The sequence below is a fragment of the Devosia sp. Root685 genome (assembly GCF_001427875.1).
Lineage (GTDB): Bacteria > Pseudomonadota > Alphaproteobacteria > Rhizobiales > Devosiaceae > Devosia.
The window spans coordinates 168,542-225,324 of record NZ_LMHK01000002.1; the positions used below are offsets into that span (position 1 = coordinate 168,542).

At 61.7% G+C, this 56,783-nt stretch carries 51 protein-coding genes and 5 pseudogenes (2 of these 56 running past the window's edge); 19 read left to right on the plus strand and 37 right to left on the minus strand.

The window, feature by feature from the left end; translation table 11 throughout:
- The 3 genes from ASD83_RS20630 to ASD83_RS09560 all read left to right on the plus strand — a co-directional run.
- Window positions 1-3, plus strand: partial view of a DUF3309 family protein gene (locus ASD83_RS20630; protein WP_082561091.1) — the final stretch only. 156 nt of this gene lie to the left of the window's left edge; only the last 3 of its 159 coding nucleotides appear in the window; its start codon lies off the left edge, out of view; the stop codon is at window positions 1-3.
- 185 nt (window positions 4-188) lie between these two features.
- Window positions 189-554 (plus strand): DUF883 family protein, encoded by a 366-nt coding sequence (locus ASD83_RS09555; RefSeq protein WP_056310307.1) that lies wholly within the window; start codon window positions 189-191, stop codon window positions 552-554.
- Window positions 554-991: a hypothetical protein gene (locus ASD83_RS09560; protein WP_056310309.1), complete on the plus strand. Its 438-nt coding sequence runs from the start codon at window positions 554-556 to the stop codon at window positions 989-991. The genes ASD83_RS09555 and ASD83_RS09560 overlap by 1 nt, the downstream gene beginning before the upstream one ends.
- A gap of 18 nt (window positions 992-1,009) precedes the next feature.
- Here ASD83_RS09560 and ASD83_RS09565 read toward each other — a convergent pair whose 3' ends face one another.
- The 3 genes from ASD83_RS09565 to ASD83_RS09575 all read right to left on the minus strand — a co-directional run bounded on the left by ASD83_RS09565 (window position 1,010) and on the right by ASD83_RS09575 (window position 4,195).
- A complete protein-coding gene (locus ASD83_RS09565; protein WP_056310311.1) occupies window positions 1,010-1,915 on the minus strand; it encodes a diacylglycerol/lipid kinase family protein in 906 nt (301 codons plus the stop codon).
- A 5-nt stretch (window positions 1,916-1,920) separates the two neighbouring features.
- Window positions 1,921-3,342, minus strand: a complete 1,422-nt coding sequence (locus tag ASD83_RS09570) for a sensor histidine kinase (protein WP_162249145.1) — start codon at window positions 3,340-3,342, stop codon at window positions 1,921-1,923.
- A 97-nt stretch (window positions 3,343-3,439) separates the two neighbouring features.
- Complete coding sequence (locus ASD83_RS09575; RefSeq protein ID WP_056310315.1) at window positions 3,440-4,195, minus strand: Crp/Fnr family transcriptional regulator; 756 nt, start codon at window positions 4,193-4,195, stop codon at window positions 3,440-3,442.
- Between the two features lie 138 nt (window positions 4,196-4,333).
- On the opposite strand from ASD83_RS09575, the gene ASD83_RS09580 reads away from it, so the two are divergent.
- Window positions 4,334-4,705 (plus strand): response regulator, encoded by a 372-nt coding sequence (locus ASD83_RS09580; RefSeq protein WP_056310316.1) that lies wholly within the window; start codon window positions 4,334-4,336, stop codon window positions 4,703-4,705.
- On the opposite strand, the gene ASD83_RS09585 is transcribed toward ASD83_RS09580, so the two are convergent.
- Together ASD83_RS09585 and ASD83_RS09590 are read right to left on the minus strand one after the other, a co-directional pair.
- Window positions 4,693-5,247 (minus strand): RNA polymerase sigma factor, encoded by a 555-nt coding sequence (locus tag ASD83_RS09585; protein ID WP_056310318.1) that lies wholly within the window; start codon window positions 5,245-5,247, stop codon window positions 4,693-4,695. The two genes, ASD83_RS09580 and ASD83_RS09585, sit on opposite strands and share 13 nt — an antisense overlap.
- A gap of 4 nt (window positions 5,248-5,251) precedes the next feature.
- Window positions 5,252-5,461 (minus strand): NepR family anti-sigma factor, encoded by a 210-nt coding sequence (locus ASD83_RS09590; protein ID WP_056310320.1) that lies wholly within the window; start codon window positions 5,459-5,461, stop codon window positions 5,252-5,254.
- A 148-nt stretch (window positions 5,462-5,609) separates the two neighbouring features.
- Between ASD83_RS09590 and ASD83_RS09595 the strand changes: the two genes are divergently transcribed.
- Both ASD83_RS09595 and ASD83_RS20635 read left to right on the plus strand, forming a co-directional pair.
- Window positions 5,610-6,404 carry a response regulator gene (locus tag ASD83_RS09595; RefSeq protein ID WP_056310322.1) on the plus strand — a complete coding sequence of 265 codons (795 nt, stop codon included), beginning with the start codon at window positions 5,610-5,612 and terminating at the stop codon, window positions 6,402-6,404.
- A gap of 114 nt (window positions 6,405-6,518) precedes the next feature.
- A complete protein-coding gene (locus ASD83_RS20635; protein ID WP_035084044.1) occupies window positions 6,519-6,683 on the plus strand; it encodes a DUF1328 domain-containing protein in 165 nt (54 codons plus the stop codon).
- A gap of 48 nt (window positions 6,684-6,731) precedes the next feature.
- On the opposite strand, the gene ASD83_RS09600 is transcribed toward ASD83_RS20635, so the two are convergent.
- The gene (locus tag ASD83_RS09600) at window positions 6,732-7,526 is read right to left on the minus strand and encodes a YdcF family protein (protein WP_056310324.1); all 795 of its coding nucleotides are present in this window, start codon (window positions 7,524-7,526) and stop codon (window positions 6,732-6,734) included.
- 193 nt (window positions 7,527-7,719) lie between these two features.
- Here ASD83_RS09600 and ASD83_RS09605 point away from each other — a divergent pair.
- The 5 genes and pseudogenes from ASD83_RS09605 to ASD83_RS09625 form a co-directional block, all read left to right on the plus strand.
- Window positions 7,720-8,499, plus strand: a pseudogene (locus tag ASD83_RS09605) (ABC transporter ATP-binding protein); the annotation flags it as partial.
- A 159-nt stretch (window positions 8,500-8,658) separates the two neighbouring features.
- Window positions 8,659-9,330 (plus strand): annotated as a pseudogene (locus ASD83_RS09610) (transporter substrate-binding domain-containing protein); the annotation flags it as partial.
- Window positions 9,331-9,389: 59 nt separating this feature from the next.
- Window positions 9,390-10,202: an ABC transporter permease subunit gene (locus ASD83_RS09615; protein WP_056310326.1), complete on the plus strand. Its 813-nt coding sequence runs from the start codon at window positions 9,390-9,392 to the stop codon at window positions 10,200-10,202.
- Window positions 10,202-10,936 carry an ABC transporter permease gene (locus ASD83_RS09620; RefSeq protein ID WP_056310328.1) on the plus strand — a complete coding sequence of 245 codons (735 nt, stop codon included), beginning with the start codon at window positions 10,202-10,204 and terminating at the stop codon, window positions 10,934-10,936. The genes ASD83_RS09615 and ASD83_RS09620 overlap by 1 nt, the downstream gene beginning before the upstream one ends.
- 10 nt (window positions 10,937-10,946) lie before the next feature.
- Entirely contained in the window at window positions 10,947-11,234 is a 288-nt protein-coding gene (locus tag ASD83_RS09625) for an MTH1187 family thiamine-binding protein (RefSeq protein ID WP_056310330.1), read from the plus strand.
- 4 nt (window positions 11,235-11,238) lie between these two features.
- Here ASD83_RS09625 and ASD83_RS09630 read toward each other — a convergent pair whose 3' ends face one another.
- The 4 genes from ASD83_RS09630 to ASD83_RS09645 form a co-directional block, all read right to left on the minus strand.
- Entirely contained in the window at window positions 11,239-11,607 is a 369-nt protein-coding gene (locus ASD83_RS09630; RefSeq protein WP_056310332.1) for a response regulator, read from the minus strand.
- 160 nt (window positions 11,608-11,767) lie between these two features.
- A complete protein-coding gene (gene uxuA / locus ASD83_RS09635; RefSeq protein WP_056310334.1) occupies window positions 11,768-12,979 on the minus strand; it encodes a mannonate dehydratase in 1,212 nt (403 codons plus the stop codon).
- A gap of 58 nt (window positions 12,980-13,037) precedes the next feature.
- Complete coding sequence (locus ASD83_RS09640; protein ID WP_056310337.1) at window positions 13,038-13,385, minus strand: DUF4326 domain-containing protein; 348 nt, start codon at window positions 13,383-13,385, stop codon at window positions 13,038-13,040.
- On the minus strand, window positions 13,382-13,999 hold the full coding sequence (locus tag ASD83_RS09645; protein ID WP_056310339.1) for a trimeric intracellular cation channel family protein: 618 nt from the start codon (window positions 13,997-13,999) through the stop codon (window positions 13,382-13,384). Before ASD83_RS09645 ends, ASD83_RS09640 begins: the two co-directional genes overlap by 4 nt.
- 91 nt (window positions 14,000-14,090) lie before the next feature.
- On the opposite strand from ASD83_RS09645, the gene ASD83_RS09650 reads away from it, so the two are divergent.
- The gene (locus ASD83_RS09650; RefSeq protein WP_244489134.1) at window positions 14,091-14,783 is read left to right on the plus strand and encodes a hypothetical protein; all 693 of its coding nucleotides are present in this window, start codon (window positions 14,091-14,093) and stop codon (window positions 14,781-14,783) included.
- Between the two features lie 83 nt (window positions 14,784-14,866).
- On the opposite strand, the gene ASD83_RS09655 is transcribed toward ASD83_RS09650, so the two are convergent.
- From ASD83_RS09655 to ASD83_RS09740, 18 genes are all read right to left on the minus strand, one after another.
- Window positions 14,867-15,202 (minus strand): cupin domain-containing protein, encoded by a 336-nt coding sequence (locus ASD83_RS09655; protein WP_056312267.1) that lies wholly within the window; start codon window positions 15,200-15,202, stop codon window positions 14,867-14,869.
- A gap of 4 nt (window positions 15,203-15,206) precedes the next feature.
- Complete coding sequence (gene kduD, locus ASD83_RS09660) at window positions 15,207-15,971, minus strand: 2-dehydro-3-deoxy-D-gluconate 5-dehydrogenase KduD (RefSeq protein WP_244489192.1); 765 nt, start codon at window positions 15,969-15,971, stop codon at window positions 15,207-15,209.
- Window positions 15,968-16,792, minus strand: a complete 825-nt coding sequence (gene kduI / locus ASD83_RS09665) for a 5-dehydro-4-deoxy-D-glucuronate isomerase (RefSeq protein WP_056310345.1) — start codon at window positions 16,790-16,792, stop codon at window positions 15,968-15,970. Before kduI ends, kduD begins: the two co-directional genes overlap by 4 nt.
- Window positions 16,793-16,817: 25 nt before the next feature.
- Window positions 16,818-17,558, minus strand: coding sequence for a FadR/GntR family transcriptional regulator (locus ASD83_RS09670; protein WP_056310347.1), 741 nt, complete (start codon window positions 17,556-17,558; stop codon window positions 16,818-16,820).
- Between the two features lie 6 nt (window positions 17,559-17,564).
- Complete coding sequence (locus ASD83_RS09675) at window positions 17,565-18,845, minus strand: TRAP transporter large permease (RefSeq protein ID WP_056310349.1); 1,281 nt, start codon at window positions 18,843-18,845, stop codon at window positions 17,565-17,567.
- A gap of 7 nt (window positions 18,846-18,852) precedes the next feature.
- Window positions 18,853-19,380, minus strand: coding sequence for a TRAP transporter small permease (locus ASD83_RS09680; RefSeq protein ID WP_056310351.1), 528 nt, complete (start codon window positions 19,378-19,380; stop codon window positions 18,853-18,855).
- A gap of 55 nt (window positions 19,381-19,435) precedes the next feature.
- A complete protein-coding gene (locus ASD83_RS09685; protein WP_056310354.1) occupies window positions 19,436-20,416 on the minus strand; it encodes a TRAP transporter substrate-binding protein in 981 nt (326 codons plus the stop codon).
- 352 nt (window positions 20,417-20,768) lie between these two features.
- Window positions 20,769-22,178 (minus strand): dihydrolipoyl dehydrogenase, encoded by a 1,410-nt coding sequence (gene lpdA, locus ASD83_RS09690; protein WP_056310356.1) that lies wholly within the window; start codon window positions 22,176-22,178, stop codon window positions 20,769-20,771.
- 23 nt (window positions 22,179-22,201) lie between these two features.
- Window positions 22,202-22,834 (minus strand): LysE family translocator, encoded by a 633-nt coding sequence (locus tag ASD83_RS09695; protein WP_056310358.1) that lies wholly within the window; start codon window positions 22,832-22,834, stop codon window positions 22,202-22,204.
- 100 nt (window positions 22,835-22,934) lie between these two features.
- Window positions 22,935-23,387 carry a hypothetical protein gene (locus ASD83_RS09700; protein ID WP_156385907.1) on the minus strand — a complete coding sequence of 151 codons (453 nt, stop codon included), beginning with the start codon at window positions 23,385-23,387 and terminating at the stop codon, window positions 22,935-22,937.
- 168 nt (window positions 23,388-23,555) lie between these two features.
- Window positions 23,556-24,815, minus strand: a complete 1,260-nt coding sequence (gene odhB / locus ASD83_RS09705; protein WP_056310361.1) for a 2-oxoglutarate dehydrogenase complex dihydrolipoyllysine-residue succinyltransferase — start codon at window positions 24,813-24,815, stop codon at window positions 23,556-23,558.
- A 23-nt stretch (window positions 24,816-24,838) separates the two neighbouring features.
- Window positions 24,839-27,844: a 2-oxoglutarate dehydrogenase E1 component gene (locus ASD83_RS09710; RefSeq protein WP_056312268.1), complete on the minus strand. Its 3,006-nt coding sequence runs from the start codon at window positions 27,842-27,844 to the stop codon at window positions 24,839-24,841.
- 478 nt (window positions 27,845-28,322) lie between these two features.
- Window positions 28,323-29,231 carry a succinate--CoA ligase subunit alpha gene (gene sucD / locus ASD83_RS09715; RefSeq protein ID WP_056310363.1) on the minus strand — a complete coding sequence of 303 codons (909 nt, stop codon included), beginning with the start codon at window positions 29,229-29,231 and terminating at the stop codon, window positions 28,323-28,325.
- 25 nt (window positions 29,232-29,256) lie between these two features.
- Entirely contained in the window at window positions 29,257-30,456 is a 1,200-nt protein-coding gene (gene sucC / locus ASD83_RS09720; RefSeq protein ID WP_056310365.1) for an ADP-forming succinate--CoA ligase subunit beta, read from the minus strand.
- A 90-nt stretch (window positions 30,457-30,546) separates the two neighbouring features.
- Window positions 30,547-31,509: a malate dehydrogenase gene (gene mdh / locus ASD83_RS09725; protein ID WP_056310367.1), complete on the minus strand. Its 963-nt coding sequence runs from the start codon at window positions 31,507-31,509 to the stop codon at window positions 30,547-30,549.
- Window positions 31,510-31,780: 271 nt separating this feature from the next.
- Window positions 31,781-32,917 carry a cell division protein ZapE gene (zapE, locus tag ASD83_RS09730; RefSeq protein WP_056310369.1) on the minus strand — a complete coding sequence of 379 codons (1,137 nt, stop codon included), beginning with the start codon at window positions 32,915-32,917 and terminating at the stop codon, window positions 31,781-31,783.
- Window positions 32,918-33,085: 168 nt separating this feature from the next.
- Window positions 33,086-33,682: an AprI/Inh family metalloprotease inhibitor gene (locus tag ASD83_RS09735; protein WP_056310371.1), complete on the minus strand. Its 597-nt coding sequence runs from the start codon at window positions 33,680-33,682 to the stop codon at window positions 33,086-33,088.
- Window positions 33,683-33,802: 120 nt separating this feature from the next.
- A complete protein-coding gene (locus tag ASD83_RS09740) occupies window positions 33,803-34,036 on the minus strand; it encodes a hypothetical protein (protein ID WP_056310373.1) in 234 nt (77 codons plus the stop codon).
- Window positions 34,037-34,222: 186 nt separating this feature from the next.
- Between ASD83_RS09740 and ASD83_RS09745 the strand changes: the two genes are divergently transcribed.
- From ASD83_RS09745 to ASD83_RS09760, 4 genes are read left to right on the plus strand one after another with little or no spacing between them, the layout of a single operon-like run.
- Window positions 34,223-35,320: a microcin C ABC transporter permease YejB gene (locus ASD83_RS09745; RefSeq protein WP_056310375.1), complete on the plus strand. Its 1,098-nt coding sequence runs from the start codon at window positions 34,223-34,225 to the stop codon at window positions 35,318-35,320.
- Window positions 35,321-35,322: 2 nt separating this feature from the next.
- On the plus strand, window positions 35,323-36,411 hold the full coding sequence (locus ASD83_RS09750) for an ABC transporter permease (protein WP_413813493.1): 1,089 nt from the start codon (window positions 35,323-35,325) through the stop codon (window positions 36,409-36,411).
- Complete coding sequence (locus ASD83_RS09755; protein WP_056310379.1) at window positions 36,408-38,030, plus strand: ABC transporter ATP-binding protein; 1,623 nt, start codon at window positions 36,408-36,410, stop codon at window positions 38,028-38,030. Before ASD83_RS09750 ends, ASD83_RS09755 begins: the two co-directional genes overlap by 4 nt.
- Before the next feature lie 30 nt (window positions 38,031-38,060).
- Entirely contained in the window at window positions 38,061-39,914 is a 1,854-nt protein-coding gene (locus ASD83_RS09760; RefSeq protein ID WP_056310381.1) for an extracellular solute-binding protein, read from the plus strand.
- Between the two features lie 190 nt (window positions 39,915-40,104).
- Here the strand turns inward: ASD83_RS09760 and ASD83_RS09765 are convergent, their stop codons facing one another.
- From ASD83_RS09765 to ASD83_RS09785, 5 genes are all read right to left on the minus strand, one after another.
- Window positions 40,105-40,707 carry an SAM-dependent methyltransferase gene (locus ASD83_RS09765; protein ID WP_056310384.1) on the minus strand — a complete coding sequence of 201 codons (603 nt, stop codon included), beginning with the start codon at window positions 40,705-40,707 and terminating at the stop codon, window positions 40,105-40,107.
- Window positions 40,707-45,023, minus strand: coding sequence for a translocation/assembly module TamB domain-containing protein (locus ASD83_RS09770; RefSeq protein ID WP_162249146.1), 4,317 nt, complete (start codon window positions 45,021-45,023; stop codon window positions 40,707-40,709). Before ASD83_RS09770 ends, ASD83_RS09765 begins: the two co-directional genes overlap by 1 nt.
- An 11-nt stretch (window positions 45,024-45,034) precedes the next feature.
- Window positions 45,035-46,912, minus strand: coding sequence for an autotransporter assembly complex protein TamA (locus ASD83_RS09775; protein WP_056310387.1), 1,878 nt, complete (start codon window positions 46,910-46,912; stop codon window positions 45,035-45,037).
- 369 nt (window positions 46,913-47,281) lie between these two features.
- A complete protein-coding gene (locus tag ASD83_RS09780; RefSeq protein WP_056310389.1) occupies window positions 47,282-49,240 on the minus strand; it encodes a MacB family efflux pump subunit in 1,959 nt (652 codons plus the stop codon).
- Window positions 49,241-49,395: 155 nt separating this feature from the next.
- On the minus strand, window positions 49,396-50,589 hold the full coding sequence (locus tag ASD83_RS09785; RefSeq protein WP_200946490.1) for an efflux RND transporter periplasmic adaptor subunit: 1,194 nt from the start codon (window positions 50,587-50,589) through the stop codon (window positions 49,396-49,398).
- Window positions 50,590-50,764: 175 nt separating this feature from the next.
- On the opposite strand from ASD83_RS09785, the gene ASD83_RS09790 reads away from it, so the two are divergent.
- On the plus strand, window positions 50,765-51,541 hold the full coding sequence (locus tag ASD83_RS09790; RefSeq protein WP_056310393.1) for an SDR family NAD(P)-dependent oxidoreductase: 777 nt from the start codon (window positions 50,765-50,767) through the stop codon (window positions 51,539-51,541).
- 200 nt (window positions 51,542-51,741) lie between these two features.
- Here ASD83_RS09790 and ASD83_RS09795 read toward each other — a convergent pair whose 3' ends face one another.
- The 4 genes and pseudogenes from ASD83_RS09795 to ASD83_RS21535 all read right to left on the minus strand — a co-directional run.
- Window positions 51,742-52,776, minus strand: a complete 1,035-nt coding sequence (locus tag ASD83_RS09795; RefSeq protein ID WP_056310395.1) for an Ldh family oxidoreductase — start codon at window positions 52,774-52,776, stop codon at window positions 51,742-51,744.
- Between the two features lie 33 nt (window positions 52,777-52,809).
- Window positions 52,810-53,007, minus strand: a pseudogene (locus ASD83_RS21240) (hypothetical protein); the annotation flags it as partial.
- A 1-nt stretch (window position 53,008) separates the two neighbouring features.
- Window positions 53,009-53,494 (minus strand): annotated as a pseudogene (locus tag ASD83_RS21530) (IS30 family transposase); the annotation flags it as partial.
- Between the two features lie 13 nt (window positions 53,495-53,507).
- A pseudogene (locus ASD83_RS21535) lies at window positions 53,508-54,238 on the minus strand (transposase); the annotation flags it as partial.
- Between ASD83_RS21535 and ASD83_RS09805 the strand changes: the two are divergent.
- Complete coding sequence (locus tag ASD83_RS09805; protein WP_056310399.1) at window positions 54,237-55,133, plus strand: aromatic ring-hydroxylating oxygenase subunit alpha; 897 nt, start codon at window positions 54,237-54,239, stop codon at window positions 55,131-55,133. The pseudogene ASD83_RS21535 and the gene ASD83_RS09805 sit on opposite strands and share 2 nt — an antisense overlap.
- Window positions 55,134-55,332: 199 nt before the next feature.
- Window positions 55,333-56,783 carry the 5' portion of a Rieske 2Fe-2S domain-containing protein gene (locus tag ASD83_RS09810; RefSeq protein ID WP_056312270.1) on the plus strand. The gene runs 256 nt beyond the window's last position, so 1,451 of the gene's 1,707 nt are visible here — the first part of the coding sequence; it begins with the start codon at window positions 55,333-55,335; its stop codon lies off the right edge, out of view.

The following is a 56,783-nucleotide window of genomic DNA, read 5'->3' on the forward strand; positions in this document are numbered from 1 at the left end:
TAGCATCGCCTCAAAAAGGCACGCGCTCCCAAGCGTTTCGTGCCCTCGCGAACCGACAGACGCCCCCCTTTCGGTTCGCCTCCTCGCCCCGATGCACCCTGTGCGTCGGGGCCTTCTCTTTCGTTCAGGCTCGGGCGGAACCGCTCGCGAGCTGACGCGTTTTGCGCTTACCAAACAGGAGTGTACCCATGGCTTCGACGACTGATATGGCCCCCACCACGCCCCGCAAAAGCAGCAGTGCCGGCACGCGCAGGCCGGCGGCCCGCTCGCGTGAGCAGGAACTTGAGGCGCAGGTCTCCCAGCTGCAGTCCGATCTGAAATCCATCACCGAGACCCTTCGCAAGCTGACAGGCGAAAAAGCCAACGAAGTGCGCGATATCGCTGGGGCTGAGCTGCGCCACCTCAAGCGCCGCGGCCAGCACATGGTGGAAGAAGCGCAGGATCAGGCCGGCGAATACGAACAGCAGCTCAAGGATACGATCCGGGAAAAACCTCTGACGGCGGTCGCCACCGCTCTTGGCGTTGGTTTCGTACTGGCCCTGCTGACGCGCTGATGCTTGGCCTCTTGATGCCACTCGCGGGACTCCTCGGCCTTGAGGTCGAGGGGCTCAGCCACCGCATAAAAGGCCTTGCCGTCGTCTATGCGCTAATCCTCACCAGCGCGGTGCTTGGTGTCGGCTTCCTCATCGCTGCGGGCTTTATAGCGCTAAGCGCAATCGCAGGACCTTTGAATGCCACGCTGATCTTTGCGGCCGGCTTTCTCGCCATTGCGCTGGCCGTTTACATCGGCCTCGCGATCAGCGAAAGCAATCGCCGCAAGCGGCTGGCGGCACGCCGACGCTCCAGCGATACCGGAGCTTTCCTCACGACGGCAGCGCTAACCGCTCTACCGCTGCTCACACGCTCGCCCATGCTGTTGAAGCTTGGCATTCCCGCCGCGGCTTTGGCAGCTCTGGCTTTGCTGCGGGACAAGGACAACGATGACTCGTGACGGCCTCCGCCACGAGTTCTAAACGTCTTTCGCCGGAAAAATGACCGACAGCGCCTGCGGCAGGATGGTGAGCTCGACATCGCGTTCCAACTCGATCAGCTCTCCGTCGATCACCGCATGAACTTCCCGCTTCCGCTTGGGAAAATGCAGGACGAGGTTCTCGCTTTCCAGTTCGGTGACCAGCGGATTGGCGCGCCAGCGTCCCACGAGCACATCGACCATGAGGCTGATGAGCTCGCCCGTCGTGACAGTGTCCGCAAAATATACCCCAAGCCGCCCGGTATCGAGCCGCTGCGCAACCGGCACCGGACCGTCGTCGAGCGGATTGTTGGACACAGCGATGCCCGAGACAGTTCGCTTCTGGCGACCTGAATCATCTTCGAATTCGACCTCGAAACGGGGCGGGTTGAGCGCCGCCGCGATGATGGCACGCAGGCTCGCCAGCATTTTTCCCACGCGGCTGCGGTAGACCATGCCATTGCGGATCCGCACCAGCCGCGCGTGAATCCCCACGCCAAACTGATGGACGAAGGGCCGATTATTCGCCATCGCCAGATCAACCTTACCCACTGTGCCCTTTGCCACGGCGTGAAGCGCCTTGCGGATGTCGGGCGGCACGCCAAGCGCGCGGGCAAAAAGGTTCATCGTGCCGGCAGGCAATATACCGAGCACTTTGCCGGTGCGATGGGCGATCGCGGCCGCCGAGGAAATAGTGCCATCCCCACCGGCGGCAACTATCGCCTCGATATCAGGGTCGGCAGAAAATTTCTCGATCGTCGCCAGGACGTCGCTGCCGCCCACAATATGGCACTGCAATTCGTGCCCGGCCTCGGCAAAGACCGCCACCGCTTCTGCGCAGAACGCTTCGAGATCCATGGTGCGCAAGGTGCCGCTATCGCGATTGAGGATTGCGGCCACACGCATGTGGTTTACTCCATGGCCGGCTGGTTGGTTGGAGCCGGTGTTCGGTCGAGCGCGGGCAAGGAGACAGAGATGGTGACGCCCTCTCCCGGTACACTTACATAGACAGGCTCGCCGCCGAATTGGCTCGAAAGCTGCCGGATGATAACGGAACCAAGTCCACCTTCATCCTGTCCTTCCGGCAACCCGACGCCATTGTCTGACACTTTCAGCGTCGGCACGCCCGCCTCATCGCGAAACAGGACAACTTCAACGCGGCCGCTGCGACCATCGGGAAAACCATGCTTGAGCGCATTGGTCACGAACTCGCCGACCAGAATGCCGAGTGTCGTCGCGTCGCGCGCTGAAACTTCGATGCTCTCGATCTTGCCCTCGATGGCGATGCGCCCGGAATCGGTCTGGGTCAGCGCAATGTCTTCAAGAACAGCGCTCAAAAACTCCTCGGCGCTCGCCGATTCCATGTCATCACCCAGACGCAGGCGACGATGCGCCGAAGCGATCGCATGCACGCGCAACCGGGCCGCTTCGAGCGCCGTGCGCACCTCCGCAGACCGGGTGCGCATAAGTTGCAGCGCCAGCAGCGACGACACCGTCGCCAGCGAATTGCCGATCCGGTGGCTGGTGTCCTGGAGCAACGCTTCGACCCGCTGCCGTTCGCGCTCGGCATGCGCCCGCGCCTCCTCGATAGCCCGCGTGCGCTCGACAATCTCGGCTTCCAGCGCTTCATTCTGATTGATCAGGCCGCGATGACGCTGGACCATGGCGCTGACCTGTTTCTGCGTACGGGCCATGAGTGCATAGGCAAGACACACGGCCGCCGCGAGTGCCACGATGATCGTTCCCACCAGCCAGACGCGAGAGCGGTCTATCCCCTCATTGCGCAGCACGAGCTTCTGGTTTTCTTCGGCGATGAAGGCTTCGAACGTGTCGCGAACATCGCTCATCAGCCGGGCACCCATGCCCGTCTCGATCAGGCTCTGCGCTTCTTCCTGACGCGCGGTGGCCACCAGTTCTATCGTGCGAGCCATTTCGGCCATTCTGCCGGCAATGTCTCCGGTGATAGAACGCATACGTTCGGCCTGGGCCGCATCATCCGCCGTCATGTCCAGCAATGCTTTGACATAGGCATCAACGCGTGCGGCTGCCGCATGATAGGGCTCAAGCAATTTCGCATCGCGCGTCAGCATATAGCCGCGCTGGCTGGCTTCAGCCTGGCTCATGACATTGACGAGTTCCCGCGCGGTATCGCGAACCGCATAGGTATCGGTGATATCCCGAAGCTGCCGATCCATGCCCTGCATGAGCAGCAGCGAGACAACTGCGGCGAGGCAAACGAGCACCAGCGAAACCCAAATGGCAATGCGTCTTGCCGTCCGCCGTCCTAGAACTGACGTCTGGGAGCCCGCCACTCGCTGTGCCACCACGCTCATCCACACCGTCTCTTTCCGACTCTTGCCAAAAGCCCGACGGCCCTTATCGTATGTCTTCCGCTTGCCATGTCGCAATGGCAGCAATGAGGCCTGCGGCCTATATGAGCGGGCGCATCCGCTCCTTGGGCTTCTCCCAGTCGGCAAGCGCGCGCAAGCCCTCCGCATCGACGATCTCGCAACTCCGGTCGAGCCACTGGATAAGGCCCTTCTCCGCCAGTTTGCGAAGCGTCTTGTTGGTGTGGACGATCGACAGGCCCAGCGTATCCGCCACGTGCTGCTGCGTGACCGGAATATGGAGAGACTTGTCGGAAATTCTTCCCAGAGACTCGCCCCGGCTATGCAGAAAAGCCAGCAGATAGGCCGCGCGCTCGACCGCTGTTCTCCGCCCCAGACTCAGAAGGTGCTCATCGAGCATCCGCTCTTCCTGCGCCGCGATCCAGGTCACGTCGAAGCCGAGGCCCGGATATCCCTCGAAGAGGGTGTCAAGCTTGTCGCGCTGAAAGACGCAGAGCACCATGGTCGTGAGCGCCTCCACCGAGTGCTCCATCTCCCCCATGATCGACCCCTGCAGTCCCAACAGGTCTCCGGGCAGCAGATAATTGAGAATCTGCCGCCGTCCATCCGGCAGGGTTTTGAAGCGAAAGGCCCAGCCCGACAGCACCGTATAAAGATGAGGACTGTGGTTGCCTTCGGAAAGAATTGCCGAGCCTGCTTCCGCGACCAGTTCACCCCGCTTGAAGGATGAGACGAAGCGCAATTCCTGGTCGGTGAAATCGCGAAAACCGGAAAGGTCTCGCAGCGGACATTGCTCGCACGGCACGCGCCGGCCAGTGCTGGGAAAAACGAGGCTCAATGAGGGAATCCCGGGCGATTTTCAGGTAGGTGGCAGCTTAACTCCCCACCGCCAAACCCGTTCCACCACATGTCTTTTTTAAATGACGCCCCCCTTGGGAACGCCCACAAGCGGCCTATCTTACCACGGATAGGTGACATGCTTTCTGGCCGAACGGTGCTGATTGTCGAGGCTCAATACCTCGTCGCCCTTGACCTGCAGCACACCCTGGACCAACTGGGGCCCGGCAAGGTCGTCATCGCCCTTAATCCCGGCCACGCTCGCGAGCTCGCCAAAGATTGGGTCAATTGCGACCTCGCCATCGTCGAAGTCGAACGGGAACTGCCCGAACACATTGCCCTCATCGGCGAACTGCTGCGCAAGGGCATTCCGGTTATCGGACTGACCGCCGATTCCGGCCTGCAGCGGCACTTGAACTGGTTTGCCGGAACCCCGATCCTGCTCAAGCCCGCACCTTCCGAGCGCACACTGGCCGTGCTCGCCAGCCTCTTTGCGTCTCAGAAGGAGTGATTGGTCGTCGTCACCTGCGTCGACAACGCGTCGGGGCCATAATCGGACTCGCCGCTGACCTTGAGCATTTCCTGGAGACGCGAACGGGCGCGACTGACGCGACTCTTCATGGTGCCGACCGCACAATCGCAAATCTCCGCGGCTTCTTCATAGGAGAAGCCCGAAGCGCCGATAAGAATAACGGCTTCGCGTTGATCGTCCGGCAGTTCAGCGAGGGCTTTCTTGAAATCCTCGAGATCCATGGCGCCATATTGGGATGGGTGCACGGAAAGGCGCTCGGTGAAAGCACCGTCGCTGTCCTGCACTTCCCTTCCGCGCTTGCGCATCTGGCTATAGAATTCATTACGCAGGATCGTGAAGAGCCAGGCCTTGATATTCGTGCCCATTTCAAAGCTCGACTGCTTCGCCCAAGCCTTCATCACCGTGTCCTGCACAAGGTCATCCGCCTTGTCGTGCTTGCCCGTCAACGAAACGGCAAAAGCTCGCAAGCTTGGAAGCGTAGACAGCATTTCTCGTTTGAACGAGGGAGTTTCGGTCGCCATGCGATCAATCCCCGCTCTGCGATGTCTGCCCAGCCTGGTCTCGCTCGGCATTATCAAGCTTTTCCAGCAAGTCGAGGAGCTGGTCAGGAACCCCCTCCTCCTGCACGGCTCCATAAAGAGCCCGCAACCGCGAACCAATATCCGATGTTGGACCCAGTCCGTCATCCGGCTGAGGCCGCATGCGCTGCTGGTTCGCAAAATTATCTTTCGTCATACCCGAACTCTAGCTTCCCGGAGCTTTCCGCTACCGATGAGAAATTCCGTTCATCAAAAAAAGTTCCAGGCCGGCGGAACTTTTCTTTCTCGCCGCGATTTAACTGTCACGTGAAGTCACGATCTCAAGCGTCACTGGAGTTTCCTACATGTCATTGTCCACGCGGATCGCGCCGCACCTGCCATACCTCCGGCGTTTTTCCCGGGCGGTTACCGGGTCGCAGACGTCTGGCGACGCCTATGTCGCAGCCACGCTGGAAGCATTGATTGCCGACATTTCCCTCTTCCCGGAGGCATCGAGCGATCGCATTGCATTGTATAAGCTCTTTTCCGCGCTGTTCACCTCGTCTTCGGTCGATATTCCCTCGCCCACGTCGAGCTTTGCCTGGGAACAGCGCGCCGCTCGGAACCTTGCCAGCCTGTCGCCCCGCCCACGTCAGGCCTTTCTGCTGGTGGCTGTCGAAGGCTTCACCCACGCCCAGGCCGCCGAAGTGCTCGATGTCAGCGACGCGGAGTTCGCCAGGTTCCTCGACGAAGCCTCGCATGAAATCTCGCGTCAGGTCGCAACCGAAATCATGATCATCGAAGACGAACCGCTGATCGCGATGGATATCGAGCAGATGGTGGAAAGCCTTGGCCATAAGGTGGTCAGCATCGCCCGCACCCATGCCGAGGCGATCAAGCTTTTCAACCAGACCAATCCGCGCATGATTCTGGCTGATATTCAGCTTGCCGATGGCAGCTCTGGCATTGATGCGGTCAACGACATCCTCAATACCCATTCGGTGCCGGTGATCTTCATCACCGCCTTCCCCGAACGCCTTCTTACAGGCGAACGTCCGGAGCCGACCTTCCTCGTGACGAAGCCTTTCAATCCCGATATGGTCAAGGCGTTGATCAGCCAGGCGCTGTTCTTCGAAGATGGCTCCCGCGCTGCGGCGTAACCTCCATCCTCCCATGCAAACTCAAAAGCCGGCTATGCCGGCTTTTTTGTTGCCTTCAGGAACTTGCGAACGCGGCCAACGTTTATTTGGCAAGACAACACCATGGAGGCACCCATGCTTTACTATGCCCTCGTCTTTCTCGTTATTGCGCTGATCGCAGGCGTCCTCGGATTCGGCGGCATCGCTGGCGCCTCCGCCGGCATCGCGCAGATCCTGTTCTTCCTGTTCCTGGCGTTCCTCGTGGTTTCGCTGGTCATCGGCCTCTTCCGCCGGACCTAGAACCACCGATAAGTGGAAACGAAAAGGCGGCCCCATTGGCCGCCTTTTTCATGGCCCGGGGAACAGGTCGCTCGTTTTGCCGGTCCAGTAATAAATCAGGAGCCCCACCCACTCCTTGATCGCCGCCGTGCTCACATTGACATTCTGCACAGGGTTGGCGATGTCAAAACCAAAACTCTGCGGCCCTGGCGTCCGGTAGTCGGTCGGCCACGGAACGACTGAAAGTCCGGCTTTCTCGAAAATCCCAACCGACCTCGGCATGTGAAATGCCGATGTAACGAGAACCACGGTCCCCTCGCCGCTCTCGCCCAACAGGTCCTTGGTGTTGGCGACATTCTCGTCGGTGTTGCGTGACTCTGCTTCGAGCACTAGCCGATCTCGATCGATGCCGAAAGCGAGGAAGAAACGCTCTGCCGTCCTCGCCTCTGCTTCCCCGTCGTCCGTCAAAGCCCCACCGCCGCCGCTGAGGAAGATTTTTGCGGATGGATATTTCTGCGCCAGCCAAAGCGTCGTCGTCAGTCTGTCGCCCGCGTCATTGAGTTCGGCGATCTGCCGGGCGGAACTGGGCCGCTCCAGCGTCGCACCACCGAGCATGATGATGGCGTCAACCGTCTGCGGCGGCGAGGCCGGCACCGCAAAGCGATCTTCAAGCGGCTGCATGACGAGATAGCCCAGATTCGTGAAGCTTACGGCTCCATGGATCAAAAGCCCCGCAGCCAGCGCAGCCAATGCCGGCCTTTTCCTGCCCCAGAATAGCGCCGCAACGGCACCCAGCATCAGCAGGAAGACCATGCTGAGCGGTTGCGCCAGCAACCAGAAAATCTTTGACACCAGAAAGAACATGCGTGTTTCCCGTCAGCTTGCGCGATTGCTTGTGCCTCCATTCGCTCTTCCGGCCAAGCGCCCTGGGCACTATCGCTTTTTCCCCTTGCTATCTGCCCCTCATTTGCTTTTGTTGGAGGCGGTCAAAATTGCCAGCCTCAAAAAAAGGCAATTGCCGTTCAGGAACACCCGACAGGCGGGTGACATGGTGAGCATGCACGAAGCTAGGCCCGCACGGGCGGGAACATCGCCGGTCGTAGAATTGCGCGATTTACACAAGTCCTTCGGCACGCTGGAAGTCCTCAGGGGCATTTCCTTTTCCGCCCGCGAAGGCGAGGTTATTTCGCTGATCGGCTCTTCGGGCTCCGGTAAGTCGACGCTTTTGCGCTGCATCAACATGCTCGAAGTGCCTGACGGCGGCGATGTGCTGATCGATGGCGAACCAATCAAGCTGCGCGGCAAGGGCCAGGACCGGCACGTGGCCGACGAAGCCCAGCTCCGCCGCATCCGGTCCGAACTCGGCATGGTGTTCCAGTCGTTCAACCTCTGGGCCCATATGACGGTTCTCGAAAACGTCATGGAGGCCCCGCTCGTCGTGCAAGGCCGCCAGCGCGCCGAGGTAGAAGCCGAAGCCCGGGCCATGCTCGACAAGGTCGGCATTGGTTCAAAGACCGACGCCTATCCATCCCAGCTTTCCGGAGGCCAGCAGCAGCGCGCCGCCATCGCCCGCGCCCTCTGCATCAATCCGCGCGTCATGCTCTTCGACGAACCGACCTCCGCGCTCGATCCCGAACTCGAAGCCGAAGTCCTGCGGGTCATCAAGGTTCTGGCCGACGAAGGCCGCTCCATGGTGCTGGTGACCCATGACATGGAGTTTGCCCGCTCGGTGTCGGACAAGGTCATTTTCCTCCACCAAGGCCAGATCGAGGAGGAAGGCACCCCGGACGAGGTGTTCGGTTCCACCAAATCGGCCCGCCTCAAACAATTCCTCAATGCCGCCAGCCACAGCTGGCGGCCCTACCAGACCCGGACAACCGGGCAGACATGCGACGTCAAACGCAACGGAGACAATATGAAGAAGCTTATGCTGGCAGCGATTGCCACCCTCGCCCTCGGCGGTTCGGCTATGGCGCAGGAAACCGTGCGCATCGCCACCGAAGGCGCCTACGCCCCCTGGAACTTCCTCGATGATAGCGGCAAGCCCGCCGGGTACGAAATCGATCTTGCGCAGGCCGTCTGTGCAAAGGCCGAACTCACCTGCGAATTCATCGTCAATGATTGGGACTCTATCATCCCGAACCTACTCGCCGGCAACTACGACGCCATCATGGCCGGCATGTCGATCACCGAGGAACGTCTGCAGACGATCAATTTCAGCGACGAATACTTCCCGCCCGATCCGTCGCGCTACGTGGCGCTGGCCGGTGCCAATATCAATTTCGAGCCTCTCTCGGGCGCGCGTATCGGCGTACAGGGCGGCACCATTCAAGCCGGATATGCCGAAGCGAATCTGGCCAAAGACAATACGGTTGTTTCCTTCACCACCGCCGATCAGGCCGTGGCGGACCTTTCGGCCGGCAATCTCGACGCCATCTTCGCCGATGGCGCCTATGTCGATCCGATTGTCAGCGCCTCCAGCGGCGCGATCGAATATACCGGCCCCGAAATCATGATCGGCGAGGGCATGGCCATTGGCCTGCGTAAGGACGACGCCGAATTGACCGCAAAGCTCAACGACGCCATCACCGCCCTCAAGGCCGATGGCACTGTCGATGGTCTCATTGCCAAGTGGTTCGATGGCCGCGGCCCCTACTACGCTGAATAAGAAGGCGGCGAATGAGGGGCCTCGCGCCCCTCGTTCACCCACGGAGCTATGCAGGGCCCATGACCGACGACATCGCCTTCTGGCTTAGCTACCTGACAAACGGCAAGCATCTGGCCTGGTATGCCAGCTTCCAGTTCACCATCTTCGCGGCTCTGATGGGTGGCGCGCTGGCCGTTGTCTTCGGCCTCTTCGGCGCAACAATGAAGAATTCGCGCTTCCTGCCATTGCGGCTTATCGGCACGATTTACTCTTCCATCGTGCGCGGTGTGCCGGACGTCCTCTTCTTTCTCTTTTTCCCGCTGGCCTTCGAGCAAGGCGTCGAATGGCTGGTCGCCAGCCAGATCTGTACGCCGGAAGCCATCGCCGCCCAGACGGCCGCCTGGCCGCCCTGCAAGGAAGCCAACTGGTTTTTAGGCACCCCCGAATATCTGATGCTGGCCAGCGTCTCGCTCGGCCTCGTCTACGGCGCCTTCGCCACCAATGTCATTCATGGCGCCCTGCGGTCCGTGCCCAATGGTCAGCTGGAAGCCGCCCGCGCCTTCGGCATGTCGCCCGGGCAGGTGCTCTGGCGCATTCAGATCCGGCAGATGTGGGTCTATGCTCTGCCCGGCCTCTCCAATGTCTGGATGCTGATCGTCAAGGCGACCTCGCTGCTCTCACTGTTGCAGATCGCCGACATCGTCCTCTGGGCCGATCGCCTCGGTGCACCAAATTTCCTGCCGGCCGTGGGTCTCGTGCACGAGGACTGGCGCTGGCGCTATTATCTCGTGCTCTTCGTCTTCTACATCCTCGTCACCTGGCTCTCCGAGCGCGCCTTCGAGGCGATCATGCGCCGGGCCGGCAAGGGCATTCTGAACGAGGCGCGCGTCTGATGCAGCCCTTCCTCAATGATCTCGCCCTGATGTCGCAGGCAGTCCTGTTCAACATCTACTTTGCCGCGGCCTCGATCCCGATCGGCTTCGTGCTGGCCGTCTTCCTTGCCCTCGGCAAGGCTTCGCCCAACCCAATCATCAATCGCCTCTCACGCGGCTATATCTACGCCTTCCGCGGCTCGCCGCTCTTCATCCAGTTCTTCATGTTCTATTCCATGGCCCTCTCGCTCAATATCGCGGTGTGGAAGCCACTTGGGATTTCCGGCTTCGTGCTTCACCCGCTGTTTATCGGCCCCTTGGTGCTGGTGCTGAACACTGCCGCCTATACCGGCGAAATCTTCTACGGCGCCCTCCGCGCCGTGCCGCGTGGCGAAGTGGAAGCCGCCCGCGCCTATGGCATGTCAGCCAGCCAGCAGTTTCGCCGCGTCACCTGGCCCAATCTCATCCGCCTCGCCTGGCCGGCTTACACCAATGAAGTGGTCTTTCTTTTTCACGCTACCGCAATCGTCTATTTCGCCTTGCCCGTCGTCGGTGCGCAGGCCGACCTGATGATCACGGCAAAAACCCTGTTCGAGCGGGACTACAATGCCTTCCTCCACTTCTCAGTGGCGGCGCTCTATTTCCTCGCGGTGTCGCTGGTGGTTTTTTTCCTCTTCGGCCTCGTCTATCGGCGCCTGATGCGCCACCTGCCGGCCCCGCCGCGCATGCGCTTCCGGCCAAAATGGATGCGCTGAAAGGATCGAAATGAAGATCATCGCCGACCTCTGCATCGTCCCCATGGGCGTGGGGCCTTCCGTCTCCGCCTATATCAGGGAAGTCCGCGACATCCTCGCCGGCACCGGCCTCACCCATGAAATACATGCCAACGGCACCAATATCGAAGGCGACATGAGCGCGGTCAGCGCCGCCGTCGAAGCCTGCTGCGAGCGCCTCCATGAACTGGGCGTCGAGCGCATTTTCTGCACCATGCATTTCTCGACCCGCACCGACAAACCTCAGACCATGGCCGACAAGCTCGCCCGTCTCGTCTGAGATGCTACCTGCTCGAAGATTGACCTGTGCCAACGAGGGCCATCGCGGCGCGTACCCTTTCGGCATCGAGCGGTTTGGCGATCACCCCATCGGCCCCGGCTCCGAGTGCCTTGCGGCGCTCGCCCAGCATAGCGATCATCAGCACGGGGATGCGGCTCGTCTCGGGGTCGGCCCTGAGCGCTGCAAGCAGATCCCAGCCATCAAAGCCCGGCATCAAAACATTGAGAAAAATGGCGCTCGGCCGCATTGACCGGGCGATCTGCAATGCTGATTGCGACGCCCCGGTCAGGATCGGTACATAGCCATCCCCGATCAGCAATTTTTCCGCCACATCAAGACCATTCTGGTCGTCATCGACGACCAGAATGCGCATGGGATCGTCTCTTTCGTTTGGCTCGACCCTGCTGGTTTCAACTGACCTGAGTGAGGCCACAGCCCGCTGCATCGCCGCCCGAACACCCATTCAACATACCCTTCCCGAATCGTCGGGGCGAGTATGAGCGTTGCTTGTTCACGCGCCGTGAACCCGATCGTTACAATCCGACCTTTCCATGCTCCAGCGCCGTCATCACGCCGCGCAATTCAGCCAGACCCTTCATGCGGCCAATAGTCGGATAGCCCGGTTGTGCCCGGCGCCCGAGATCATCGAGAATGTCCTGACCGTGGTCGGGACGCATGGGAATGACCCAGTCTTTCCGTCCCTCGGCCTTGCGACGCCGCTCCTCGCGGATGATGGCGGCGATCAACGCCACCATGTCAGTATCCCCACCCAGATGCTCGGCCTCATAAAAGGACCCGACAACATCGTCATTGTCCCGCTTCACATTCCGCAGATGCAGGAAGTGCACCTTGGGCCCGAAGCGCTCCATCATCCCCGGCAGGTCATTGTCCGGGCGCGCGCCGAGAGAACCCGAGCACAGCGTCATGCCATTGCTTGGGCTGTCGACCGCATCAAGGATGAACTTGTAATCCGCCTCTGTCGACATGACCCGCGGCAGGCCGAGGAGGGCAAACGGCGGGTCATCAGGATGGCAGCAAAAGCGCAGGCCAAGCTTTTCCGCTTCCGGCACGATCTCTTCGAGGAAATCGACAAAGTGCTTCCGCAACTGATCACGGCTGATGGCGCCATATTCATCGAGATGCGCCTGCACATCTTCGAGCGACATGGACTCCGTCGACCCCGGCAGGCCCATGGTCACATTACGGCCAAGCTGCTTCTTCTCGTCCTCGCTCATCGCCGCCACCCGGCGCCCTGCCTCGTCGGCAATTGCATTGGTGTAGTCGGCAGCAGCGCCCGGACGCTTCAGGATATAGATATCGAAGGCGGCGAAATCGTTGATATCGAAGCGCATGCACGAACCGCCATTGGGCACGGTCCAGCGCAGATCGGTGCGCGTCCAGTCGAGCACCGGCATGAAATTGTAGCAGATCACTTCCATGCCGCTCTCGGCGAGGTTGCGCATGGAAATCTTGTAATTGGCAATGTGCTCGCGCCAGTTGCCCTTCTGCTTCTTGATGTCCTCGCTGACCGGCAGGCTTTCCACCACGTCCCAGGTCAGGCCCGAAGCCGTGCCGTCCTTGCGGGTGGCGATTTCCTTGTAGCGCTTGGCGATCTCTTCAGACGTCCAGACAACGCCATTGGGCACATGGTGCAGCGCACTGACGACGCCGGCGGCACCGACCTGCGTGATATCGTCGATGCTGCAAAGGTCCTTGGGGCCGAACCATCGCCAGGTCTGTCGCAAGTCGAAACTCCATTCTTGTATGGTAGATCGGTACTAGCACGTTTCGCGCGCCAGAACCCTAGTCATTAGCCAGCTTTATGAGGGTTTCCACATGGCAAGGCGTACCCTCGCGGCACCAGCATGCGAGGTTCTTGCCCTTGAGCACGGTGCGTATCTTTTCAAGCGGTGGCCGGGGCCGGTCGGCTTCGATCTCGCCGCGCATCCAGCGCGCATGCCGCACCACGGCCTCGACTTGCGCGGCCGCCCGATCGAGCCCGGTTTCTTCGGCGACGGCATCGATGGTGAAGGGATTTCCCCAAGGCCCCGGCCGCGCCACAGACTGCGCCGGCAATCCGTTGAGCGCATGGGAAATTGCCTGCAAATCGAAGCCGGCTCGCCGCGACAAGACGATCCGAGCGGGTCTCATTTTCGCATTTCCCGGTCGAAGACGAACTTGGGCATTTCCCATTTGAACATGATGGACAGCACGCGCAGCGGCAGGCCGACACCCAGCGCCACCAGAACCATAAGGTCCGAGGGCAACCCCGCCTTGTTGCCGAGATAGTAGACCACGCCCGTCACGATCGAGACGGTCGCATAGAGCTCGCCACGAAAGACGAGCGGCACGTCGTTGCACAGCACGTCGCGCATGATGCCACCCACGATCCCCGTCACCATGCCCGCCACGATGACGATGATCGGATGCTCCATCGTTTCCATGGCAATATTGCAGCCGACGATCGTGAAGACCACCAGGCCCAGTGCATCGAGCAGCAGGAATGGCCATCGTAGCCGGTGGACCACCCGAGCCGCGGCGATGGTGAGAAGGGCCGCACAGCAGCACAGAACCAGAATATATGGGTTGTGCACCCAATAGAGCGGGTAGTGGTCCAGAAACACGTCGCGCGCCGTGCCGCCGCCCAGCGCCGTGATACAGGCGATCAGGCAGACGCCGAACCAGTCCATGTTGCGCCGACCGGCGGCGAGGGCCGCCGACATCGCATCGGCCGTGATGGCGACATAGAACATGATGGTCAGCATGGAAGAATCCTGGCGGCTGGTCGAAACCGGGTTGTCGCCGCCACGTTACAGAAGCACCACTGGCCGTCCAGACCTGAGAAGGATTTGTCCCATGCGCCAGCCGAAAACCGTCCGCGCCCTCGAAGCCTTCGGCCGCGTGCGCCTCTCCGAAAGCTTCTTTATGCGCGATTTTCTCTATTCCGAAATCGCCGTCATCAATGGCTTCCAAAACCTGCCGGACGATCCCGACCTCGCCATCGCCGCCGGCAAGCGCCTCTGCGAAGATCTGCTCGAACCCTTGCAGGCAAAATTCGGACGCATCTCCGTCCGCTCGTCCTACCGCTCGCCCGAGGTCAATCACTTTGGCAACGTCAACAAGCTGAACTGCGGGAGCAATGACAGCAATTTTGCCGGCCATATCTGGGACCGCCGCGACGATAGGGGCCGCATGGGCGCCACCGCCTGCGTCATCGTCAACCGCTTCATCCCTTACTATGAGCGGACCAGCGACTGGGAAGCCATGGCCTGGTGGGTGCACGATCACTTGCCCTATTCCGATATGGAATTTTTCCCCAAATTCGCGGCGTTCAACCTGCAATGGCAGGAAGACCCGGAACGCAGCATTTATAGTTTCATTCCACCCCGCCGCGGCCGCCTCACCGAGCCGGGGAAGCCCAATTGGGCGGGCCGGCATGACGAGGCTTATGCGGCGATGCTCGACGAAATCGGCCGAGTTCAGCACTGTGGCTCCCTGCCCCCCCTCCCAACCTCCCCCATCAAGGGGGAGGTGCCGCATGGAGTTTGAGGCTTGATCGAGCCAACTCCTCTGAACCAACACCTCCCCCTTGATGGGGGAGGCTGGGAGGGGGTGACGGCAAGCGCAGTGGTCTACAGAAAATCCGCCCGATGCGGCGTAAACACATCTACCAGCCGCCCCTTCTCCAGCGCCACGACACCATGCACAAGGCCCGACGGTACGATAAAACTGCCGCCCTGCCCCACCACCTGCACCTTACCGTCGATGGTCACCTCAAAGCTCCCCTCCGCCACATAACTCACCTGTATATGCGGATGGCTATGGAGCGCGCCGACGGCACCCTTGTCGAAGCCGAACTCGACCTGCATGACCTCGGGCGTGTAGATCAGCACGCGGCGCGTATTGCCCGGCGCCAGTTCGGTCCATTCGGTTTCGTTGGGTTGGGCGAAAAACTTCTGTTCAGTCATGAGATCACCTCGCGAGCCAGCCGCCATCAACGGGGATGACAGCGCCATGCATGTAGTTGGAAGCGGGGGCGAGAAGGAACACCGCTGCATCGCCGATATCGGACGGCACACCCCAGCGCCCCGCCGGAATGCGCCCGAGAATGGACGTCGAACGATCGGGGTCGTTGCGCAACGCCTCGGTATTGTTGGTCTCGATGTATCCGGGCGCCACGGCATTCACATTGATGCCCTTGGTTGCCCACTCATTGGCAAGGAGCCGCGTAATACCAAGCACCCCACTCTTGGAAGCCGTATAACTCGCCACGCGAATGCCGCCCTGAAAGCTCAGCATCGAAGCGATATTAACGATCCGCGCCGGCCGATTGGCCGCGATGGCCTTGCGACCCAGCGACTGGGCGAGGAAGAACATCGTCTTGAGATTGATGTCCATCACCTGATCCCAATCGGCCTCGGTGAAATCAACCGCGTCGACGCGCTTGATAATCCCCGCATTGTTGACGAGACCATCAATCGGGCCATGCTGGTCCCAGGCTCTGTCGAACATGGCTTGTGCTTCCTTGGTCGAGCCGAGATCGGCCCGCACCTCAGTAAAGTCAGCACCCTGCCCCGCCATCAACGACGCCGTCTCTTCCATCGACGAGCGGCCGACGCCGATCACCTTGCCGCCCGCCCGGCCGATGGACAGGGCAATACCCTGCCCGATGCCGGTATTGGCGCCGGTGACCATCACGGTCTTGCCCGAAAGGCTGAATGCGCTGGGGTTCATCAGCGCAGGTCCTCCATCGGTACCTTCTCGGCGTCCGTATAATCGATATTGTCGCCGGCCATGGCCCAGATGAACGTATACGAGCCCGTCCCGGCGCCTGCGTGGATGGACCAGGGTGGCGAGAGAATGGCTTGCTCGTTGCGGACGATCATGTGCCTGGTCTCATCCGGCTCGCCCATCAGGTGCACGACGAAGGCGTCGGGCTTGAGGTCGAAATAGAGATAGGCCTCCATACGCCGGTCATGCACATGCGCCGGCATCGTGTTCCACACGGAACCCGGGGCGAACTGGGTCAGGCCCACCACCAGCTGGCAGCTCTTGAGGCTGTTCGTGTACTGGTAGATCGACCGCTCGTTGGCAGTTTCGGCGCTGCCCATATCGAGTCGCTTCGCCCCCGATTGCTGTAGGAGCGTGGTTGGATGAGAGGCGTGAGCCGGAGCGCTCAGCAGATAGAATTTTGCGCCAGCGCCCGAGAAACGCACGTCCTTCGAACCCATGCCGACATAAAGCATGTCGCGCGGCCCGACAGCATGGTCAGTCCCATCCACCGAAACCGTGCCAGCCTCGCCGATATTGACGGCGATCAACTCGCGGCGATCGAGGAAGTTGGCCGTGCCTGTCGGCTTGATGGCTTCGAGCACCAGCTCGCCCGACAATGGCACCGCGCCGCCAACCGCCATGCGGTCATAGTGCGTGTAGGTCCAGCGCACCGCGCCATCGGCAAACAGGTCGTCGATCAGAAAGTTTTCGCGGAGTTCCGCTGTGCCCATTCCGGCAGCGCCGGCAGGGTCGATCGCGAAGCGGATATCAAATTCGGTGCTCATTTCTACTCCGGAATAATCAAAGAAATCAGTGTTCGCTGCCCTGCTCGGCGAGGCGCGCGCGATAGCGCTCCTGGCTGCGCGAAAGGTGATCGCGCATCGCTTCGCGCGCGCCATCGGCATTCTGCGCCGATATGGCGAGCATGATGCGCTTGTGCTCTTCGTGCAGGCCCGCCTGATAGTCGTAGGTCAGCACGCTCTCCGTGCCCCAGGGCGAAGCCACGTCGCACGGAATGGTCCGGCTCCCCAATGCGTCGAGCACTTCCATATAAAAGGGATTATTGGTCGCCGCCGCGATGGCGCGATGAAAGGCGAAATCAGTCTTGCCCGTGGGATTGCCAGACTTCAACAACCGCCCGAACTCGTTCCAGGCCTCCTGGATAGCCGCCTCCTGGCTATTGCTGCGCCGCAGCGCAGCAAGGCCGGCGGATTCGATCTCGATCCCCATGCGGACTTCGAGCACGTTGAGCGCCACCGAAATCTTGTTGGATGTCTCCCCACCGATCGAGGTGAAAGCGCTGGCCGCATTGGCCATCACGAACACCCCCGCCCCCTGCCGCGGCTGCACGGTGCCGTCGGCGGCAAGCGCGGCGATAGCCTCGCGCACCACTGTGCGACTGACGCCAAAGTGCACCGTCAGCTGGCTTTCGGTCGGCAGTTTCTCGCCCGGCCCGAACTCGCCCGCACCGATGCGCTTGCGCAGCGCATCGACGACCATTTCGGCGAGTTTGGGCTTTCGGGCCGGTGGGGCGAAATCGACGAGAGACATGGCGTTTTACCGGAAGAGGCTCGGCAACCAGAGCGAGAGTGCCGGGATATAGGTGACAAGGCCCAAGACGATGAGACCGGCGGTATAGAACGGCCAGACACTTCTCATCGCTTCCCACACCGTAATCTTGCCCACGGCCGCAGCAACGAATTGCACGGGGCCCAGGGGCGGCGTGTTGAGGCCGATACCGAGGTTGAGGATCATGATCACGCCAAAATGCACGGGGTCGACGCCGAAGGCACTCACCATGGGCAAGAAGATCGGTGTGGTGATGACGATCAGCGGCCCCATATCCATGAACGTCCCAAGGAGCAGCAACATGACGTTGATCAGCAACAGCACCATCAAGGGATCGCTGGTGAGGTTCGAAATTGCCTCGGTCAGGATCGGCGCGACCTTAAGATAAGCCATCAGCCAACCGAAAGCGGCCGCAGCCCCGATGATGAACAGCACCATCGAAGTGGTCCGAACCGCGCCGGTCACGCAATGCACGAACTCCTTGAAACTCAGCGAGCGGTAGATCAGGAGCGTAACCAGCAGCGCATAAAGCACCGCAATGCAGGAGCTTTCCGTCGCCGTGAAAATACCCGAACGCACCCCGCCGAAGATGATGACGATCAGCATCAGGCCGGGAATGGAAATCAGGAAATACTGGAAGGCCTTGGAAAAGCCCGGAAATGGTTCGGTGGGATAGCCGCGCTTCACCGCGACAATATAGGCCGTGATGCTGAGCGCCAGCGCCAACAACAGGCCTGGAATGATGCCGGCCGTGAAAAGATCGGCGATGGAAATGCGCCCGCCACCAGAGAGCGAATAGATGATCATGTTATGGCTGGGCGGCAGCAGCAGCGCGATCAACGCCGCCATCGAGGTCACATTGACAGCATAATCGGCGCCATAGCCGCGCGCCTTCATCTGCGGGATCATGATGCCGCCAACGGCTGCGGCTTCGGCCACGGCCGAACCGGAAATACCGCCGAATAGCGTCGAGGCAGCCACATTGACCTGGCCCAGACCACCACGCACATGGCCGATAAGCGAGCCGGCAAACTGGATGATACGCGCAGCGATACCGCCGCGCATCATCAGATCGCCGGCGAAAATGAAGAAGGGAATGGCCAGCAGCGTGAAGGCCGAAACGCCCGAATTGAGCTGCTGGAACACCACGATAGCCGGACGGCCGATATAGACGACGGTCGCAAAGCTGGCGATGCCGAGGCAGAAGGCGATGGGCGTCCCCACCAGCATGAGCGCCGTGAAGACGCCGAAAAGAATCCAGTATTCCATATTGTCCTCAGTCCGCCGTCATCGCGGCATCGGTCTCGACGTCGTCCACATTCTCACCCGCCAGACGCAGCAGAATGCGCTCGAGCGAGAACAGACACATCAGGACACCGGAAATCACGATCGGAAGATAGGTGAAGGTTTGCGGCAGGCCGACGACCGGAATGCGCACGGTCCAGCCGCGCATAGCCAGTTCACCGCCATAAAACACCATGCCCGCGGCAAAGGCGAAAATGGCAAGATCGCTGGTTGCCCGCAGCCACGGCTTGGCGCCAGGCGGCAAGACATAGAGCAACACATCAAAGCCCATATGGAAATTCTCCCGCACGCCAACGGCGGCGCCGAGGAAAATGAACCAGCTCATGATCATGATCGACGCCGCTTCAGTCCAGGGCGGCGAGGAATTGACGATGAAGCGCATATAGATCTGAAAGGCGACGATAGCCGTCATCGCCACAAGGCCGAAGCCGGCGATCCAGAGGGAGCCAGTCGATAGCGCGCTTAACGCGGCGCCAATTTTAAGAAGCCGGTCTCTCATTGAGAATTCTCCTCGACGAAGAGCCGGGCCGGCTCGAAAGCCGGCCCGGTTTACATCAGCCTTCGGTGGCCTGGATGCGCGCGACCAGATCCTGCAGGGCCGGATCGGTGACGTACTTTTCGTAGACCGGCTTCATCGCTTCGATGAAGGGGGCCTTGTCGAGGGTATTGATGGTGGCGCCGAGCGCTTCCACCTTGGCCTTGGATTCAACTTCCTTGGCAGCCCAGAATTCGCGCTGGATAGCGACGGATTCCTTGGCAGCTTCGCGGAAGAGAGCCTGGTCTTCAGGGGTCAGGCCATTCCAGACAACCTTGGAAATCACCAGAACTTCGGGCACCATCAGGTGCTCGTCGAGCGAGTAGAACTTCGCGACCTCGGCGTGGCCGGCAGTGTCATAGCTCGGATAGTTGTTCTCAGCGCCTTCGATAACGCCGGTCTGGATGGCGGAGTAAACTTCGCCATAGGGCATCGGCGTCGCATTGGCGCCGAGGGCACCGACCATGTCGACGAAAATGTCCGACTGCATCACGCGGAATTTAAGGCCCGCCATGTCAGCCGGCGAATTGATCGGCTTTTCGCTGTTGTAGAACGAGCGGGCGCCGCCGTCATAAAAGGCAAGAGCTACGACATCGACCGCGTCGAATGCCGCCAGGATTTCCTCGCCGATCGGGCCATCGAGCACATTGTGGAAGTGCTCGGCCGAACGGAAGATATAGGGTAGCTGGGTGACCGTGGCTTCCGGCACCTGGGTGCCGAAGGCGCCGATCGAAATGCGGTTCATATCGATCACGCCGAACTGGGTCTGCTCGATCGTGTCGGCTTCCTGGCCAAGCTGGGCCGAGTGGAACACGTCCACCGAATAGCGGCCATCGGTCTTGGCGCTCAGCAATTCGCCGAACTTCTTGACCGCTTCGACGGTCGGGTAGCCATCGGGATGGGTGTCCGACGAGCGCAACACCGTCTGGGCGCTGGCAGCCGAAAGCATAAGCGAAGTCGCGATGACGGCCACAGCCGCCATCTTTGGCAAATGAAACATTGGTGTCCTCCCAAAATCCAACATGGCGGCTCCTCCACGAACCGCACATGCTTGGCCGATCCAGTCAGCCGGTGGACGCCGCCTCTTGCATGAGCCAGCGCCATGATGGAAACTGGTATGGAAGAACAAATAACAAGTCAACATACAATTCACCGGATGTTATATGATGACCTTCGGGAAACAAAGAAGGCGCCGCGGTTGGCGGCGCCTTTGCAGCAGTAGACCTCATCCTGAGGCGCGAAGCGTAGCGTAGCCTCGAAGGGCGAGGTCGTGCCCCGATGCTTCAGGGCCACGCCCTCGTGGTTCGAGGCCTTGCTTGCGCAAAGCACCTCACCACGAGGGCTACTGGGGCCTAGATGTGGATCGCCCCATCGCCCAACGCGAGCGCGGCTTCGCGCACGGCTTCCGACAGCGTCGGATGTGCATGCGTGGTCCGCGCCAGATCTTCGGCGGCGCCGGAGAATTCCATCAGCGTCACCAGCTCGTGGATCATCTCGCCGGCATTCTTGCCCACGATATGCGCCCCAAGCACCCGGTCGGTTTCGACGTCCGCGAGAATCTTCACAAAGCCCTGCGTCGCCAGCATCGCCTTGGCGCGACCATTGGCGGTGAAGGGGAATTTGCCGATCTTGTAGTTGATGCCGGCCGCCTTGAGTTCGTCCTCCGTCTTGCCGACGGAGGCAACTTCGGGATTGGTGTAAACGACCGACGGAATGGCGGCGTAATTCACGTGACCGGCCTGGCCAGCCAGAATCTCGGCAACTGCAATGCCTTCATCCTCGGCCTTGTGCGCCAGCATCGGGCCGGCAATCACGTCGCCAATGGCGTAGATGCCATCGACCGAGGTCTTGTAGTGCCCATCGACATGCACGCGGCCGCGCTCGTCGAGCGCTACACCGGCGATCTCAAGGCCGAGGCCTTCGGTAAACGGTTTGCGACCGATGGCAACCAGCGCGACATCGGCGTCGAGCAGTTCGACTTCACCACCCTTGGCGGGCTCGACACGCACCTTGAGCGAGCCGTCTTCCTGCTTGTCGACGCCGGCGACCTTGCTCGAGAGCTTGAATTCCATGCCCTGCTTCTGCAGCATGCGCTGGAACTGGCGGGCCACTTCGCTGTCCATGCCCGGCAGGATGCGGTCGAGATATTCGACAACGGTGACCTGCGCACCAAGACGCGCCCAGACCGAGCCGAGCTCAAGCCCGATCACGCCGGCACCGATAACCAGCAGACGCGCCGGAACCTTATCGAGGGTCAATGCGCCAGTGGATGTGACGACGGTCTTCTCGTCGATCTCGATGCCCGGCAGATTGGTGGAAACCGAACCGGTGGCGATGACGATATTCTTGGTCAGGATTTCGGTCTGCGGACCCGACTGCGGCGTCACCAGCACCTTGCCGGCGGCCGGGATGGAACCGATGCCGCGGAATACGGTGATCTTGTTCTTCTTGAACAGGTAATCGACGCCGCCGACATTGGAAGCGACGACATCGGCCTTGTGGTTCATCATCTGCGGCAGGTTGAGAACCGGTGCCGGAATGTCGATACCCAAGGTCTTGAAACTGTGGCCGGCTTCTTCGAACAGCTCGGACGCGTGCAACAGGGCCTTGGAGGGAATGCAGCCGATATTGAGGCAGGTGCCGCCCAGCGTCGGCCACTTCTCGACCACGGCGACCTTGAGCCCGAGCTGTGCGGCGCGAATGGCGCCCACATAGCCGCCGGGGCCGGAGCCGATTACTACGAGGTCGAATTGGTCTGCCATGGTTTTCAAAGCCTCAGAAAAGTTTAGCGCTGCTGTGCCAGCGCGACGCGAACGGCCAACGCCAGGAATGTAATGCCGGTAACCCGATTAAACCACCGGCCGACTCGGAAAAAGCCCTGTCGCACCGAAGGGGTCGTAAAGAAAACCGACACCAATGCGAACCAGGCAAAAAGCATAAGGCTCATGCTGCCCACGTAGATAACTTTTATTTCGCCCGGCGTGTGAATGGAGACGAGCGAGGTAAAGAGCGCGAGGAAGAAGAGCACCGCTTTTGGATTGAGGAGGTTAGTCAGAAACCCCAGCGCGAATGCGGCCATGTCGCCGCGGCGGGCGCCCGCTGCGTCCATCTCGGCCGGCGGTTGCGGCGGCGGACTGCGCAGCGCGGCAATGGCCAACCAGACGAGATAGGCAACACCCAACCATTTGAGGATATTGAACAAAAGCAAGGACTGGCCGACGATCACGCCAACGCCGAGCAGCGTATAGGTGCCATGAACGAGGATCGAAGTCGCGATCCCCGCCGAGGTGAAGATCGCCGCGCGGCGGTTGTGCACCACCGACTGTCGCAGCACCATGGCGAAATCGGCGCCGGGGATAACCGCATTGATGCCGAAGGCCAGCATGAGGCCTAGAAATTCGAGCCAGGGGAAAGACATGATCGCACCACGCGAGGTTAAGCGCGGCAAGCGTTACACCACTGTCCGCCGGGCGGCAATGCAGCGCCCGGCAAGGGCCCTTGCAGAGTTTAGGGGAGCGTCAGGAGGAGGCGATTTCCTGGGCGCGCTTGAGTGGGGCGGGCAGTTGCTGGTCGATATCGAGGGCGCCGGATTCGACTTGTTCGAGGAATGCCCGGCAAAAGCTGTTCTTGTCGCTCGCCTGATTGTAGGCGGTCATGATCTGCGAGCCGCCATAGGTTTCGGCCGCTTGCTGCTGGCCTTCGGCCGCGCCGCCGAGGCTGTTGATGACGCGGTCGGCGAGGTCGAGAAAGCCGATATTCCTGAGATACCAGTTACTTGCAGCACTCTTGTAGGCGCTGTCGAGGCCGGTGGTTTCGTAGCAATGGGTGGTCATGACATCGACGATGGCCTGCGAGCCGTGGAAGGCCATGAGCTCGCCGATGAGCTGGCTATTGTCGGTCGAAACGTCCTGGGCATGAGCGGGAATAACAAGGCTCGCGAGGGAAACGGCGAGGACCAGACAGGAACGCAAAACCACATCTCCGGTGGGTATGACAATGATACGACAACGCTACGTTTAGGGGGTGTATGCGCTAACAGACTGTTAACGTCGAGCACCGCCCCCAACACGGTTTGGTTAGCTCACGTAAAAAGGCCCGCCGAAGCGGGCCTTTTCATGAATTTCGTGAAGACGAACGTCCTAGAGGTCGAGAACCAGACGCTCGGGTGCCTCGAGGCTTTCCTTGACGCGGACAAGGAAGGTGACCGCTTCCTTGCCGTCGACGATGCGGTGATCGTAAGAGAGCGCGAGATACATCATCGGACGGATGACGATCTGGCCGCCGACGACAACCGGGCGCTCTTGGATCTTGTGCATGCCGAGGATACCCGACTGCGGCGCGTTGAGGATCGGGGTCGACATCAGCGAGCCATAGACACCACCATTGGAGATGGTGAAGGTGCCGCCCTGCATGTCGGCCATCGACAGCTGACCGTCGCGGGCCTTCTTGCCGAGGTTGCCGATTTCCTTTTCGATCTCGGCAATGCTCATCTGGTCGGCATTGCGCACGACCGGGACGACGAGGCCCTTGTCGGTGCCAACGGCGACGCCGAGATGAGCATACTGCTTGTAGACGAGGTCATCGCCATCGATCTCGGCGTTGACGGCCGGGATTTCCTTGAGGGCGTGAACCACGGCCTTGGCAAAGAAGCCCATGAAGCCGAGCTTGACGCCATGCTTCTTCTCGAACAGTTCCTTGTAGGAATTGCGCAGGTCCATGACCGGCTTCATGTCCACTTCGTTGAAAGTGGTGAGCATGGCCGCGGTATTCTGCGCGTCCTTGAGGCGACGGGCAATGGTCTGGCGGAGACGGGTCATCTTGACGCGTTCTTCGCGCTCGGCATCGCCTGCCGGGCTCGGGGCGCGCGGCGCAGCCGGGGCCTTGGCTTCGGCTGGCTTGGCCGCGGGCGCCGGAGCGGCGGGGCGGACGAGCGAAGCCAGCACGTCTTCCTTGAGCACCTGACCGGATTTGCCGGAACCGGCGATATTGCTCGCTTCAAGACCGTTTTCGGCAATGATCTTCTGGGCCGACGGCGCCGGAGCGCGGTCGGTTGCCTTGATCGGTTCTGGGCCGGCAGCATTGGCGGCGGGCACTTCGGCCTTGGCCGGAGCCGGGGCAGCGGCGGGAGCCGGAGCCGAAGCCGAAGCAGCGGCGCCAGCGCCGGCAGCCGCGATGACGCCAAGAAGGGCGTTCACATCGACGGTGTCGCCGGGATTGGCGGCAATGGCTTCGAGCACGCCCGAGGCCGGAGCCGGCACTTCGATGGTCACCTTGTCGGTTTCAAGCTCAACCAGGGGTTCGTCAGCGTTGACGGTGTCGCCAATCTTTTTGAACCACTGGCCGATGGTTGCTTCGGTAACGCTTTCGCCCAGCGTCGGCACACGGATTTCTGTCGACATTGTTTGATCCTTTTATCTTGTGCTTACTTGGCGAAGGCTTCGTCGAGGAATGCCTGGAGCTGGGCCAGATGCGTGCGCATCAGGCCAGTCGCCGGCGAGGCAGCGGCCGGACGGCCGACATAACGGACGCGCTGATATTCGCGGCCCATCTGGTCGAACACCCATTCAACATAGGGCTGGATAAAGGCCCATGCACCCATGTTCTTCGGCTCTTCCTGGCACCAGACCACTTCCGCATTCGGGAAGCGGCTGAGTTCGTCGAGAAGCGCCTTGGCCGGGAACGGATAGAGCTGTTCGACGCGCAGCAGATAGACGTCATCGACGCCCTTCTTTTCACGGTCTTCGAGCAGATCATAATAGACCTTGCCGGTGCACAGAACGACGCGACGGATCTTGTCGTCCGAAGCGAGCTTGATCGTGGTCTTGGGCAGGCCCGGAGCCTCGGCATCGTCCCAGAGGAGACGATGGAAGACGCTTTCGGGACCAAATTCCACCAGACCCGAGACGGCGCGCTTGTGGCGCAACAGGCTCTTGGGGGTCATCAGGATCAGCGGCTTGCGGAAGTCGCGCTTAAGCTGGCGGCGGAGAATATGGTAGTAGTTCGCCGGGGTCGTGCAGTTGGCGACCTGCATGTTGTCTTCGGCGCAAAGCTGCAGGAAGCGCTCGGGACGCGCGGAGGAGTGCTCCGGCCCCTGCCCTTCATAGCCGTGCGGCAGAAGCATCACGAGGCCCGACATGCGGAACCACTTGCGCTCGCCCGAGGAGATGAACTGGTCGATGACGACCTGCGCACCGTTGACGAAATCGCCGAACTGAGCTTCCCACAGCGTTAGAGCGCGCGGCTCGGACAACGAGTAGCCATATTCGAAACCGAGCACCGCTTCTTCGGAAAGCATCGAGTTGATGACTTCGTAGCGGGCCTGGTTTTCCGGATCGAGATTATTGAGCGGGGTATAGCTCTTGTTCTCGACCTGCTGGTCGTTGAGCACCGAGTGACGCTGGCTGAACGTGCCGCGTTCGCAGTCCTGGCCGGAAAGACGAACGGGGTGACCTTCGGTGACGAGCGTGCCGAAAGCGAGCGCTTCGGCGGTCGCCCAATCGATGCCTTCGCCCGACTCGATCGCGCCGAGGCGATTATCGAGGAAGCGCTTGACCGTGCGGTGCACGTTGAGATCGGCCGGAGTCTGGGTCAGCTTGGTGCCGATTTCGATCAGCTTGTCGAGGGCGACGCCGGTTTCACCGCGGCGCGCGCCATCGTCATGGGCGGGCTTGAAATTCTTCCAGGCGCCATCGAGCCAGTCGGCCTTGTTCGGTCGATAGTCCTGGCCGGCTTCGAATTCGGCTTCGAGCTTGGCGCGCCAATCGGCCTTGAGCTTGTCGATATCCTGGGCTGACAGCACACCTTCGGCAACGAGCTTTTCCGAATAAAGCTCCAGCGTCGTCTTGTGGCTCCGGATCTTGGAGTACATGAGCGGCTGGGTGAAGCTTGGTTCGTCGCCTTCGTTGTGGCCGAAGCGGCGATAGCAGAACATGTCGATGACGACAGGCTTGCCGAACTTCTGGCGATATTCGACGGCGACCTTGGCGGCGAAGACCACCGCTTCCGGATCGTCACCGTTGACGTGCAGAACCGGGGCTTCGATCATCTTGGCCACATCGGTCGGATAGGGCGAAGAGCGCGAATACATCGGCGAAGTGGTAAAGCCGATCTGGTTGTTGATGACCAGATGGATCGAGCCGCCGGTGCGATGGCCCTTGAGGCCCGACAGGCCCAAGCATTCGGCAATGACACCCTGGCCGGCAAAGGCCGCATCGCCATGGATCAACAGCGGCAGGACCATGGAGCGGTCCGGCTTGCCGTCGGTGGCGATATTGACGAGCTTGCCATCGGGCGAAATGTGCTGGTCCTGCTTGGCGCGCGACTTGCCGAGCACGACGGGATCGACGATCTCGAGATGGCTGGGGTTCGCGGTGAGCGACAGGTGGACCTTGTTGCCGTCGAATTCGCGGTCAGAGGAAGCACCGAGATGGTACTTCACGTCGCCCGAACCCTCGACATCGTCGGGGTAGAAGGCGCCGCCCTTGAATTCATGGAAGAGGGCGCGGTGCGGCTTTTGCAGCACCTGTGTCAGCACGTTGAGGCGGCCACGGTGGGCCATGCCGAGGACGATGTCCTTGATGCCGAGGGCGCCGCCGCGCTTGATGATCTGCTCGAGCGCCGGAATGGCAGCCTCGCTGCCATCAAGGCCGAAGCGCTTGGTGCCGGTATATTTGACGTCGATGAACTTCTCAAAACCTTCGGCTTCGATCAGCTTGGTCAGGATGGCCTTCTTGCCCTCTGGCGAGAAGGTGATTTCCTTGTCCGGACCTTCGATGCGCTCCTGAATCCACTGCTTGGCTTCAGGATCTGAGATGTGCATGAACTCGATGCCGACCGTACCGCAATAGGTGCGTTCGAGGATCGCCAGCATTTCCGGCAGCGTCGCGTATTCGAGCCCCAGATAGTTGTCGATGAAGATCTTGCGGGAGAAATCTGCGTCGGTGAAGCCGTAGCTGCGCGGATCGAGTTCCGGCGCCGGTTCATCGGCCTTGAGTTTTAGCGGATCAAGATCGGCATGAAGGTGGCCGCGCATGCGATAGGCGCGGATCATCATGATGGCCCGGATTGAGTCGCGCGTTGCCTGCAGCACGTCGCCCGAGGTCGGAGCGGGCTTGCCTTCGGCAGCGGCTTTCTTCGCCGTCGCCTTTTCGGCCTTTATCGCGACTTCACCCCAGTTGCCATCGAGCGCTGAGACCAGATCGCCGCTGGCCGCCTGCGGCCAGTCCTTGCGACCCCAGCTCGGACCCGCAGCATTTTTCTCGGCGACGCCATCGCTGTCATCAAGCCGGGAAAAGAAGCTGGACCATGTCGCATCGACACTGTTGGGGTCCGTCTTGTAGCGGGAGTAGAGTTGTTCGATGTAGTCGGCGTTCCCCCCATAGAGGAACGAGGTCAGTAAGAACGCGTCGTTCTTTTCCTGTCGTGTCATCGCTTTTTTGTGCAGGACCTTGCGTCCCGCCATCCTTCTCAACAAACCGGCGGAGAACCGGTTCTAACTGCGGTCACCCAAAGTAGGGGCATACTGACCGCTTTTCCTTTGTATCTTGTTAAGACTTACGGCGCCCGTGGTAGGCGCCGCAGTTATTACATATGTATCAAACCGTAGCGTCACCGGCTTAACACCAAACCGTGACCGAAGCGCGACCGACATTGGTCGCATAAAGCGTTTCCAGCCCCGCAATTGGCGCGAGAGGGGATATCCTAATACCCCCTTCCGAGCGACGCTAAGGTCCTTGCGGACCTAAGCTTTGCTTGCCCTCCCCACAAGGGGGGAGGGTGAACGCGGCGGGCGTGGCGAAATCTCACCACACACTCGATGTCACCCTCCCCCTTGTGGGGAGGGTAGCGCCGCTAGGCCGCAGGCCGTAGCAGAGCTAGGAAGGGGGTGGTCCACCCCCTACTCCAGCTTAGCCGCGGAGCACTTCTGCCAGCGTCTTGCCGATACGGGCCGGGGAGCTCGACACCTTGATGCCGGCAGCTTCCATGGCCGCGATCTTTTCTTCAGCGCCACCCTTACCGCCCGAAATTACGGCGCCAGCATGGCCCATGGTGCGGCCGGCGGGAGCCGTACGGCCGGCGATGAAACCAGCCATCGGCTTCTTGCGGCCGCGCTTGGCTTCGTCGATCAGGAACTGCGCTGCTTCTTCTTCAGCCGAACCGCCGATTTCGCCGATCATGATGATCGACTTGGTGGCTTCGTCGGCGAGGAACATTTCGAGCATGTCGATGAACTCGGTGCCCTTGACCGGATCGCCGCCGATGCCGACAGCCGTGGTCTGGCCGAGGCCTTCATTGGTGGTCTGGAACACCGCTTCATAGGTCAGCGTGCCCGAGCGCGAGACGATACCGACCGAACCCTTGGAGAAGATCGAGCCCGGCATGATGCCGATCTTGCATTCTTCCGGGGTCAGGACGCCGGGGCAGTTCGGCCCGATGAGGCGCGACTTGCTCTTTTCGAGCTTTGCCTTGACGCGGACCATGTCCATGACCGGCACGCCTTCGGTGATGCACACGATCAGCGGGATTTCCGCATCGATCGCTTCTTCGATGGCGGCAGCAGCGCCCGGAGGCGGTACATAGATGACCGAGGCATTGGCGCCGGTCTTTTCGCGGCCTTCGGCAACCGATGCGAACACCGGCAGCGAAGCCGAGCCATCAAGGCCCGAAGTCCAGATTTCGCCGGCCTTCTTGGGGTTCACGCCACCAACCATCTTGGTGCCGTAGTAATTCAGAGCCTGTTCGGTGTGGAAGGTACCGGTCTTGCCGGTAAGGCCCTGCACGAGAACCTTGGTGTCTCTGTTGACTAGAATGGACATGGGTTTTTCTCTTTATGCAGGGGGCTTAGGCGGCTTTGGCGACGGCAGCGACGATCTTCTGCGCAGCGTCGTCGAGGTCGTCAGCGGAAATCACGTCGAGGCCGGAATTGTCGAGGATGGCTTTGCCTTCCTTGACATTGGTGCCTTCGAGGCGAACCACCAGCGGCACCTTGAGGCCCACTTCCTTGACTGCAGCGATCACGCCTTCGGCGATCACGTCGCAGCGCATGATGCCGCCGAAAATGTTGACCAGAATGCCCTTCACGGCCGGATCGGCAGTGATGATCTTGAAGGCCGCGGTCACCTTTTCCTTGGAAGCGCCGCCACCAACGTCGAGGAAGTTCGCGGGTTCCGCGCCATAGAGCTTGATGATGTCCATGGTGGACATGGCAAGGCCCGCGCCGTTGACCATGCAGCCGATATTGCCGTCGAGGGCAACGTAGGCGAGGTCATACTTGGACGCTTCGATTTCCTTGGCGTCTTCTTCGGTCAGGTCGCGGAGCGGCTTCAGCTCTTCGTGACGGAAGGCGGCGTTGTTGTCGAACGACACCTTGGCATCGAGAACGCGCAGACGGCCATTGGTCATGACGATCAGCGGGTTCACTTCGAGAAGGCTCATGTCCTTCTCGGTGAAGGCCTTGTAGAGGATCGGGAACAGGTGTTCGCCATCCACGGCGGCCGTACCGTCCAACTTCAGCGCGCCGTTGATCGTGGCGATATCGGCGGCGGTGACGCCGGCGACTGGATCGATACCGACGGTGATGATCTTTTCAGGCGTGTGTTCGGCAACGGCTTCGATATCCATGCCGCCTTCGGTCGAAACGACGAAGGACACTTTCGAGGTCGCGCGATCGACCAGCAGCGAGCAATAGAGCTCGCGGGCGATGTCGGCGCCGTCTTCGATATAGAGGCGGTTGACCTGCTTGCCATTGTCGCCGGTCTGCTTGGTCACGAGCGTGTTGCCGAGCATTTCCTTGGAGAAGGCCACGACATCGTCGATGGTCTTGGCAAGGCGCACGCCGCCCTTGGCATCGGGACCGAGTTCCTTGAACTTGCCCTTGCCGCGGCCGCCGGCATGAATCTGGCTCTTGACCACATAGAGCGGGCCGGGCAGCGACTTGGCTGCAGCTTCAGCTTCGTCCGCCGAGAAAATGGCGACGCCAGCAGCAACGGGCGCGCCGTATTCCTTCAGCAGCGCCTTGGCCTGGTGTTCATGGATGTTCATTGAATTCCCCTTGGGTGGGCAGATGTAGACCGGACGATTCTAGAGACCGGAAAAGGGAGAAGCCGCTGGGGTTGCCAGCGGCTTTCTTGTTTACGCCAGCTTCGGCGCGATTTTCTTACACGCCGCGATCAGGCCCTCAACGGCCTCCACGGACTTGTCGAAGGCTTTTTGCTCGGCCGAGTTGAGCGCGATCTCGATGACCTTTTCAGCGCCACCGGCACCGATCACCACCGGCACGCCGACATAGGTGTCCTTGACGCCATATTGGCCGGAGAGGAACGCAGCGGAGGGAAGGATGCGCTTCTTGTCCTTGAGGTAGCTTTCGGCCATGGCAATGGCTGATGCTGCCGGAGCGTAGAAGGCAGAACCGGTCTTGAGGAGCGAGACGATCTCGGCGCCGCCATCACGGGTGCGCTGGATGATTTCGTCGAGGCGTTCCTTGGTGAGCCAGCCCATCTTGACGATATCGGTCAGCGGAATGCCTCCAACGGTCGAGTAGCGCGCGAGCGGCACCATGGTGTCGCCGTGGCCACCGAGAACGAAGGCGTTGACGTCTTCGACCGAGACTTTGAGTTCATCGGCGATGAAGTGAACGAAGCGCGAGCTATCGAGCACGCCAGCCATGCCGATAACCTTGTTGGTCGGCAGGCCCGAGAACTTCTGCAGGGCCCAGACCATCGCGTCGAGGGGGTTGGTGATGCAGATGACGAAGGCGTTCGGAGCGTATTTGGCAATGCCGGCGCCGACCTGTTCCATCACCTTGAGGTTGATTTCGAGGAGGTCGTCGCGGCTCATGCCGGGCTTGCGCGGCACGCCGGCGGTAACGATCACGACGTCGGCGCCTTCGATGTCCTTGTATTCGGACGTGCCCTTGACGACCGCGTCAAAGCTCTGGCTGGGAGCGGACTGGGCGATATCGAGGGCCTTGCCCTGCGGAACGCCGTCAACCACGTCGAACAAAACGACGTCGCCAAGCTCCTTCTGGGCTGCGAGAAGGGCGAGAGTACCGCCAATCTGACCCGAGCCAATGAGTGCGATCTTCTTACGCGCCATAAGTCTTCATCCCGGACTGCGTTGATTTGGCGCACGTCTTAACCCTACCGGGCAAGGGGGGCAAGTGAACCCTTCGTCGTAATGGCGCAAATCGCCTTGCCGATGGGCGATGGGGGTATGCCAAATGGGCAGCACTTCCCTTCTCCCCTTGAGGGAGAAGGTGCCCGAAGGGCGGATGAGGGGTATGCGATCTCACAATCAGCTCCTCTGCGGAGGAGAGATACCCCTCACCCTGATTTTCTGCTGAACGCAGAAAATCTGTCCCTCTCCCTCAAGGGGCGAGGGAAGGTTCGGGGCTTGCCGCGTCTCTTAGTCCCTTCGCCAGGTATTCTTCCGACTGCATCTCGTTGAGGCGCGAAATGGTGCGCTGGAACTCGAACGCGGTCTTGTCGTCGAGGCCGAGCTGTTCGAGCGGTACGGCAAAACTGGCGGCCAGCTTCACCCCGCGATCATAGAGGCTGTCGATGAGGAGGATGAAGCGCTTGGCCGCGTTGGACCTGGTGCGGTCCATCTGCGGGATGTCGTCGATGACCAGCGAATCGAACTGATGGGCGATGCGCACGAAATCGCGCGTGCCGAGCGGCTTTTCGCAGAGGTCGGCAAAGTTGAAGCGGGCTGCGCCCATGGATTGCAGCGGCACCGGAATCTGCCGGCCGATGCTTTCCACGACGCCCGGATGGCCGGGTTCGCCGCCGGTGATCCGGAGCCAGAGCCTGTCCATGATGGGGCGCGTGTCGTCGCCAAAGGCATAGACCTGCTGGCCCGCAAATTTCAGGCGCCGGTAGTCCTGGCTCGAAAGCAGCTCGACGACCTCGGTCTCTTCCTTGAGCCGCGCGATGAACGGCAAAAAGAGCTGTCGGTTGAGGCCATCCTTATAGAGCTGGTCGGGCACCACATTGGAGGTGGCGATCAGGGTGACGCCGCCGGCAAACAGCTTTTCGAACAGCCGGTCGAGCAGCATGGCATTGGTGATGTCATGGACATGAAATTCATCGAGACAGAGAACGCGCAGACCCGATTTGAGGATCGGCTTCGTCACTGCCTCGACCGGATCGGCATCTTCGTTCTTGCCACGCGCGACCTTGCGAAAGGCGGAAATGCCGGCATGCACTTCGTCCATGAACTCGTGAAAATGCACCCGCCGCTTTTGCTTGATCGGCAGCGCCGCGAAGAACAGGTCCATGAGCATGGTTTTGCCGCGCCCGACTTCGCCCACGAGATAAAGCCCACGGACTGACTTGGGCTTGGCGCTAAAACCCAGGAAACTCTTGGGCTTGGTGGCAGTGACCTCACCCAGAACCCGATCGAAATGCCCCGTCGCCTCCAACTGCGCCGGATCACTCGTCAGCGCCCCGCGCGCAACGAGATCGAGATAGGCTTGGTGGACGGTTTTTTTGGGTGGGATCATAACGAGGCAGGGGCCATTCAGCAGTGTTGCTCCTGCCAATATCCACTGCGTCATCCCCGCGAAAGCGGGGATCTCAAACGGACAAGAGAGATTCCCGCTTTCGCGGGAATAACGCGGAGGATGGGGAAATATAGAAAAGGCCGGTCGCGGAGGACCGGCCCAAAAGACTTAGCGCGACATCGAAATCGCCTGGCCACCGCTGACGGTGCCGATATAGCGGCCGCCCGAGGGAGCCAGGAACGCCGCGATATTGCCGTTATCATCATAGAGCTGGAGCTGGCTGCCAACCTGTTGCCAGCCGGTGACCGAAGCGATCTGCGGCACCGCGCAACCGGGCGACGAAGCACGATAATAGTTCGTGCCGGTCTTGGCGGTCATCGGCAGATTGAGCTGGCAGGTGCCGGTGCCGGCCGAAACCGTCCAGACGCCTTCCGGACCCGCCGAGAACCCGGTCGCCGGAGCGCCGACATTGACGATGGAACTATTGGCGCCAAGGCCCGGCGTCGCCGAAGCCGTGGTCACGGCCGGAGCGCCGCCGAGAACCGGCGTGCCCGACAGACCTGGGGCCGGCGTACCGGTTGCCCCGATTGCCGGCAGCGTACCCTGCTGCACCGAAGACGACTGCACCGGCTGCAACTGCTGCGGGGCGCTGACGACATTGAGACCGGCCGTGTTGGAACGGGCAGTCGAGGTACAACCGGCCAGCGCCAGCGCAACCAGACCCAATCCAATCACGGAGCCGGCTCCGCGCATCCAAACCTTCATTGGTCACTCCTGCCCGAAGGCTTAAAGGAAATTAACTCATTAGGCGGCTTATTAACCGAAGCTGCCCTTGGGTTCAACGCCCGACCCGCATAGAAAATGTCACTTGGCATTGTGGCAGTTCTAGGTGCCGGGGCTGGTCATGTCTTTCAACAACTCTTGGAACAAAAGCGTTGCATCGGCGGCTTCATCTTCCGGCACGTCAATACCCACGCCTTCGCGCCCGAAAAGGTTCGGCACGCCCGGCAGGCCGCCATCGCCCGGTTCGAGCGGATGGAAGCCATGGGCCCGCAACGCCACGAGAATGACCCGCGCCACGCCCGCGTCGCGCACCTGACCAATGGTAATAAAGTCCATATCGGCTCCTGTTCTCGCTCAATTGTGACCGCCCGGCCACCACGCGGCAATGCCAATCCACGCGCAAGCGACCGACTCACACGCATGTGACATTGCCAAAGCGGCGCGCAAATGATGCAGTGGCGCTAAAGCCCCGCAGGCGCAAGGTGATTTGCTGCCGCCAGAGAGGGCCGAACAGGGAACGCGATGGGCGCCTATATCATTCGCCGTCTGCTGCTGATGATTCCGACGATCTTCGGCATCATGGCCGTTTCCTTTCTGATCACCCAATTTGCCCCCGGCGGCCCTGTAGAGCAGGCACTGGCCAATATGTCGGGCCAGAATGTGGACCTGAGCGAACGCGTCACCGGCGGCGGCGAGGAAACGCTTTCCCAGCCTCCGGCCGGCAACCAGAAGGCCGGCCAATATCGCGGCCGTCAGGGCCTGCCGCCCGAACTGGTCGCGCGCATCGAAAAGCAGTTTGGCTTCGACAAACCGCCGCTCGAGCGCTTCGGCGCCATGCTCTGGAATTATCTGCGCTTCGATTTCGGCGAGAGCTACTATCGCGATATTTCGGTGATCGACCTGGTGAAAGAAAAAATGCCGGTGTCGATCTCGCTCGGCCTATGGATGACGCTGATCGCCTATGGGGTGTCGATTCCGCTCGGGATCGCCAAGGCGCGCCGGGACGGTTCGCGCTTCGATGTCTGGACATCCACGGTCGTCATTATCGGCTATGCCGTGCCGGGGTTTCTCGTCGCCATCGCGCTGGTGGTGCTTTTGGCAGGCGGCAGTTTCTGGTCGATCTTTCCGCTGCGTGGGCTCACCTCCCCCGGCTTTGCCAATTTCCCGCTCTGGAAACAGGTGCTGGATTATTTCTGGCATCTGGTCCTGCCCATCACCGCCATGGGGCTCGGCGCCTTCGCCACGGCGACGCTGCTGACCAAGAATTCCTTCCTCGACGAAATTTCCAAGCAATATGTGGTGACGGCGCGGGCCAAGGGGCTTAAGGAAAACCGCGTGCTCTATGGCCACGTTTTCCGCAACGCCATGATGCTGATCATTGCCAGCTTTCCCGGCGCCTTTATCGGCGCCTTTTTCGGCGGCTCGCTACTGATCGAAACCATCTTCTCGCTCGATGGGCTTGGCCTACTCGGCTTCGAAGCCATCGCCACGCGCGACTATCCGGTGGTTTTTGCGACGCTCTACATCTTCTCGCTGCTCGGCCTCGTCATCGGGCTGATTTCCGATCTCGCCTATATGTGGGTCGATCCGCGACTCGATTTCGAAAGCCGCGACACATGAGAATGTCGCCGCTCAACCAGCGCCGCTGGGCAAATTTCCGCGCCAATAAACGCGGCTGGTGGTCGCTTTGGCTTTTTCTCCTGCTCTTCGTGGTGACGCTCGGGGCCGAATTCGTCACCAATGACCGGCCGATCATCGTCTCCTACAAGGGCGAATTGCTGGCACCATCGGTCGTCACCTATCCCGAGGCCAAATTCGGCGGCTTCCTCGCCACCACCGACTATCGCCAGCCCTTCATTGCCGAGGAAATCGCGGCCAATGGCTGGGCTATCTGGCCACCGGTGCGCTTCAGCCACGACACGGTGGATGGTTACCTCCCCTCTTCCGGCACCAATCCGCCAAGCTGGATGCAGAGCTGGGACCAGTTCTGCTCGCGCTATCCCGGCGGAACTGCCGACCCCAATTGCAATTTCGGCAACTACCACTGGCTCGGCACCGACGATCGCGGCCGCGACGTCTTGGCGCGCCTCGTCTACGGCTTCCGCATTTCCATTCTGTTCGGGCTGATCCTGACGGTCTTCTCCTCAATCATCGGCGTTTTTGCCGGTGCCGTGCAGGGCTATTTTGGCGGCTGGCTCGATCTCGTCGCCCAGCGCCTGATCGAAATCTGGACCTCGGTGCCGGCCCTCTATCTGCTGTTGATCATTTCGAGCGTCATCGCCCCCAGTTTCTGGGTGCTGCTCGGCATCCTGCTGCTGTTCTCCTGGGTGTCACTCGTGGGCATCGTCCGCGCCGAATTCCTGCGCGCCCGCAATTTTGAGTATGTCAACGCAGCGCGGGCGCTGGGCGTCTCCAATGGCGTCATTATGTGGCGGCACCTGCTGCCCAATGCCATGGTGGCGACGCTGACATTCATGCCCTTCATTCTCTCCGGCTCGGTGACGACGCTGACCTCGCTCGACTTTTTGGGTTTTGGCCTGCCGCTCGGCTCGCCCTCTCTCGGTGAACTCCTGGCGCAGGGCAAGCGCAACTTGCAGGCCCCGTGGTTGGGCCTCACCGGCTTTTTCACCATCGCCATCATGATGACCCTCCTGGTCTTCATCGGCGAAGCCGTCCGCGACGCCTTCGATCCGCGGAAGACGTTTTCATGACCACCCCCCTCCTCTCCGTCCGCGACCTGACCATTCGCTTTGGCGCCTTCGAGGTGGCGAAGAAGGTCAGCTTTGATATCGCCCCGGGCGAGACGCTGGCGCTGGTGGGTGAGAGCGGGTCGGGCAAGTCGGTGACGGCGTTGTCGATGCTGAAACTGCTGCCCCCTTCGGCGACGCTTGAGGGCGCGGTGATGCTCGGCGCGCAGAACCTTGCGGCTGCCTCAACCAACGAATTGCACGCCGTGCGCGGCAATGATGTGGGCATGATCTTTCAGGAGCCGATGAGTTCGCTGAACCCGGTCCATACCGTCGGCAAACAGATCGGCGAAGTGCTGGCGACGCATCAGGGGCTGCGGCAGACGGCGGCGCGCAAGCGTACGCTTGAGCTTCTGGCCGAGGTCGGCATTCCTGATCCTGAAAGCCGCATCGACGATTATCCGCACCAGCTTTCGGGCGGGCAGCGGCAGCGCGTCATGATCGCCATGGCACTGGCGAACAATCCGAAACTTCTTATAGCCGACGAGCCGACCACGGCGCTCGATGTGACCGTGCAGGCACAAATCCTGGCGCTGCTGAAAAAGCTGCAGGCACAGCACGGCATGGCCATGCTGTTCATCACCCATGATTTGACCATCGTCCGCAAAATTGCCGACCGGGTCTGCGTGATGACCCAAGGCGAAATCGTCGAGAGCGGGGCGACCGCCGAAATCTTTGCCAAGCCGCAGCACGCCTATACGCAAAAGCTGCTGGCCGCAGCGCCAAGGGGCGCACCCGTACTGCCGAAATCCGCGTCCCCCGTTCTGGTCGAGACCAAGGACCTAAAAGTCTGGTTTCCAATCAAGCGCGGCCTTTTGCGCCGCACGGTCGGACACATCAGGGCGGTGGATGGCGTCGATATCGCCATCCATAAGGGCGAGACGCTGGGCGTTGTCGGCGAGAGTGGCTCGGGGAAATCGTCTCTGGGCTATGCGCTGCTGCGGCTCATTCCATCGGATGGCAAAATCGTCGTTATGGGCGAGGATATCGCCGGGCGCTCCGGCCGGGCGCTGCGGCCGATGCGCAAGCATATGCAGATCGTCTTTCAGGACCCGTTCGGCTCCCTGAGCCCGCGCATGTCGGTGGGCGAAATCGTCGAAGAAGGCCTAAAAGTCCACATGCCGCGCCTGACCACTGCCGAACGCGAGGCCAAGGTCGTCGCCGTTCTCAACGAAGTGGGGCTCGATCCCAAGGCGGCCAATCGCTATCCGCACGAGTTTTCGGGCGGCCAGCGCCAGCGTATCGCCATCGCCCGCGCGCTCGTGCTGGAGCCCGATTTCCTCGTGCTCGACGAGCCGACATCAGCGCTCGATATTTCCATTCAGGCGCAGGTCATCGATCTCCTCCGCGATGTGCAGCGCCGCCGCGACCTGACCTACCTCTTCATCAGCCACGATCTCCGCGTCGTGAAGGCGCTTGCCCATTCGGTTGTCGTGATGCGCAATGGCAGGATCGTGGAAGCCGGTCCGGCCGCCGGCATTTTCGCCCGGCCGCGCGATCCCTATACGCGCCAATTGATGGCCGCCGCCTTCGACATCGAAACCACCACCGACGGCTTGTTCCCGGCGGAACAAACCGACTAACTTCAGCGCCAAAGAAAACGGAGCCAGACAATGAAGCTCTCGACCCTCCTCGCCTCCGCCCTTCTCGCGCTCGGCCTTGCCACGCCCGCTCTGGCCCAGACCCCGACCGGCGTCTGGGTGCATGCCGACAGTCTCACCGAGGCGCCAAAATATCCCGAAGGCTTTGCCCATTTCGACTACGTCAATCCCGATGCGCCCAAGGGCGGCACGGTGCGGCTGGGAGCGCGCGGGGGCTTTGATACTTTCAACCCCATTCTGCCCAAGGGCGAGATCGCCAGCGGCATCGGGCTCGTCTACGAAACGCTGCTGACCCCATCGCTTGACGAGGTGAACACTTCATACGGCCATTTGGCCGAGGCCATGAAGGTGGCCGACGACTATGGCTCGGTGACCTTCCGCATGGACCCAAAGGCGCGCTGGCACGATGGCGAGCCGGTGACCGCCGAGGATGTCGTCTGGTCCTTTGAAAAATCCAAGGAACTGAGCCCGGCCTATACCCAATATTACGTCAACATCACCAGCGCCGAAGTGACCGCGCCCGGCGAAGTGACCTTCACCTTCGACATGACCGGTAACCGCGAGCTGCCCAATATTCTGGGACAGCTCATGGTCATGCCGCAGCACTGGTGGGAAGGCACCGATGCCAATGGCAAGCAACGCAATCTCGGCGCCTCGACGCTGGAGCCGCCGCTGGGCTCGGGCCCCTATAAGCTCGCAAGCTTCGAGGCCGGCCGTTCGGTCACCTATACGCGCGTCGAGGACTATTGGGCCCAGGACAACCCGACCGAAATCGGCACCAACAATTTCGACACCATCCGCTACGAGTATTTCCTCGATGAAGCGGTCTGGTTCGAAGCCTTCAAGGGCGATCAGTTCGACTTCTGGAGCGAATATACCGCCCGCCGCTGGGCCACCGGTTTTGATTTCCCCGCCGTCGCCGATGGCCGCGTGATCAAGGAAGAATTCCCGCAGGACTATAATGGCCGCGGGGAAATGGTCGGCTTCATCCCCAATCTGCGCCGCGAAAAGTTCGGGGACCAGCGCGTGCGCGAGGCGCTGAACTATGCCTTCGATTTCGAAGAGCTGAACAACACGATTTTCTACAATCAGTATGCCCGGGTGAATTCCTACTTTTTCGGCCTGCCCTTCGCGGCCAAGGGCTTGCCGCAGGGCGAAGTGCTGAACGTGCTCGAAAGCGTTCGGGATAAGGTACCGGCAGCCGCCTTCACCGAGGAATATGTCAATCCGGTCAATGGCGATCCGACCAAGCTGCGCGAGAACCTGCGCAAGGCGCTGGGCCTCCTTACCGAGGCCGGCTACACGCTCAACGGCACGCAGCTCGTCGATGCCAATGGCCAGCAGCTATCCTTTGAAATCCTGATGCACCAGCCAACGCTGGAGGCCATCGCCGCCAACCTGCAGCGCAATCTCGGCCAGATCGGCATCGCCGTCAGCGTGCGCATGGTCGATACGCCGCAATATATCAACCGGCTGCGCAGTTTTGATTACGACATGATCTATGCCAGCTGGGTCCAATCCTATTCACCCGGCAATGAGCAGCGCTCTTTCTTCGGTTCGTCCAGCGCCAATGAAGAGGGCTCGCGCAATTATGCCGGCATTGCCGATCCGGGCGTGGATGCGCTGATCGACCAGCTCGTCGCAACCAAGGATCGCGAAACCCAGCTTGCCGTCACCGAGGCGCTCGACCGCGTGCTTCTGGCCCATGATTATGTCGTGCCCGGCTATTCGCTGCGCTATTCGCGCACGGCCCGCTGGGACCGGTTCAGCCACCCCGAAACATTGCCCGAATTCGCCAATGGTTTTCCAACCATCTGGTGGTGGGACGCAGAGAAGGCGGCAAAGACAGGTGGGGCGGGTCAGTAACAACCCGCAGATCGTGGCTTACACCCCCCCTCCCATCCTCCCCCATCAAGGGGGAGGTGTCACCGAATTCGCCATAGCGAATTCGGTTGGGCCAGTGGGTTTTGCGAGATATTGCCACCCACTCGATGCCACACCTCCCCCTTGATGGGGGAGGATGGGAGGGGGTGAACTCTCGCTCGACGCGATTGAGCTACACGGCCTTCCGCGCCACCAGATCAACCAGGTGCGACAGACCGACATGGGCCGAACCTTCGGCAACTTCGCTGTCGTGATCGCTGAGATGCAGGATTTCCAGCGCCGCGAATTTCTCGGCCAGCAGCGCTTCGGTATAGAGATTTTCGGGAATGCCGGGTCCGCCGGTTTTGTATTCGAGCTGGCGGAGGCCGTAGCCCTGCAAGATCAGCAGCCCGCCCGGCTTCAGCGCCCGCTCCATCCCCGCAAAGATCGCGTCGCGCAGGTCCGGCCCCGCGAACTGGAAGAAGATGCCGGCAACAACATCGAAACTGACCGGCGGCCACTCATAGGCCGCGATATCGAGAAGTCGCGTCTCAAGCGCCACGCCGCGCTTGGCAGCCAGCTTTCGCGCCTTGTCGAGCCCGACGGGCGAAGCGTCCAGCGACAGGACGTCGAGCCCCTGCTCCGCGAGCCACACACCGTTCCGCCCCTCGCCATCGGCAACGGCCAGCGCCGTGCCCGATTTGGGCAGGAGGTGGGCCTGTGCGGCAAGGAAAGCGTTGGGCGCCTCGCCGAACACATAGTCGTCCCGGCTATAGCGCTCGTCCCAAAAGCTCATCAATAGTCCTGTTCGTAGAACACGCCGAGGCTCGAATCGCCGTTCTGCCCGGCGGTGCCGCGCACCACGAGATCGTCGGTCACATCGAGATTGATCGACACTTTCGACTGGCCATTCGCCCCGGCGGTGACGCCGAGATAGATATTGTCCTGCAAATAGGTGCCGGCCTGAACCCCGACATTGCCCTTGTCGTCGGTGACGACATCGAGGTCGGCAAGGCCCGCGGCCCCACGAAGACCATCGACGAGACCACCGCCGCCGCCCCCCACCAGTTCAGCCGCAGCGCCCGCAAGCTGGGCCAGCTGCAGCGGTGTCAATTCGCCCATGGAGCGCTTGAAGATCAGGCGGCTGAGGACTTCATCCTGCGGCAGGCTCGGATTGGAGGTGAAGGTCACCTCGGGTGCCGAGGCACGGCCGGCAATGGTGACGAAAACGGTGATTCCGTCGCCTTCGGTCCGCGCCACGAAATAGAGCTGTGGATCGAGATCGCCCATCAGCGTCACGGTGCCGGTTTCAAAATCAAGGCGCTGTCCGAGCACGGAGAGGCGACCGCGCTCGAGCGAGAAGCTGCCAACGGGCTGGATATTGTTGAGCGGACCCGCGAGCCGCACCGAACCACCCACTTCGGCATCGAGGCCACGGCCGCGAATAAAGATCTGGTTGGGCGCATTGACGGTGACGTCGAGCAAGAGACCCGACGAACGCGTCTGCGGCACCGGCGCACCGGCGGCATCGATGCGGGCGCGCTGAAGCGTCTGGGCGACGGCAGGTGGCGTCGACACATGGGTGACATCGATGAGCGGAGCCCCGCCGCCAAAACCTTCCGGCACGGTGATGTTGGCATTTTCGATATTGAGCGTGCCGGCAAGGAGCGGCGTACCGCTGAGATTGCCGGTGAGCGTCAGGCCGCCCGACACGGTGGCGAGGAAAATCTCGCCATCGGAATAACGGGCCGAATTGAGCGCCACGCGTAGGTCGGCTGGGAACTGGCCCGAAAGACCCACCGTGCCCGAGGCCGAGACGCTGCCGCCGGTCGCGAGATTGGCCGTGAGGCTTTCGATGCGCGCCGTCGTGCCGGCGAGCGTAGCGCGGCCCGCAATGCCGGTCAGGCGCAGGTTGAGTTCGGGGTCGATATAGCCGGCATCGCTGAGCGTTACCGAACCGCCGAACTGCGGCGCGGTGATACTGCCCGAGACATCGGCGTTGAAATTCGCCGTGCCGGAAAGCTGGCCGCCCCGATCGATGAGGAAGCGATTGGCCAAAGCCAGCGGCGCCGAACCCGACAGGCTCACGGCAAGCCCGCCGCCCGAAAGCGGCACGCGGCCGGAGCCGGTGACATTGAGCCCACCCGAACCATTGGCGGAAAGCCGTTCGATGGCAACGCTATTGCCGGAATAGGAGCCGGTGACGGTGGCGCTGATCGGCGCGATGCCGAAGGACTGGATGGCCGATGCATTGATGCCGCTGCCGCGCGCATCGAACTGCACCTGCGGATTGGACGCAGAACCCGAGACGACAGCCGTGCCATCGAGCGTGCCAGCGAGGCCGAGGCTCGGCACAATGGTATTGGCGATGGAAAGCGGCAGGGCGGCGATGTTGACGTTGAGCGCCAGCGTTTCGCCCGCCGTGCCCGAAGCCGTGATGCTGCCCGAGCCGACATCGAAGCGCAGGGCATCGAGATCAACGCTATTGCCTTGCACCAGCAAAGTGGTCGGATTGGCGAGGCGCGCCGCAATGCTGCCCTGTGCGAGATCGGCGCGATCGAGCGACACGCGATAGCCGCCCTCGACGGGGGCGAGGCCGCCGGCAACATCGAGCGTGGTGCCGGTGCTCAAAGCTGCCTGAGCATCGAAGCTGGTGGTATCGCCGCTCTGGCTGGCGCGGGCGGTCAGCGTGTTGACGGTCGTGCCGGCGGCCACGACATTGCTGGCCGTCACCGTGCCATTGAGCGCTGGTACGCCAAAGAGATCGACAGCCGTGGCGCTGATTTCGGCGCGGCCCACGGCGATGTCGTTGATCTTCAAATTGGCAGCGTTGGCGGTGAGGCCCGCCTGCTGCACACCATCGACCGGCGAGAGGGCGAGCGCGGCATTGATGCTGCCCGAGGCTTCAGTGAGCAACAGCGCTGCGGCCAGCGACACATCGGAGGCGGCAATATCGAGCCGGCCATTCAGCAGCTGCGTATCGGCCGCGCGGCTGACCGAGCCGAAAACGCGGGTACCGGCGATTTCAAAGTCGAGATTGTTGAGCGCCTGTCGCGCCGTGTCGGAGACGACCTGCGAAGAGAGCTTGGCGCGGTGACCATCGAGCATGGCTTCGCCGCTGATGCGGCCGGTTAGGCTCCCGCCAAGCAGATCAAGATCGAGCCCCAGCTTCGCATCGCGCAGATTGCGGCCGACGAGATTGCCATTGGCGACCGTGGCGTCGAGCAAGAGATCGACCGGCGCTTCGGCCGATGCCGACTTGGCCGTGCCGCGCACGACAAGCGCGCCCGAGGCCTGGTCGGTCAGGAGGCCGAGATCGGAGAGGTCGAGCCCGATGGCGAAATTGGCTTCGCTGGTGCCGTAGACACCATCGGCGGTGAACTGCACCTGTGGATTGGTGACCGAAAAATCGTCGGCGACGATGCCGGCTTCGGTGCGGGCAAGACGGCCGGAAAGGGCGACTTCGCCGGCCAGCAGTTTGTCGGCGGTTTCATCGTCAATGGTCAGATTGCGTCCCGAACCTTCAAAGGTCAGGTCAAACCCGCCGCCGACAAAGGCCACCGAGCCTTCGGCATCCAGCGACAGGCCACCCGTCAGTTCGCGACCGGCAAGGCCGGAGAACGGCGCGATGTTTTTGGTCTCGACGCCAATGCGGCCGCGGAAAGCGCCGCCATCGATGACGCCGGAAAGACCCGCCGTCAGCGCTTCACCAACCACCCGCAACTGCGCCAGCTCGATCGGCTGGCCCGCATTCCAGAGCCCGGCAAGGCCGAGCCCAACGCTGTCGCCAAGCGCCGCTTCAACCGCCGCGTCGCCGGCAATGCCGGACAGCGTGCCGTCACCATTGAAGGTGATCATGCGCGTCGTGGGATCGGAGAGATTGCTGGCCACGCCCTTGATGGCGAGACCCACGCGGTTGGCCGAAAAATCGCCGGTGATCAGGCTGTCGATACCGAGATCGGCGCTCCAGTTTTCCGAGCCTTCGGCGCCGAAATCGATCACGAACTGCGCCGCCTTCACCTGCGGCGCGCCGGGCGCCGGTAGCAGAACCAGCCCGCCGGCCGGGTCGGCAATAGAAGCCTTGAGGTCGAGGCGCGACAGGAAATTGTCCGCCGTGGTGCTGGCATTGGCTTGCAGGGCCAGTTGGCCACCGCTCAGCGTCAGATCGCTGAGTTCCACGCCACCGCCGCCGCGCACGAGGGCATTGAGGGAAAGCCGCGTATCCGAGCCGAAGAACGGTCGATACTGCTCGGCCATGAGCATGGAAAGCGGGCCGCCGAGATCTGCGTCGACGGCAAAGCCCTCGGCCGTCTGGTTGATGGTCGAAACGCCGGCAAGCGCCGTCTGCCCATTGGCCAACAGCGTCAGATCGGCGCGCAGGTCCGCGACCGGCCCCTGCCCCGCCAGGGTCAACTGCATCGCCGGCCGGCCCTCGATATTGAGGAGATTGGCGAGCACGCCATTTTCCGGCTCGCTGAGGTCGAACTTCAGGTCGATCTCATTGCTGTCGCGCACATAGGACAGATCGAGATTAAGCGTGCCGCCCGGCCCATCGAGGCGCACGATATCGAGCGCGGTATTGAGATTGCCGCCTTCAAGCGTCAGATTGCCGGCGAGCGAAATCTCCGAACCGAGGCCGAAAACGCCGTCGCCAAAGGTCACCTTGGGGATCGACAGTTCGCCGATATTGATGGCCACCGGAAATTCCGGCACCGACAAACTGCCCGCTTCCGGCGGCGGCAGATCGACGCCCTCAGCCGGCACGGCATTGCGCAGATATTCGATGGAATCCGCCTTGAGCGAATTCACCTGCAGCCGGCCGGTGAACAGCGCCGCCTGGCTCCAGTTGAGGCTGGCATTGTGGACCCGCAGCCACACGCCCTCCTGGTCGGCAATGGTGATCTCGCGGATAGTGACGTCCGAACCGAGCGCGCCATCGATATTGGAGAGGCGGATTTGCCGCTCGGGCGTCGAAAGCTGGCCTTCGACGAAACCGGTCAGCCAATCCTTCTGCGCCTCGTCGGAATTGTCCTGCGCGAACAACGCCACCGGTACGCCGACCAGCGGCACGAGGACGAGCGAAGCGAAGGCCACGCGACGGTATTTTTTCACAACCGGCATCATCAGAAAGCCTGCCCAATGCCGACATAAAGGGCATAATCGGGATCGCCCGGCCGCTTGTTGAGCGGAATGGCCACATCGAGCCGCAGCGGCCCGAGGCCAGTATAATAACGCACGCCCGCCCCGACGCCGAGACGGAGTTCATCAAGGCTCGGGAAGGTATCGGCTGCGACATAGCCGCCATCGACGAATCCAACGACACCGATATCCTGGGTCACCTTGGCCCGCGCTTCGAGCGAGGCTTCGAGCAGATACCGCCCGCCGGTGACGCCGCCCTTGCCATCATCGACGCCGATGGACTTGGCCGCATAGCCGCGCACCGAACCGCCGCCACCGGCAAAGAACAGCTTGTCCGGCGCAATTTCGTTGAGCGAAGGCCCGAGAAGGGCACCGGCCTTGACCCGGCCGGCGAGCACGAACTGATCGTTCTCGGAGAAACCGAAATAGGTGCGGCCTTCGACTGTCAGGCGCAGGCCCATCTTTTCGTACGAGAAGTCGTAATAGGGCTCGGCATTGCCCGCGAGATAAAAGCCTTCGGTCGGATCGACCGTGCTGTCGCGCCCATCAAAAGTCGCGCCGGCATAAATGCCGAGGGTCGAGAAATCGCGCGTGCCGAAAACGTCGTCGAACCGCGCGCGCTCATAGACTACGCCGCCCTCGGCGGTCAGCTGGTCGGAGAAATAATGCGTCAGGCCCAACCGCGCCTGCGCCGAGGTTTCCGTATAGGTCGGATAAATAGTCCGCTCGGCGGCAATGGCGGCGACGAGATCGGTATCGGGCGTCAGGAAGCCGGGCTTGGTAAAAGTGCCGCCGAACATATAGTCGAACTGCGCCGTATCGATTGGCCAGGCAATGCTGGCAACCCGAGCGTCGAGCCGCAGCCGCTCGGCCTGCCCGAAGAGATTGCGCCAGAGGTGGAAACCCTCGACGCCGAGACCATCCACGGTCGAATAGGTCGCGCCCGCGCCAAAGCGGCGGCCCGGCAATTCCTCGACCAGTAGCTCATAGGGCAGCATCCCATCGGGCGAAATATCCTGCGCCGCCTGGAAGCGGGCCGCGCGGAAGACTTCGAGCCGGTCGAGCCGCTTTTGCGCCCGCGTCAGGTCGTCGGGGTCATATTCCTGACCCACGGCAAGCCCGGTCTGCTGGCGCACGAATTCGGGATTCATCGCCTGCGTGCCGGTGACGGTGATGTCGCCAAAGGCGGCAAGGCGGCCGGGATCGACGGTGATGGTCACATCGACCGTGTTATTGGCATGATTGGCGACCACATCGCGGCCGGCAATCGCCGCCTTGGCATAGCCCTGCTGCTGCCAGGCCTGCACGGCGAGTTGTTCCGCGGCCAGGATCACCGAAGAGCGCGCCACCTGCCCCGCACCGAAACCACGCAAGACCGGCAGATCGACCTGATCGCCGGGATCGCTGGTGACCGGCGCCTGATTGGCGATATCAACGCTGTTGAAGGTAAAAAGCGGACCGGGCTCCACCGCCACGGTCACATCGACGGGATTGGGCAGGCGCGCATCCGGCGCCAGCGTCGCAGCTTCGACGCCGCCGATGCGGATGCTGACCACCGCACCATAATGGCCTTCATTATAGAGCGCCGCGATGATGCGCCGATAATCGCCCCGCGCCTTGGCAATGAGACCGGCAACGCCGGAGGCCGGCTCGCCCTGGTCGGCCACCAGCGAGGAGGCATTGCGCGCCGCATTTTCGACCGCGCCGCTCTCGCTTGAGGAGAAGGTGACGACATAGTTCTGCGGATCGATGATCGCCGCATCCTGCGTCTCGTCCTCGAAAAACTTGAAGCCGAACAGTTCAAACCCATGCGCAGGCGCCGCCACAGCCAGGCTGGCCGCGGCGATACACAAGGCGCCAATACTCGATACCCAACGCGCGCTTTGCAGTGAACCAGTTCCCGACCGTTACGCTTCGACCCAGAGGTCAAAGCTGACAATAGCTTGGCGCCCGGAAAGATTGGGTTAACCCTCCCCCGCCTGCCCAAAGGGCGTCGACTTCATGGCGAGTTTAGGGCGTGGGCAAGGTGAGGGGCAAGCGCAAGGGGGGAGAAGGATGGTGTTGAAGGAGAATACGTGGCGGATAGGCAACGGTTTTTTGGGGACCTCCGAGAGAACCCCCACCTAACCTCCCCCTGATAGGGGAGGGACGCATCGAGTTTGCTTCAATGCTGGAGAACCACCGGCAGATCCCTCCCCCTCCCAGGGGGAGGTTAGGTGGGGTACCGCACCTTATTCCCGCGCCAATGCCTCCACCGGATCGAGCCTTGACGCCGAGCGTGCCGGCATGAACCCGAACACAATCCCGATCACGCTCGCCGAAACAACCGCCAACACGATCGATTCTGCCGAGTAAACCAGCCGCGCGCCCGAGACCAACACCGACAGGCCCTGCCCCAACGCAAAACTCAGCCCCACCCCGGCCGCGCCGCCGACAAAGCACACCAGCACCGCCTCGATAAGGAACTGCCTCAAAATATCGCCGCGCCGCGCGCCGACGGCCATGCGGATACCGATCTCCTTGGTCCGCTCGCTGACCGACACCAGCATGATGTTCATCACTCCAATGCCGCCGACCACCAGCGAAATCACCGCAATGGTCGAGATAAGCAGCGTCAGGGTTTGCGAGGTGGACTGGATCGTCGTGCGGATCGTGTCGGTATTTTGGAGGAAAAAATCCTGCGTTCCGCCATGGAGCCGCGTCAGCAGTTCGGTGATTTCCGCCTCGGCCGTATCCATGTCGTAATCGTCGGAAATCCGCACCGCCACCGACGACAGATAGGATTGCCCCAGAATGCGATCCATCACCGCCGTATAGGGCATATAGACATTGGCCGAATTGCCGCCGGGCCCGAAGCCGGACTGATTGGCGACGACGCCGATGACCCGCACCGGCACCTTGCCCAGCATGATCACCTGCCCGATGGGGTCTTCGCCATTGGTGAAGATGGCTGTGACCGCATTCTGGTCGAGCACCGCTTCCTGCGAGCGTGTCGTGACGCTGGTTTCGGTAAAGCCCGAGCCGGAGGAAAAGCTGCGGCCATTGACCTGGAAATAGCCCTCGCCCACCCCGGTGATGGAAGCGTTCGACGCGGTGTTGCGATAGCGCACCGTCGCCTGGCTCGATACCTGCGGCGAAATGCTGTCGGCATAGGGCTGTCCCGCCAGCGCCTCGGCATCCGAAGGTTTCAGGGTCCGCACGCGCCCCGAGCGCATGTCGCCAAAGCCGGAACCGGGATAGACATTGATGGTATTGGTGCCGATGGACGAGATGTTCTCAAGCACACTCTGCTGGCTACCCTGCCCCAGCGCCACCACGGCGACCACCGAGGCAATGCCGATGATGATGCCGAGCATGGTGAGGAAGGTGCGCAACTTGTGTGCCCCCATGGCGCGGAGGGCCATGGCCAGCGCCTCGCCAAAACTGTCGAGCCCCATGCGCCAGCCGGGCTTGCGCCTGATCATTTCGACCCGCTCAAGCGCGGTTTCGCGCTCGCCGATAGTGCGGTCGTCGATGATTGCTCCGTCGGCAATCTCGATTACCCGCTGGCACTGATCGGCAATCTTGGCGTCGTGGGTAACGATGATGATCGTGTGCCCGTCGGCGTTCAGCTCCTTGAGCAGCGCCATCAATTCCTTGCCCGAATGCGAATCGAGCGCGCCGGTCGGCTCATCGGCCAGGATCACCTCGCCGCCATTCATCAGCGCCCGCGCCACGCTGACGCGCTGCTGCTGGCCACCCGAAAGCGCATTGGGCCGATGGTGCAGCCGCTCGCCCAGCCCAAGCCGGGTCAGCAGCGCCGTAGACCGCTGCCGCCGCGCCGTCGCCTCGGCACCGGCGTAGACAGCCGGCACTTCGACATTTTCGACCGCATCGAGATCAGGCAGCAGTTGATAGCGCTGGAAGATGAACCCAAAATGCTCACGCCGCAGCGCGGCCAATTCGTCCGCGTCGAATTTACTCACATCCCGGCCGTCGAAGAGATAGGTCCCCTCGCTGGCCCGGTCGAGGCAGCCCAGAATATTCATCAGCGTCGATTTGCCCGAGCCCGACTGGCCGATAATGGCCACCATCTCGCCGCGATGGATATCGAGATCGACGCCCCGCAAGACGGCGACGCTCTCGCCACCTGCGGCGAAGCGGCGGCTGAGGTTGCGGATGGAGATGATCGGTTTCGAGCTTTCCGACACCCCCTCCCGGCTTCCCCCATCAAGGAGGAGGTGAAGGGACTGTGACTTTGGCTGGATAGTGCCATCCGCTGGATGCACCACCTCCCCACTTGTGGGGGAGGATGGGAGGGGGGTATCGGCGCGGTTTTTGAGCGTTGAGTGCATCAAAAAAGTCCTCACCGCATCATCATCAGGCCGCCGGGGCCACCCATACGGCCGCCACCCTGCCCGCCCGCCGGGCGCGATACCGCAATCATCCCGCCGCTCACCACCTGATCGCCCTCTTCGAGCCCCGAAAGCACCTGCGCACTGATATTGTTGTTCAGTCCCACCTCGATACGGCGCGGACTCGTTTCCTCCGTCGCCGGATCATAGACCATGACCATAACAGCCCCATCCGGCCCCTTGCGGGTCACTAGGCTCGAGGGCAGCGTCAGCGCATCCTTGGCATCCGCCAGCACGATCGTGACCTCCGCCGTCATCGAAATGCGCAGCCGGTGATCCGCATTGGGCACATCGAACAGCCCATTGTAATAGACAGCGCTGCTCGCACTGTCCGAAGTCGTATCGCTGCTGATCGAGGTCGGCGCCGGCTCGATCTCGCGCAGCGTTGCTTCGATGCGATTGTCGGGCTCACCGAGAATGGTGAAATAGACTTTTTGCCCCGGCACGACCTTGACCACATCGGCCTCGGAAATCTCCGCCTTGATCACCATCGTGTCGAGATTGGCGATCTTGGCGATGGTCGGGGTGGAAGAATTGGCGTTGAGCGTCTGCCCTTCCTCGACCACCAGCGCCACCACCGTGCCATCGCTTGGCGCCACGATCTGGGTGCGGGCAAGATTGAGCTTGGCCGAATCCACCGTCAGCGCCGCCTGATCGCCCTGCGCCGCCAATTGGTCGATCTGCGCCTTGGCCTGCTCGACCGCTGCCTGCGCCGTTTCGAGATCGGTCTGCGAGACGAGGCTTCCCGCGCTCAATTGCTGATTGCGCTTCAAGGCCGCCTCGGCCTTGACCAGCACCGCTTCCTGATTGCGCTTCTGCGCCTCGATACCCGCCAGCGCCGCCTGGGCAGACTTCACCGCGTTTTCCTGATCGAGACTATCGATCTCGGCGATAAGGTCGCCCTTTTTCACATCCTGGCCCAGCGTGACATGGATGGCTTCAATCCGCCCCGACACTTCCGCGCCGACGCTGACCAGCGAACTCGCCTGCAACACGCCCGTCGCCAGCACCGTGGTTTCGATATCGGCCCTGGTGACCGCGATGGTTTCCGGAACGGTCCTCGCTTCGGGCTGCCCCATGAAGTACCACCAAGCCGCGCCGCCACCCACGACCAGCACCAGCAATACCGCAATTGTTTTAGCCACGCGCTTCAACGGCTTACACCTCGCTCAGGATTCTATCTCTGAGAAATAGAGACTTTGCGGGTAGACTTCACGTTAGGCTTTGGCAATGCAGCCTTAAACTTTGGAAAGGTTGACGCCGCCGCCCTGCGGGTCCACCCTGAAGGCCTCCCTTTCCGACCTTCCTCCAGGACCTGCAATGTACCAGCTGCTCGACCCCAGCCGCTTTGTCGTCTTCATCACCGGCGCCACCTCGGGCTTTGGCGAAGCGGCCGCCCGCCGCTATGTCGCCGCCGGCGGCAAGGTGATCGCGACCGGCCGCCGCAAGGCCCGCTTGGAAAAGTTGCAATCAGAACTTGGCGCCGAAAATTGCCACATCATCGAGCTCGATGTGCAGGATCGCGCCGCGATGGAAAAGGCCATCGCCGAAATCCCCGCGCCCTTTAACGCCATCAATATCGTCCTCGCCAATGCCGGGCTGGCGCTTGGCCTCGGCCCCGCCGCCGAAGCCAATCTCGACGATTGGCAGACCATGATTGACACTAATATTTCGGGCCTCGTCTACACCGTGCGCCTGCTGCTGCCCGGCCTCATTGCCCGCGGCGGGGGCCATGTCGTCACCCTCGGCTCGGTCGCCGGCGAATATGCCTATCCCGGCGGGTCCGTCTATGGCGCGACCAAGGCTTTCGTAAAACAGTTCGCGCTCAACCTGCGCTCGGACCTGCAGGGCAAGAATGTCCGCGTCACCAATATCGAGCCGGGCCTGACCGAAACCGAATTCTCGCTGGTCCGCTTCAAGGGCGACGAAGGCAAGGCCTCGGCTCCCTATTCCAAGACCAAAGCCATGACCGCCGACGACATCGCCGAAAGCATCTTCTGGTCCACGACCCTGCCGGCCCACGTCAACATCAACAAGATCGAACTGATGGCGACAACGCAGGCGATTGGGCCGTTCGATATTTATCGCGAGGACTAATACCGGGTTCTAAACTCGATCTGCCTCCCTTCTCCCCTTGAGGGAGAAGGTGCCCGAAGGGCGGATGAGGGGTATTCTTACAGTTGCCCTCGCTTACCCCTCTGCGGAGGAGAGATACCCCTCACCCTGACCAATTTGCTGAACGCAAAGTTGGTCTGTCCCTCTCCCGCAAGGGGCGAGGGAAGACTCCGTGGCCGCGACTACAATCCCAAAAACGCCACCGTATCCGGATCAACCGGAATCCCCTCGGCCCTGCGCCGATCCATCTCTTCCCATTCCCGATCCCCCGGCGCCATCACGCGCCCTCCGGTCCGCACTCGCGAGCCGCGCAGGCTCTCCAAATATCGCCCGATCGCTGCCGCGAAAGCCGCGCGGCCGGCGAACTTGTCGGGATCGATCACCAGCACGAAATGCCCCATATTCCGCGGCGTCGAAATATCGTCGCCGCCATACATGGGGATGAAATCGGGGTCGAGCGTCGTGCCGGTAAGAAGCGCCGAGAACAGCGTTGCCAACCCGGCCAGCGCCGCGCCCTTATAGCCATAATCCACCCCGCCGAGCGGCAGCAGCATATCGGCCTCATGCGGGTCGGTCGTCGGCTGCCCATCGGGCGTCGCGGCGACGCCTTCGGGCAATGCCTTGTCGAGCGAGCGATGCAGCAGTACCCGATTGAGCGGAATGGACGAGGTCGCCATATCCAAGAGCCACGGCCGCCCCTCGGGTACGGGCGCAGCAAAGGCCAGCGGATTGGTGCCGTGGAATTTCTGCGCCCCATCGTAAAGCGCCACCATGGAATCGGTATTGGTCGTCGCAAAGGTCACAAACCCCTGCTCGGCCCCCGCCAGCGCATAGGCGCCGGCCGCCCCCAGATGCGACGAGTGTTTTATACCCACCGCGCCAACCCCGGCCTGCCGCGCCAGCTCGATCCCGACCTCGACGGCCTTATAGGCCGCATAGTGCCCCAGCCCATCGTCACCGTGGACCATGGCGCTGCCCGCGCCGCGGCTTTCGACCTTCAGCTGCGGATCCTTGTTGAGCCGCCCGCCACCCAGCATCTTGCAATAATGCCCCGTCAGCCGCACGCCATGGCTATCGACGCCCACCAGCGAGGCATGGATCATCGCCTTGATCGCCGCCGCCCGGGAAGCCTCGCTCGCCCCCGCCTCTTTGAGCCTCGCCTCGACTTGGCTCCGCACCAAAACCTCGGCAAAGCGCGGCGTATTTTCGATGTTCATAGGTCTCTCCCTCACCCCGTTTTACCCACGGCGTCATTCCCGCGAAAGCGGGAATGTGGATTCTCGTTTGAAGTGCAACAGTTGGCTGTAGAAGGCTTCTGCGGGTGTCTTCCAGTCAAGGCATTTTCGCGGGGTGTTGTTGTACGCGCAGAGGACTTGGGTGATCTGCCCCTTGGGTAGGGTTGCCAGGTCGGTCTTGCGCGGCAGCGGACGACGCATGCGGCCAATGGCNGGTGTTGTTGTACGCGCAGAGGACTTGGGTGATCTGCCCCTTGGGTAGGGTTGCCAGGTCGGTCTTGCGCGGCAGCGGACGACGCATGCGGCCAATGGCATTCTCAATGCCGCCCTTCTGCCATGGCGCATGAGGATCGCAGAAGAAGGTTGCGATGCCGTGTGGGTGCAACAGGGTGTGGCGTGCGAACTCGGTGCCATTATCGAAGGTGATCGTCTGACGCAGGGGAGCCGGCAGGGGCTTGAGGACTTCTGCTATGGTGCGGGCCACCGGCTCGGCATGCTTTGAAGCCAGCTCGATCGCCACGACGATCCTGCTGGAGCGCTCGTGCAGGACAAGCAGGTTTTGTCCATAGCGCGAGAAGGCCATCAGATCGGCTTCCCAATGACCCGGGTTCTGACGCGCCTGGACCTCCTCGGGCCTCTGGGTGATAGGAATGCGGGCGCTGATCAGCCGGACCGGGCTGCCCCCTGGCTTGGGACGAATGCCGCGCCGCGCNCGCGCCTGGACCTCCTCGGGCCTCTGGGTGATAGGAATGCGGGCGCTGATCAGCCGGACCGGGCTGCCCCCTGGCTTGGGACGAATGCCGCGCCGCGCTTTGCCGCGGGGGAGATAGAAGCGCCAGCCGCGAGCCTTGTGCCGCCTGATCTGGGCATGAATGAAGCGGTAGATGCTCTCGACCCCGATCGGCGCTGTGCCCTCGAGGCGAAGCCGCCCCACGACCTGCTCGGGCGACCAGCCTTGGCTCAATCGCTCCAGGACCACCGCACGCAAGCCCGCATCCCGGTCCAGCCGGCTGCCACGCCAGCGCCGCGCCCAGGCTTGCTCGGCGGCATATTCGGCCAGATAGCCCGCCTTGCCGCCATTGCGCTCTATCTCGCGCGAGATAGACGATGCCGCGCGATCCAAAGCTGCAGCGATTTGCCGGAGCGAGGTTCCAATGGACAATAATGGACAATAGGCGGGCAATCTCAACCCGATCCGAAATACTGAGCTGCGCATATCTTCGTCCCATGACAACACCTTAACCTGGTGTTGCACTTCGTTTGAGAACTCAGGGAATCCCAGCTGAGTGGCAACGGAGATTCCCGCTTTCGCGGGAATGACACCGAGGTCGGGTGAAAGTGTGGACAAGTGCCCATGCTTTAACCGCACACCACCCACGCGCACTTTTTGTTGGCACGCGCATCCCGTCTCGCTATTCTCCGCACAAAGTTGAGACCCGCCCATGCCCAAAGCCCCCGATCAGATCACCCGCGACCTTTGGCACGTCGTCGCCGCGACCGATGAACTCGCCATCGGCCTCGTCGAAACGACGCTCCTCCTCGATCGCCGCATCGCCCTGACGCGCGGGCTCGATGGCGAGCCGGTGGTGTGGTTCGCGAGCGACGAGGAAAACGGCGACGAGATCGACGCCGAAACCGTGCTCGATCGCCTCCCCGTCAAAACCGCCTATGGCTACACCTGGACCTGCCTCGGCACCCCGTCCGCCGAACTGTTCCCGATCCCCGAATATGCCGAAGCCGACCGCACCAATATGAGCTGCGGCTCCATCGGCATTCACGTCTCGGCCCCGCGCGCGGTCGAAAACTTCCTTGACATGGGCCACTTCCCCTATGTCCACACCGACATTCTGGGCGCCGAACCCCATACCGAGGTCAAGGAATACGACGTCGAAGTCTCCGAAGAGCGCGACGAAGTTCTGGCCACCAAATGCAAGTTCATCCAGCCCATGGCGGCAAAGTCGGCCGTTGGCGCGATGGAAGTCGAATATGTCTATCGCGTGCCGCACCCCTTCTGCTCGGTGCTCTATAAGTCGTGTCCCGAGGATGAAAACCGCCGCGACGTCATCGGCCTTTTCCTCCAGCCCATGACCGAAGAAACCTGCCGCGCCCACCTCCTGCAATCGATGATCGATTCCTATTCGACCGTGACCGACCTGCGCCGCTTCCAGCAGACCATTTTCGGGCAGGACAAGCCGATCCTCGAAAACCAGTACCCCAAGAAGTTGCCGCTCGACCCGCGCTCGGAAACCCCGATCCGCGCCGACAAATCAGCCATCGCCTATCGGAGATGGTTGAGCCAGAAGGGGATCACCTACGGGGTTATTCCCCAGGCGAGCTAAGAGTTAGGCTCTTGCGCCTCCCTCCCCCTTGTGGGGAGGGAATGAGGGTGGGGGTATCGGCAAGCACTGTGCTTGTGGCCCCACCCCACCCTAGCCCTCCCCATCAAGGGGAGGGAACGGATCGAGTCCCGTACGCCAGGACTGCGATTTACTTGCAAATTCGATCGTGGCGCGATCCCTGTACTTGGATCTGATCGACATGCCCCTGTCCCTCTCAGACCCCGCTTGGTATCCTATCGCTTCCAGCGAGGACCTGCCGTTCCGCCACGTCTATCAAGGCCAGTTGCTGGGCCGCGAACTCGCCGTCTGGCGTGCCGACGATGGCAATGTGAACGTCTGGGAAAACCGGTGCCTCCATCGCGGCGTGCGCCTCTCCATCGGCATCAATGAGGGCCAGGAGCTAAAATGCCAGTACCATGGCTGGCGCTATGCCAACCAGTCGGCTGGCTGCACCTATATCCCCGCGCATCCCGCCGACGCCCCGGCCCGCCGCATCGAAAACCGCAAATATCCGGTGAAAGAGGCCTTTGGCCTCATCTGGTCGGCCGCCAATGACGACCAGAAATTTTCGCCATTCGCCGGCGCTGAAGGCACCGACTGGTTGCCGCTGCGCCCCATGCCGGTCAATGCCGCGCCCGAGGACGTGATCGCGGGTCTCGCTGGCCTCGCGCCCGACGATCAGCCGGCCGATCTCCTCCCCGGCATGGCCCTCCGCCTCGGCAGCACCATCTATTTCGTCCAGCCAGTCGATGCCGGCCGCGCCGTCATCCGCGGCCTCATCGAAAAGCCCGCCGACGAAGTGGCGACCCTCCGCCACTATAACGAAACCCTGACCAAGCTGCGCGACCGCCTCGAACGCGCCGCCACGAAGAAGCCCGCACCCGAACCGCTGCAACCGGTCTTCGAAAAGGTCTCGGCCGACCTCGCCTCCATGCCCGATATCGCCATTCCGCGCGGCAACACCATGCCGGTGGTGGTCAAGCGCAAATGGACCTCGGCAGATGGCGTCATTGGTTTCGAACTGGCCGACCGGAGCGGCAAGCACCTGCCGACCTTCCAGCCCGGCGCCCATATCGACGTGCACCTGCCCAATGGCCTCATTCGCCAATATTCGATCACCAACGGCCCCGGCGATCTCTCCAGCTACGTCATCGGCGTCAAGCAAGAGAGCGCCAGCAAGGGCGGCTCGAAGGTTCTCGTCGAAACGGTTCGCGAAGGCGACGTGCTCGCCATCTCCGAGCCGCGCAACAATTTCCCGCTGCGCCGCGACGCCACCCGCACCGTGCTCATTGCCGGCGGCATCGGCATCACGCCGCTCCTCTCCATGGCCCGCTTCCTCGACCAGTCGAGCCTCAACTACGAACTGCACTATTTCGCCCGCTCGGGCGACGGCCTCGCCTTCCAGAGCGAACTCGCCGCGCTCCATGGCAAAATCGACCGCCACATCGGCCTGGCTCGCGAAGCCATCAAGGCAAAAGTCGCCGAAGCGCTCGGCCAATACCAGTTCGCCAATCACGTCTATATCTGCGGCCCCGGCGCCATGCTCGAAATGGTGCAGGAAACCGCGACGTCGCTCGGCTGGCCCGACGAGGCGATCCACTTCGAATATTTCCAGAACGACAAGGTGATCGATTCTTCGTCCGCCTTCGA

What these genes read in the sequence shown, in the direction of transcription:
- ASD83_RS09555 (WP_056310307.1), top strand. Translation starts at nt 189, where the DNA reads ATGGCTTCGACGACTGATATGGCCCCCACCACGCCCCGCAAAAGCAGC.
- ASD83_RS09560 (WP_056310309.1), top strand. Translation starts at nt 554, where the DNA reads ATGCTTGGCCTCTTGATGCCACTCGCGGGACTCCTCGGCCTTGAGGTC.
- ASD83_RS09565 (WP_056310311.1), bottom strand. Translation starts at nt 1,915, where the DNA reads ATGCGTGTGGCCGCAATCCTCAATCGCGATAGCGGCACCTTGCGCACC.
- ASD83_RS09570 (WP_162249145.1), bottom strand. Translation starts at nt 3,342, where the DNA reads ATGAGCGTGGTGGCACAGCGAGTGGCGGGCTCCCAGACGTCAGTTCTA.
- ASD83_RS09580 (WP_056310316.1), top strand. Translation starts at nt 4,334, where the DNA reads ATGCTTTCTGGCCGAACGGTGCTGATTGTCGAGGCTCAATACCTCGTC.
- ASD83_RS09585 (WP_056310318.1), bottom strand. Translation starts at nt 5,247, where the DNA reads ATGGCGACCGAAACTCCCTCGTTCAAACGAGAAATGCTGTCTACGCTT.
- ASD83_RS09590 (WP_056310320.1), bottom strand. Translation starts at nt 5,461, where the DNA reads ATGACGAAAGATAATTTTGCGAACCAGCAGCGCATGCGGCCTCAGCCG.
- ASD83_RS09595 (WP_056310322.1), top strand. Translation starts at nt 5,610, where the DNA reads ATGTCATTGTCCACGCGGATCGCGCCGCACCTGCCATACCTCCGGCGT.
- ASD83_RS20635 (WP_035084044.1), top strand. Translation starts at nt 6,519, where the DNA reads ATGCTTTACTATGCCCTCGTCTTTCTCGTTATTGCGCTGATCGCAGGC.
- ASD83_RS09600 (WP_056310324.1), bottom strand. Translation starts at nt 7,526, where the DNA reads ATGTTCTTTCTGGTGTCAAAGATTTTCTGGTTGCTGGCGCAACCGCTC.
- ASD83_RS09615 (WP_056310326.1), top strand. Translation starts at nt 9,390, where the DNA reads ATGACCGACGACATCGCCTTCTGGCTTAGCTACCTGACAAACGGCAAG.
- ASD83_RS09620 (WP_056310328.1), top strand. Translation starts at nt 10,202, where the DNA reads ATGCAGCCCTTCCTCAATGATCTCGCCCTGATGTCGCAGGCAGTCCTG.
- ASD83_RS09625 (WP_056310330.1), top strand. Translation starts at nt 10,947, where the DNA reads ATGAAGATCATCGCCGACCTCTGCATCGTCCCCATGGGCGTGGGGCCT.
- ASD83_RS09630 (WP_056310332.1), bottom strand. Translation starts at nt 11,607, where the DNA reads ATGCGCATTCTGGTCGTCGATGACGACCAGAATGGTCTTGATGTGGCG.
- ASD83_RS09640 (WP_056310337.1), bottom strand. Translation starts at nt 13,385, where the DNA reads ATGAGACCCGCTCGGATCGTCTTGTCGCGGCGAGCCGGCTTCGATTTG.
- ASD83_RS09645 (WP_056310339.1), bottom strand. Translation starts at nt 13,999, where the DNA reads ATGCTGACCATCATGTTCTATGTCGCCATCACGGCCGATGCGATGTCG.
- ASD83_RS09650 (WP_244489134.1), top strand. Translation starts at nt 14,091, where the DNA reads ATGCGCCAGCCGAAAACCGTCCGCGCCCTCGAAGCCTTCGGCCGCGTG.
- ASD83_RS09655 (WP_056312267.1), bottom strand. Translation starts at nt 15,202, where the DNA reads ATGACTGAACAGAAGTTTTTCGCCCAACCCAACGAAACCGAATGGACC.
- kduI (WP_056310345.1), bottom strand. Translation starts at nt 16,792, where the DNA reads ATGAGCACCGAATTTGATATCCGCTTCGCGATCGACCCTGCCGGCGCT.
- ASD83_RS09670 (WP_056310347.1), bottom strand. Translation starts at nt 17,558, where the DNA reads ATGTCTCTCGTCGATTTCGCCCCACCGGCCCGAAAGCCCAAACTCGCC.
- ASD83_RS09675 (WP_056310349.1), bottom strand. Translation starts at nt 18,845, where the DNA reads ATGGAATACTGGATTCTTTTCGGCGTCTTCACGGCGCTCATGCTGGTG.
- ASD83_RS09680 (WP_056310351.1), bottom strand. Translation starts at nt 19,380, where the DNA reads ATGAGAGACCGGCTTCTTAAAATTGGCGCCGCGTTAAGCGCGCTATCG.
- ASD83_RS09685 (WP_056310354.1), bottom strand. Translation starts at nt 20,416, where the DNA reads ATGTTTCATTTGCCAAAGATGGCGGCTGTGGCCGTCATCGCGACTTCG.
- lpdA (WP_056310356.1), bottom strand. Translation starts at nt 22,178, where the DNA reads ATGGCAGACCAATTCGACCTCGTAGTAATCGGCTCCGGCCCCGGCGGC.
- ASD83_RS09695 (WP_056310358.1), bottom strand. Translation starts at nt 22,834, where the DNA reads ATGTCTTTCCCCTGGCTCGAATTTCTAGGCCTCATGCTGGCCTTCGGC.
- odhB (WP_056310361.1), bottom strand. Translation starts at nt 24,815, where the DNA reads ATGTCGACAGAAATCCGTGTGCCGACGCTGGGCGAAAGCGTTACCGAA.
- ASD83_RS09710 (WP_056312268.1), bottom strand. Translation starts at nt 27,844, where the DNA reads ATGACACGACAGGAAAAGAACGACGCGTTCTTACTGACCTCGTTCCTC.
- sucD (WP_056310363.1), bottom strand. Translation starts at nt 29,231, where the DNA reads ATGTCCATTCTAGTCAACAGAGACACCAAGGTTCTCGTGCAGGGCCTT.
- sucC (WP_056310365.1), bottom strand. Translation starts at nt 30,456, where the DNA reads ATGAACATCCATGAACACCAGGCCAAGGCGCTGCTGAAGGAATACGGC.
- mdh (WP_056310367.1), bottom strand. Translation starts at nt 31,509, where the DNA reads ATGGCGCGTAAGAAGATCGCACTCATTGGCTCGGGTCAGATTGGCGGT.
- zapE (WP_056310369.1), bottom strand. Translation starts at nt 32,917, where the DNA reads ATGATCCCACCCAAAAAAACCGTCCACCAAGCCTATCTCGATCTCGTT.
- ASD83_RS09735 (WP_056310371.1), bottom strand. Translation starts at nt 33,682, where the DNA reads ATGAAGGTTTGGATGCGCGGAGCCGGCTCCGTGATTGGATTGGGTCTG.
- ASD83_RS09740 (WP_056310373.1), bottom strand. Translation starts at nt 34,036, where the DNA reads ATGGACTTTATTACCATTGGTCAGGTGCGCGACGCGGGCGTGGCGCGG.
- ASD83_RS09745 (WP_056310375.1), top strand. Translation starts at nt 34,223, where the DNA reads ATGGGCGCCTATATCATTCGCCGTCTGCTGCTGATGATTCCGACGATC.
- ASD83_RS09750 (WP_413813493.1), top strand. Translation starts at nt 35,323, where the DNA reads ATGTCGCCGCTCAACCAGCGCCGCTGGGCAAATTTCCGCGCCAATAAA.
- ASD83_RS09755 (WP_056310379.1), top strand. Translation starts at nt 36,408, where the DNA reads ATGACCACCCCCCTCCTCTCCGTCCGCGACCTGACCATTCGCTTTGGC.
- ASD83_RS09760 (WP_056310381.1), top strand. Translation starts at nt 38,061, where the DNA reads ATGAAGCTCTCGACCCTCCTCGCCTCCGCCCTTCTCGCGCTCGGCCTT.
- ASD83_RS09765 (WP_056310384.1), bottom strand. Translation starts at nt 40,707, where the DNA reads ATGAGCTTTTGGGACGAGCGCTATAGCCGGGACGACTATGTGTTCGGC.
- ASD83_RS09790 (WP_056310393.1), top strand. Translation starts at nt 50,765, where the DNA reads ATGTACCAGCTGCTCGACCCCAGCCGCTTTGTCGTCTTCATCACCGGC.
- ASD83_RS09795 (WP_056310395.1), bottom strand. Translation starts at nt 52,776, where the DNA reads ATGAACATCGAAAATACGCCGCGCTTTGCCGAGGTTTTGGTGCGGAGC.
- ASD83_RS09805 (WP_056310399.1), top strand. Translation starts at nt 54,237, where the DNA reads ATGCCCAAAGCCCCCGATCAGATCACCCGCGACCTTTGGCACGTCGTC.